The organism is Polaribacter sp. 20A6 (genome assembly GCF_011378915.1).
GTDB lineage: Bacteria > Bacteroidota > Bacteroidia > Flavobacteriales > Flavobacteriaceae > Polaribacter > Polaribacter sejongensis.
The window spans coordinates 115,343-173,013 of sequence record NZ_WTPZ01000003.1 but is presented as its reverse complement, the minus strand read 5'-3'; the positions used below and the strand labels follow the sequence as shown (position 1 = coordinate 173,013).

Below are 57,671 nucleotides of genomic sequence, written 5' to 3'. Positions count from 1 at the left end.
GCCCGACGTAGACTTAATGATTAGAACTAGTGGAGAACAACGCATTAGTAATTTCTTATTATGGCAAATGGCATATGCCGAATTATATTTTACAGATATACTTTGGCCAGACTTTAGAGAAGAGCATTTTTACGATGCAATCATAGATTATCAGAATAGAGAACGAAGATTTGGAAAAACAAGCGAACAAATTACAGAATAAATTTTTTATGAAATTACTTTCTGCATCAATAATGTTAACAGCATTATTTTTTACTTTTAGTGCTAAGGCACAAACTGAAATAGATAGTTTATCGACAGTAAAAATAGACACAACCTCTACAAAAGATACATCCTTTGAAAAAGGGAAAGAATACACGCTAGGAGGCATAAGTGTAACCGGTTTAAAAAAGTTTAGTGAAGAAACTGTTAGGGTTTTTACAGGCTTAAGAAATGGGCAACCTATTAAATTACCAGGAGACAAACTTACAAGTGCCATTAAAAAGCTATACGAAAGTAAGCAGTTTAGTAATGTAGATGTTTACCTAGCTAGATTAGATGGTAGCACAGTTTACCTACAATTTGATGTCTTAGAATTACCTCAGTTAAACAATATAACAATTGCAGGTATTAAAAAAGGAAAAGCAAAAGAACTTAAAAAAGATGCTGAATTAAAAAAAGGAGCAATGGTTACTGACAACCTTATTGTTACTACTAAAAATTACTTCACAAAAAAATATACCGATAAAGGTTTCCTAAAAACAAAAGTTAATTTAGATGTTAAAAAAGATACATCAGATATTAACATTGTTAACATGGCTATTTTTATTGATAAAGGCAAAAAAATTAAAATTAAAGACATTAATTTTGTAGGAAATAAAGCGCTTTCTGATAAGAAACTTAAAAAAGCGATGAAAAACACCAAAGAAAAACTTCTTGGTCGTTTTTGGAAAGGATCTAAATATATAGAAGAAGACTTTCAGGAAGATTTAGAAAGTATTTTAGATAAATATAGTAGATTAGGATACAGAGATGCACGTATTCTTAGTGATAAAATTAGTTGGAATGATGACAACACCATCGATATTGATTTAGAATTAGAAGAAGGAAGACAATATAGATTTGCAGAAATTTTATTTGTTGGTAATAAAGAATACACTGCAGAACAACTTCAATTATATTTAAAAATTGAAAAAGGAGACGTATATAATGGTGCTGTTTTAGAAGAGCGAGTTAAAGGTGATGGTAGTCCAACATCTCAAGATATTTCTACTTTATACCAAGATAACGGTTTTTTATTCTCTTCTGTGAATGCTGTAGAAACTAAAGTTAAAAATGATTCTATTACAGTAGAGATTAGAATTAGAGAAGATGAAAAAGCTCGTATTAAAAAAGTAACTGTTTCTGGTAACGACAAAACGAATGACCATGTTTTATTTAGAGAACTACGCGTAAAACCGGGAGACTTATTTAGTAGAAGTGCTATTATTAGATCTATTAGAGAAATTGGTCAATTAGGTTTCTTTGACTCTAATGTTTCGCCAGATGTAATACCAGATTATCAAAATAAAACAGCTGATATAGACTTTTCTGTTGTAGAAAAAGGTGGTAGTCAAATAGAGTTACAAGGTGGTTATGGTGGTGGTTCTTTTATAGGAACTTTAGGTTTATCATTCAACAACTTTTCTATAAGAAACATTTTTAACAAAGAGGCTTACAAGCCTTTACCAATGGGAGATGGTCAAACACTATCTTTAAGATTACAAACGAGTAGAACATACAATACATATAGTTTTTCTTTTACAGAACCATGGTTAGGTGGTAAAAAACCAAAATCATTATCTTTTTCTGTATATTCTTCTAATCAATATCAATTAGATTATACTACTTATGATGTAGATAAAAGTAAAAGCTTAGGTATTATTGGAGCTTCTGTAGGATTAGGACAGCGTTTAAAATGGCCAGATGATTTTTTCCAATTATCACAATCTATCAGTTACCAAGCTTTAAAATCTAACAACTATAACTTTGGTTTAGCAGGTTTAAACTTAAACAATGGTACATTAAACAACCTTTCTTACAATATTTCTTTATCAAGAAACTCTGCAGGACCAAGTTTAATATTTCCAACATACGGATCTGAGTTTACGGTTGGAGCAAAAGCAACATTCCCTTATTCTTTATTGAATAATAAAGATTATAATGACAGTAGTTTAGATGCTGTAGACAAATACAAATGGTTAGAGTACTATAAATTAAATTTTAAAGGAAAATGGTATACTGCATTTACAGACAAATTGGTATTAATGACCAATGCAGAAGCAGGTTACTTAGGTTCTTATAATAGTGATTTAGGAGCAACACCTGTAGAGCGTTATTTTGTTGGTGGAGATGGTATTGCTGCTTACCAATTAGATGGTAGAGAGACAGTAGGTTTAAGAGGATATGAAAACAGTGGACTTTCATCTAACTATGGTGGAACCATTTATAATAAATTTCAATTAGAATTACGTTATTCAATTACAGATGCACCTTCTGCATCTATTTATACACTTGGGTTCTTAGAAGCTGGTAATTCTTATGATGATTTCGATGAGTTTAACCCATTTGATTTAAAACGTTCAGCTGGTGTTGGGGTAAGAATATTTATGCCTGCATTTGGTTTATTAGGAATTGATTTTGCACATGGATTTGATCCATTACCTTTACAGAGTGAAAAATCTGGTTGGCAAACACACTTTATAATTGGAAAACAATTCTAAAAAACTGCAGCATTGTAAAGGAAAAGTTTTTTTGGCACGGTTTTTTCTAAATACATAATACAAATGAAAAAAATATTTTTAGTAATCGTTCTTTTACTTAGTGTTACTTTTTCTTGGTCTCAAAGGGGTCAATCAATTGCCTATATAGATATGGAGTATATTCTAGAAAATGTTCCAGAATATCTAGATGCGCAAAACACGTTGGATGCTAAAGTTGCAAAATGGAGAAAAAAACTAGATGAACAAGCTAGACATATAGAAATCTTAAAAACAGACTTAGCAAATGAAAAAGCAATTCTAACAAAAGATTTAATTGAAGAGAAAGAAGAAGAAATTAGTTTAAAACAAGTAGAATTAAGAAGACTTGAATCTTTGTACTTTGGCCCAAATGGAGATATGTTTTCTGTAAGAAAACAATTGGTTAAGCCAATTCAAGATCAAGTTTACAATGCAATACAAAGTATTTCTTTAAGAAAAAATTATGACTTTGTTTTTGATAAATCTACTGACTTGGTGATGCTATATTCAAATAAAAAATACGATATTAGCGACCTTGTTTTAGCAACTATAGATCGTAGCAGATTAATTGCTGAAAAAGGAAAACAAAGAGAAGAGAGAAACCTAGCTCCTAAAAACGAGTTAACAGATAGACAAAAAGAAGCTCTCGCAAAAAAAGAACAAGCACAAGCAAAGAGAATTGCTGATGTTGAAGCAAAAAAGAAGTTAATCGCAGAAAAAAGAGAAAAACTTTTAAAAGAGCGAGAAGAAAAGAGAGAATTGTTAAGAGCTAAGAAAGAAGCTTTAAGAAAGAAAAAAGAAGAACAAAAAGAAGAACAAGAATAATAATTAAATTAAAACAAGAATGAAAAATTTAAAATCGTTACTATTAATCGCTGTATTTACTTTAGGACTAGCAGGTGTTGCAAATGCACAAAAAATAGGTCATATAGACTTTGAAAAATTAGTTGCTGAAATGCCTCAGACTAAGACTCTAAAATTAGATATGGAGAAGCTTGGTAAAACGTACCAAGATGAGATTACAGGAATGGAAAAGAAAATTGAAGCTACTAGACAAAAGTATGTTGCAGAGTCTAAAGGACAAACCAACGAAACTAATGATACAAGAGCTCAAGAATTACAACAAGAAGCTGCAAAAATTGAGCAAGCAAGAAGATTTGCTTACCAAGACATGCAGAAAAAACAAAATGAAGGTTTACAACCAATCATAGAAAAAGCGCAAACTGCTATCGATGCTGTAGCTGCTTCTAAAGGTGTAGTATATGTTTTAGATGCTTCTGTTGGTAAAGGTTTATTAGTTAAAAAAGGTGAGGACTTATTTAACGATGTAAAAGCTAAATTAGGTTTTTAATAAATCTACTTAATATTACAAATTAAAACCTACTGAAATTCAGTAGGTTTTTTTATTTTTACAGAACATGGTAAAACCAAATAATTTTCCTATTGGCATATTCGACTCTGGTGTAGGCGGCACTTCCATTTGGAAAGAAATTAATGCACTTTTACCACAAGAGAATACTATTTACTTATCAGATAGTAAAAACGCTCCTTATGGTGATAAAAGCAAACAACAGATTATTGATTTATCTATTAAAAACACCGAGTTTTTACTAAAACAAAATTGTAAAATTATAATTGTAGCCTGCAATACCGCTACTACAAACGCCATAAAAGTTTTAAGAGAAAAATACGATATTCCATTTATAGGAATAGAGCCAGCTATTAAAACTGCTGCTTTGCAAACAAAAACCAATACCATTGGCATACTTGCTACAAAAGGAACTTTAAATAGTGAGTTGTTTGAGCAAACATCACATTCCATCAACCAAAAAATTATACGCAAAGAAATAATAGGAACTGGTTTAGTAGAGCTTATAGAAGATGGTAAACTGCACTCTAAGGAGATGACAGCATTATTATCAGCCTATGTTAATCCTTTAATGGAAGAGAACGTAGATTGCTTAGTTTTAGGTTGCACACACTACCCTTACTTAATTCCACAAATAAGAAAATTGGTTGGAAATAAAATTCAAATTATAGATTCTGGTCAAGCCGTAGCAAGACAAACCAAAAATATTTTAGAAAAACATTTACTAATAAATACGAATAGAGAAAAAGGTATACATCAATTTTTTATCAACAAAGAAAAAAATGTTTTAGAAATGTTAGTTTCTGATAAAAGCAACACAAGAGTAGTTACTGAAAAAGATTTTTAGAAACCGATAAATGAATTATTAATATTAGGCATACTACGCCAAGTTTTATCTTGAGTCCATAGATTAATACCTAAAGTTAATTGATGAAATCCAGATTTAGTTAAGACAACATCTCCTATTTGGTTTGTATAGGTATAAGAAAACATAACGTTTTTATAATTTAAACCAACTATTGGAGAAACAAATTGCGAATTCTCAACAGCATCGGCATCAAAACTTCTTCTATAAGACAATGCTAACCACAACTGATAGTTGTTAAGTGTTTTATATCCTTTTAAATTAAAATCGGCAATTTTTTGTCCTGTGTTTTCCTTTACTTGAAGCATAAAAGAAGGTTCTAATTGAAAATAATAATTTTCATCATAATAATATCCAGCAGAAAAAACATAATTCCTTAAATTTAAAGGTTCTGAAACATTTAAATTATTTTTAGCTGTTAATAATAAATTCTTTACTGTAAAATAAGATGAAAAACCTCCTCTATGGTAAGCAGCACTAAAATCTGAATTATAATAACTACTAGTTTCTATTGTTTGACTGATAGATGGATCTCCAGTAAAACTACTTTGATCGGATTGATTTTGAACAAATGTAAAAGACAACCCGAAAGATAATTGCTCAAAATAATTACCATTATCATTTAAAGGTAAATGATACGCATACGTACCTTGAATTCCTTTTTGAGAGTGATATCCATTTTTATCATTAAACAAAACCACACCCAAAGCTGCATTTGTTTCAGCGCCAAATCTAGAATGGAAACTTATAGTTTGCAAAGCAGGTGCATCTGGTATACCAGACCATTGCTGTCTTGCTGTAAAACGTAATTTACTAGAATTACCAATACCTGCAGCAGATGGATGCACCAAATACACGTTATCAGATAAATAATCTTGATAAATAGGTAAAGTTTCTTGTGCGTAATTTTTTAAAGAAAAAAACAAAACACACAGTAAACAATATTTTACGTAATTTAATTTCATTAAAGGAAAAGTATTATAAGATATCAAATATATTCTTTTTCTTATAGAAAACACTTTTCAAGTTAAAATTTTTGCACAATTAGTTGTATACATTTCATCTAACAGGCTAAAATTATGATTAATACAGAAAATTTAAAGAGAGAGAATAAAAACCGTTAATGACAAATTTCATTCGCATTAATGACATCTATAACCGGAGCAGGAGAAACATAAGGAATTCCAAGACCTAGTCCTCTTAAAACAAATAAAACCCCAATAAATACAACCACAACGGGTATTGCTTTTTGAATTTTTTTTCTAAGAGTACCTTTGGTAAAGTTGCCCAGGTAAACGACAGAAGTCATTAAAGGAATAGTACCCAAACCAAATAAAAACATGTATAAACTTCCTGAAAAAGCATTTGTAGTAGCTAAAGCTCCAAAAACAGCCATATAGACCAAACCACAAGGTAAAAATCCATTTAAAAAACCGATGGTAAAAAAAGTGTCATTTCTCTTCTTTTTCAACTCTTTGCCTAATGCATTCTTTACTTTAAAAATAACTTTATTGATGCCCTTAGAAAAATTTATTTTTGAAAAAAATCTAGGAAAAATCACCATCAAAATCATACTGACACCAACAATTATAGATAGTTGCTGTTGAAATCCGAAGAAATAAAACCCCTTACCTAAAAACCCAAATAATAAACCGATAAGACTATAACTAAATAACCGACCAAAATGATAGCTTAAAATTTGGAGAAAACCTTTAGTTTTATTTTGTCTATCAATTGGCAACATAAAGGCAATAGGTCCGCACATACCAACACAGTGGAAACTACCTAATAACCCAAATAATATTGCCGATAAAAACATTAATACTGTATTTCTCTTTTAATTAAGTATTCTTTATCCTTATATTTGAAGGCTAAATTAATGTTCCAACGACCATCTAATAAACGTTTCTCAGGCACGAGCAAATATGTATTAGAGATTGAAATAGGTATTTCAAAATCTAATTGTTTATTAGACGGTCTATATAGGAACACTTTTCCTGTAATTTCATTTGGAGATAACTCTTTAGGAAATTCTATTTTTAAACCTTCTACTGTTCTTTGAATAGTTACTTTATCTTTATACTTGGCGCCATTTTGCTCTGCATTAATTTCACCTTGAAAATGTACTTCTTGTTGATAATAATTTTCTGTAACTAAATCGTAACTATAAGATTTATCTGTACTCATAGTAATAACCATGTATAAAATAAAACTCATAAAAGCGACTATTGCAATAGTAATTCCTGTTCCCCAATTAAATTTCATAATGTTGTTTATTTGTAACTTCTAGGTCCTAAAAAGTTGGTTATGGTAGTTTCAATTAATTCGTCGCCACTATAAACACCTATTTCTAACTTAATCTTATCTTTTTTTAATGCTGATGAATTTATTTCTATAAATAAAGTCCCTTCGGCTAAACCTTGCTTAGGAATACTAAAATCTTGATTGGTTACTAATTTTATAGTTCCTTTTTGTGACATTAATTTATAACTGACGTCATTTATATCTTTTGTTGTTTTATTTATCACCTTAAAAGTATACACATTACTAATAATGTTATTTTCTTTATGTTGATACAATTGCCCTGGTAACCTTAAAATAGTTGCTTCAACATCATTTCTTAAAAACAACATTCCTATTAAAACTCCTACTAAAATAAATAAGACTGCAGAATACCCTTTAATTCTTGCATTTAGTTTAAAAGGTTTCTTCTTCTCGATATTTTCTTCGCTTTCGTATCGTATTAATCCTTTTGGTAAACCAACACTTTCCATCATGTGATCACATTCATCAATACAAGCAGTACAATTTACACACTCTAATTGTGTACCGTTTCTAATATCTATCCCGGTAGGGCAAACAACAACACATTGTTTACAATCTATACAATCTCCTTTACCAATAGCCTCTCTATCTTCGTTTTTCTTAAACTTAGATCTTCCTGCCTCTCGTTCACCTCGTTTATGATCGTATGCTACGTTAATGGTTTTGTTATCTAATAAAACTCCTTGCAGTCTACCATACGGACAAGCAATAATACAAACCTGCTCTCTAAACCATGCAAAAATAAAATAGAAAACACACGTAAATATAATTAATGAAATTAGCGTACTTGTATTGTCTAAAGGACTGCCAGTTATGTAAGTTATTAATGTGTCACCACCAATTAAATATGCTAGAAACACATTGGCAATCAGAAAAGAAATAACAAAGAAAATAAACCATTTTAAAAGTCTTTTTCTAATTTTCTCAGCGTTCCAAGCTTGTTTATCTAAACGTATTTGCTTTCCTCTATCTCCATCAATCCAGTATTCTACTTTTCTAAAAACCATTTCTAAAAAAATGGTTTGCGGACAAATCCATCCACAGAAAATACGACCAAAAATAACTGTAAATAGAATGATAAACACAACACCTACAATCATTGAAATTACCAATAAGTAAAAGTCTTGTGGCCAAAAAGGAAATCCAAAAATATTAAATTTACGTTCTATAACATTAAAGAGCAAAAACTGATTCCCATTAATCTTTATAAAAGGAGCTGCTAAAAGAAAAGCTAATAAAAAGTAACTTACGTAAGACCTGTATTTATAAAATTTTCCACTAGGCTTTTTAGGAAAAACCCAAGAACGGTTACCAGATTTATCAATCGTACCAATACTATCTCTAAATTGTTCGTTTTTAGGAGTTTCCATAAATCTACTAATTAACTTGTATTATCAGTTATTCTACTTCTGTTTCTACAGGAGCTTCCTCTTCAGTTGAAGTTACCGTTACACCTTCTGCAACCCATTTATCTCCTTCAGGAGCTTTAGCATTTGCAGGTGTGGTACCTTGTAAAGAAATTACATAACTCGCAACTTTAGCAATATCATCTGCTTTTAAAGTTTTATTCCAAGCTATCATCCCTTTACCATCTCTACCTCCATTGGAAATAGTACTAAAAACATTTTTAATACCACCACCTAAAATCCAGAATTCATCTGTTAAGTTTGGTCCAATAGCTCCACCACCATCTGCAATATGACAAGATGCACAGTTCAATTTAAAAACGGCTTTACCTCTACCTAAATCTTTAGCATCGGTTAATAAAGTTACATTTTCTGCAGTTATAAAATCTGTTGCTGGTGCTGTAGATTTATATTCTTTTAAAGCAGCTTTCGCTTCTGCAACCGCTTTATCATATTCTACAATTTGATTATCGCCATCTAAGACTTCAAATCTTACTAAATACACAATTGCAAAAACAATAGAAGCATAAAACATATACACCCACCAAGGAGGTAACGTATTGTCTAACTCTTGAATTCCATCATAGTTATGTTCTAAAATTATTTCTTGCTCGTTATCAATATCTTTAGACTTTGTCCATGATTGTAATAGCTTTTTAATCCAAGCATTACTTTCTTCAGGAACAATACCTAATTTTTCATTTTTTAATTCTGTTGCTTTAGCAATGGCAATTACATTTACCATTTCCTTTAGTACAACAACTAAAACGAAACCAATAAGAGCGATCCAAACTAAAGGATTCTCATAAATATCAAATGGGTTTTCGTACACCATAAACGACTTTGCAAGCGCTAAAAATGTAACAATGACAAAGATTATATAGATTGTAGATTGAAAATATTTTTTCATTTTTTTTCGTTTTAGTTCTCTAATGGTAAATTACTTACCTTATTTATATATTCTTTTTTCGCTGTAAATACCCACAAGAATAAGGCAACAAAAAAAGTAAAAAATATGATTAATGATATTAAAGGATAAATTTCGATTCCTAAAATACTCTCCATGTGACCTTTTACAAATTTTAACATCGTCTTAGTTTTTAGTTATTTGTTGTTCGTCTTTTACTTTTATATCAGTACCTAAACGTTGTATGTAAGCTATTACTGCAACAATCTCTCTGTTTCTCATTTCAATGAAAGCCTCACCATTTTCTTCTGCATACTTTTTATCTGCTTCATAATTTTTTGCAAAATCTGGATCTGCATATAAGTTTTGCTCAATCTTAGTTCCTTGGTCTAACATATGCTGTTGTGCATTTGCTATTTCATCTTCTGAATAAGGAACACCTAAAGTAACCATCACCTCCATTTTAGATTCAGTATTAGATTTATCTAATTCATCTGTAATTAACCATTTATAAGAAGGCATAATAGAACCTGGAGAAGTACTTTGTGGATCATACATATGGTTTAAGTGCCAACTATCTGAATATTTAGCTCCAATTCTATGTAAATCTGGTCCTGTACGTTTAGATCCCCATAAAAATGGATGATCATATACATACTCACCTCCTTTAGAATATTCACCATAACGCTCTACCTCACTTCTAAAAGGTCTTATCATTTGAGAGTGACAACCAACACACCCTTCTCTAATATAAAGATCTCGTCCTTCTAACTCTAATGGAGTATAAGGTTTTACACTACTAATTGTAGGAATATTAGATTTCACTAATAGGGTAGGAATAATTTGAACTGCTCCTCCAATTAAAATAGCAATCGTTGCAAAAATTGTTAATTTAATAGGTTTTCTTTCAATCCAAGTATGCCATCCTTCTCCTTTAGTTCTGTGTTTAGGCACAACTGTTAAAGCAGCTGCTTCTGCTAACTCATCTTCTACTTTGCTACCAGATCTTACTGTTAAAATAATATTGTATAGCATTACAAATGCACCAAGAATAAATAAACTTCCTCCAATTGCACGCATCCAGTACATTGGTATAATTTCACTAACAGTTTCTAAGAAGTTACCGTATGTTAAAGATCCATCTGGGTTAAATTGTTTCCACATAGAAGCCTGTACAAAACCTGCGACATACATTGGTAACGTGTATAATATAATACCTAAAGTACCAATCCAGAAATGCACGTTTGCTAAGGCAACTGAATATAATTTTGTTTTAAACATTCTTGGTACCATCCAGTATAACATACCAAAAGTAAAGAATCCGTTCCAAGCTAATGCACCAACGTGAACGTGGGCAATAATCCAATCACTGTAATGTGCAATTGCATTTACATTTTTTAAAGATAACATTGGTCCTTCAAACGTTGCCATACCATAACCGGTAATTGCAACAACCATAAATTTTAAAACAGGGTCTGTTCTTACTTTATCCCAAGCTCCTCTTAAAGTTAATAAACCGTTTATCATACCACCCCAAGAAGGTGCTAATAACATTATAGAAAATGCAACTCCTAAATTCTGAGCCCATTCTGGTAATGAAGTATATAATAAATGGTGAGGTCCTGCCCAGATATAAATAAATATTAAAGACCAAAAGTGTACAATAGACAATCTATAAGAATATACTGGTCTGTTTGCTGCTTTTGGCACAAAATAATACATCAATCCTAAAAACGGTGTTGTTAAGAAAAACGCTACAGCATTATGCCCGTACCACCATTGAACTAAAGCATCTTGCACTCCTGCATACACAGAATATGATTTTAAAAAGGTAACCGGTAATGCCAAACTATTAAAGATATGTAACACAGCAACTGTTACAAATGTTGCTAGATAAAACCAAATAGCTACATATAAGTGACGTTGTCTTCTTTGTAAGATCGTCCAGATCATGTTTACACCAAACGCAACCCACACCAATGCAATAGCAATATCTATTGGCCATTCTAACTCTGCATATTCTTTAGATGAAGTATATCCTAAAGGCAATGTTATGGCTGCCGCAACTATAATTGCTTGCCAACCCCAGAAGTTAAAATTACTTAAAAAATTACTAGCCATTCTTGCTTTTAGTAAACGCTGAAGCGAATAATAAACACCTGCATAAATAGCGTTACCTACAAAGGCAAAAATTACGGCATTTGTATGTAATGGTCTTAAACGGCCAAAACTTAACCATGAAATCCCTTCTGTAAGCCCAGGGAACAAAAACATAAAAGCGAGTAAAAGTCCCACTGTAAACCCTACTATTCCCCACAACAGGGTAGCATAGATAAATTTCTTTACGATTTTATTATCGTAATAAAATTGCTGCATTTCCATAATTTAATGTTTAGTCTTTAGTTGATTTTTCTTTTTTATCTTTTACTAATTCATCATCAAACAGCATACGAACAGATGGTGTATAAGAATCGTCAAATTGTCCAGTTTTTACTGAATAAATAAATGCGATAAAAAATAAGATTGCTACTAGTATACTAATAGTTAGTAGTAGGTATATTACGCTCATATCTTGCCTGATAATTGATTTGTCAAAAATAGTATTGGTCCGTTTCTTAAAACATGACAAATATCATGTTTAGTAAATATCTTAATTTTTTGTTAAATAGTCATAGAAAACAACTGTGTTTTTGGCTTATTTTTTAAAAGATGTAAATCAAATGCCATACAAATGTTTCGTACATAAGGTCTTGCCTCTTCTGGTATTGACAAAGATTTAGATTTTATATCAATTTTAACCAATCCGTCCTGCTCCATTTCACCTAACAATGCTAAATGTTCTTCAATATTATTGATGTTCATTGTTTTGTCTTCCCACGAAGTGGAAAAATGACACATAATATTTAAAATATGTTTTCTAATAATAATATCTTCTTCAGATAATAAATGTCCTTTAAAAATAGGAATCTCTCCCTTATTTACAATTTTCTGATATTCTTTTACCGTCTTTACATTCTGTGCAAATGCATACCAAGAATCGGAAATTGCAGACATTCCTAAACCAATCATTAGCTTTGTTTTATTGGCAGTATAGCCCATAAAATTCCTGTGCAATGTTTTGTTGATGGTGGCTTTATACAAACTATCGGTCTTTAATGCAAAATGATCCATACCAATTTCTACATACCCTAACTCTGCAAAAAGTTCTTTACCTATTTCATACAACGCTCTTTTTTCATCATCTTTTGGCAAATCATCTTCATTAAAACCTCTTTGCCCAACACCTTTTACCCAGGGTACGTGTGCATAACTGTAAAATGAAATTCTGTCTGGTTGTAATTCTTTTGTTTTATTGATGCTATAAATGACGTTTTCTTTGGTTTGATGTGGTAACCCGAAAATTAAATCGTGACTTACAGAAGTGTATCCAATTTCTCGAGACCATCTGGTCACTTGTTCTACAGCTTCAAAAGGTTGAACTCTATGAATTGCTTTTTGTACTTTTTCATTATAATCCTGTACACCAAAACTTACTCTTGTATAGCCTTCATTAAACAAGGTTTGCAATTGTTCTTTGGTAGTATTATTAGGATGTCCTTCGAAACTAAACTCTGCTTCTGGATGTTTTTTTGCAATTTCGAAAATGCCATCCATTAAATATTTTAGATTTTCTTTTGAGAAAAAAGTTGGAGTTCCGCCACCTAAATGTAATTCTTTTACAACAGGTACTTCATCTACCAAAGCAACATATAATTTCCATTCTTTTAAAACAGTATCTATATACTCATCTTCTACTTCATGACGTTTTGTAATGTGTTTATGGCATGCACAAAACGTACACAAACTCTCACAAAAAGGTAAATGAATGTAAATACTGATACCTTCGGAGGCATTACTTTCTTTAAAAGATGTTTGAAAAGACTGTATCCAATCTTGTTTGTCTATTCCTGCTTTGTTCCAATAAGGCACTGTTGGATAACTGGTATATCTTGGCCCAGGAATGTTATATTTTTGTACTAGTGATTTTTTCATTTTTTTTTAACTTTTTGTCAGGTCGAGCGCAGTCGAGACCTAATTAACCTCTCGACTGCGCTCGAGGAAACATTTACTATCTTATGCTAATTCTAAAGCAATTTCTATCATCTCTTTAAACGTTTGCTCTCTCTCTTCTGCGGTAGTTCTTTCTTTAGTGACCAAACTATCTGATATTGTTAAAATAGACAATGCATTTACATTGTGTTTTGCTGCTACCGTGTATAAACCTGCCGTTTCCATTTCTACACATAAAACACCATAATCTGCCCATTTTTTATAACTATCAAATTCATCAGCGTAAAATTCATCTGAACTTAAAACCCCTCCAGCATTTACAGTTATATTTTTTTCTTTTGCAACTTCTATTGCTTTCTGAAATAATTTAAAACTTGCGGTTGGCGCATAATCTGCTCCGTTAAAACGGATGGTATTTAAACCCGAATTAGTAGAAGCTGACATTGCCAAAACAATATCTCTTATTTTTACATCTTTCTGATAAGAGCCTGCAGAACCTACTCTAATCAAATTTTTAACACCGTATTCTGTAATTAATTCTGTACAATAAATTAAGGTTGATGGAATTCCCATTCCTGTTCCTTGCACAGATACCTTTTTATCATTATAAGTACCCGTAAAACCCAACATACCTCTCACATCATTGTATTGCTTAACATCTTTTAAAAAAGTATCTGCAATCCATTTGGCTCTCATAGGATCTCCTGGCAACAAAACTGTTTCTGCTATTTCTCCTTTTTTTGCTTCGATATGAACACTCATAATTATTTTATTTTATTTCCGATTAAATTGGTAGAAATTGTTGTAAAAACCACAATACTTATAGAACTTAAAGGCATTAAAATTGCTGCCATTACAGGTATTAATTGTCCCGTTACAGCAAAATACAATCCTATTACATTATAACATAGAGACAGTATAAAACTGTATTTAATAACTTTAATCGCTTTTTTAGAAGCCAATATATAGGCTCCTATTTTATTAAATTTTGATGCATCTAAAATTCCATCACAAGCAGGAGAAAACACATTAATATTTTCTGATAACGCAATACCAACATCACTTTTTGCCAAAGCCCCTGCATCATTTAAACCATCTCCAATCATCATTACTTTTTGATGTTTTTTCTGAAGATCTGCAACGACTTCTAACTTGTCTTCTGGTTTTTGATTGAATAACAAATTGGTTCCTTTGGGTAAATTTTCTTCTAAATAAACTCTCTCACCTTCATTATCTCCAGAAACAACAGCTAAGTCATATCCCTTTTTTAAAGATTCGAATAACGGCTTCACCCCTTCTCTGTAAGAGTTTTTAAAAGTGAATTTCCCTTTGTAAACCTCATTAAAACTAACATATACAGAGGTATCTAAAGCAGAGGCATCATCTGTATTTTTCACATAAGAAGAAGAGCCTAATTTTAATTTTACATCTTTACAACCTACTTCAATACCTTTTCCTACAATTTCTTTAAAATCAGAAATAGCAAGTACTTCTACTTCCCCTAAACTGTTATACAATGTTCTACTTAACGGATGATTAGAAGCCCTTAATGAACTTTTTAAAACACTTTTCTCTTGATTATTTAATTCAACCCCGTCGTAAGAAATCGTATTCTCTTTATGTGTGGTTAACGTACCTGTTTTATCAAAAATAATAGAATCTATAGCTGCCAATTGCTCTACAACCGTTGCATTTTTTAAATAGAATTTTTCTCTACCAAAAATACGTAGCATATTCCCTAAAGTAAATGGTGCTGCTAAAGCAATTGCACAAGGACATGCTATGATTAAAACAGCAGTAAACACATTTAATGCTTTGCTTGCATCATAAAACAACCAAAAACTAGTAGACAAGAAAGCAACGAGTAAAACTAGTATTGTAAAATTCTTACTAATTGTATCTGTAATGGTTTTAAAAGGTGATTTATTATCTTTATTAAACACATCATTGCTCCATAATTGCGTTAAATAACTTTGAGAAACAGAAGCTAAAACTTCCATTTCTATCACTCCTGAAAGCTGCTTACCACCAGCAAACAATTTGTCTCCAGATTTTTTAGAAACAGGCTCCGCTTCTCCGGTAACAAAACTATAATCAATATCTGCAGTTCCGTTGATAAGAATACCATCCGTAGGAATTAATTCTTGGTTTCTAATAAGTAACCTATCTCCTTTTTCAATATCATAAATAGCCACATTTTCTTCTTTTCCTTTAGAAGTTATACGCGTAACTGCAATAGGAAAATAAGATTTATAATCTCGTTCAAAAGACAAGAAATTGTACGTTTTCTGCTGAAAAAATTTCCCTAACAAAAGGAAGAAAACCAACCCAGTTAAACTGTCGAAAAAACCAGTTCCTAGATCGAAAATAATCTCTACAGTACTCCTAATAAATAGCACTAAAACACCCAGCGCAATAGGAACATCAATATTTAAAATTTTTGACCGCAACCCTTTGAAAGCAGAAACAAAATAACCTTGTCCTGCATAAAAAACAACTGGTAAAGAAAAAGCAAACATTAACCACCTAAAGAGCGTTTTATATTTCTCAATCCAAAAACCATCTACTTCAAAATATTCCGGAAAAGACAAAAACATAACGTTTCCGAATGCAAAACCTGCAATCCCTAATTTATAAATTAGACTTCTGTCTACAGCTTTTTTGCCGCCTTCATAATCATCTAAACTAATGTAAGGTTCATAACCAATAGAGCTTATTAAAAGAACAATTTCTTTTAAAGTGGTTTTCTCAGAATTAAAAGTAACCCTTACTTGCTTCTTCGGAAAATCTACTTGAGACGAAGATATTTTATCATTTAATTTGTGTAAGTTTTCTAATATCCAAATGCAAGAGCTGCAATGAATATGGGGTATATAAAGCGTTGCAATCTGCGTATTGCCATCATTAAAATCTAATAATTTCTCCGCTATTTCTGTTGTATCTAGAAAATCATATTTTCCTTGAATTTCAGATGGGATTGCTCCTGGATTGTCTTGAAAATTGTAATAACAAGTTAAATCGTTTTCAGAAAAAATTTCATAAACAGTTTTACAACCATTGCAACAGAAACTCTTTTCATCGAACTTTATTAAATTATCATCACAAGAATCACCACAGTGATAACATTGTGTAGATTTCATATTTACTCTTTTGCCTTTTGCAAATTTACGATAAGAATCATGTTTTAGAACATGATATATATCACATTTTTAATATCTTTGACTCTCAAATACCATTAGTCATTATGAGTAAATGCGAGCAATGTATTATTCGTCAATTTAATTCCTTACAACACTTAACTAAAGAAGAGTTGGTTAAGATTTCTAACTGTAAAACAACTAAAGTTATAAAAAAAGGTGAGGCTATTTTTGAGGAAGGCGAGCGATTAAAAGGTGTTTTTTGTATTAAGGACGGTGTTTGCAAGGTTTCTAAAATGAGTGAAAATGGTAGAAATCAAATTATTAGTTTGGTTACCAAAGGAGACTTATTAGGAGAAAGAAGTTTAATATCCGACGAAGCATCTAATCTTAAAGCAGTTGCCTTAAATGACATGCAAGTCTGTTTTATTCCTAAAGAAGAAATTTTAAAGGATCTATCTAAAAACCCAAACTTTACCATGAATGTGCTTAAAGATATGGCACAAACCTTAAAGCAAGCTGATAATGTTATTGTAGATATGGCTCAAAAGACCGTAAAGCAACGTTTAGCCGAAACACTTCTAAATCTACATAAAAAATTTGGCACAAACAGAGAAGGCACAATAGACATTCACCTTTCTAGAGAAGACATTGCTAATATTATAGGAACAGCCACAGAGTCTGCAATCCGCTTACTTTCTGAGTTAAAAAAGAAGAATATTATTGAATTTAAAGGAAAGGATATCTCAATATTAAATAGTGTTGAATTAGACAAAATTGCTCAAGGATTCTAAAACAAAAATACTTTATTATCATATTTTAAAAAGGTGCATTTAACAATGCGCCTTTTTTTCGTTTTTACAGTAAGCTTAATCTAATAACTTTTTTTCGTAATTCTAAACTACAACAACCTTTGGATTTACCCAAACAATATAAAGAATTAGACAAAAAAAAAGCCTCTACATCTCTGTAAAGGCTTGCTATTAAATGTGGTCCCACTTGGTATGTGTGAGAATTAAATAAAACACTTATTAACAGTGTTTTATAAATATATTATAAAATTCGGTATCAAAACAGTATCAAAAACATTCTTAGATAGGGTATTAGTTATTTCACTAACACCTTTTTTAAATCCAGAGATAACACTCTGCATATTCCGAGATTACACTACTATAAAGAAAAATAAACCATTAAATGGTAATTACTTGTACAGGTAAAAAGAATAAAAATATCACAAAACAACAAATAATCCCGAGATTACACTCTATGAATCCAGAGATAACACTCTATAAAAATAAATAACAGAAAGTTATCTATCCTTTACTTTATTAATCACCATATTTTCTCTCGTTTTAAAAAAACTCTTTCACATTTTTACTCCATACTTCACTATTTGTGAATATGTTTCAATAATTATGTTATAAATATTTGGAGTGTTTTTTATTAAAGCTTGTTACGATAAGGAGTCCTAATTGATGTGATTTTAAAAAAGGCTCCATTAACGATAATTATTAATATTTCTTATAAATACAGTATTAAATAAATTTTCTGAAATATCCGATTTAAAATCCACGAACACATCTGCTACACTTTCCTAAATATAAACAACAAAAAAGAAGTAATTTCTTATTATTTATTTACATTTACTTAAAAAATGGTAAAGATTATAATCGTAGACTTTAAAACTATTCTACTCCTCAAAAACTATACAAACAATAGTTAAGATATCTTTATTATGAAATTGTTAAAAATAGATGTTTTTTCTACCAATTACGGGAATCAGTAAAAGAAAACATTTCATTTATTATATTTTTCGACACTCTAAGATAATACGAAAACTACGAACTAATTTAAGAGAAGATTTAATAGGTAAATCTTCTATAAAGTAGAATATATATATATGTCATATATACGCATAGAAGGAGGTGAAAAAAATTTGAAGACTGGCCAAAGATGGACTAAACAAGAAATAATTCAAGTTTATCACCTTTATAAAAAACTTAATGGGATTGGATTACATGAATACAATCCTGAAATACAATTTTTAGCTGAAAAGTTAGGTAGAACAGTTCGTTCAACTGAAGCACAAACTTTAATGTTTCGAAATTTAGAAAGATCTGGAAATTATAGTCATGGAAACATGAATAAATTAAGTGTGCAGGTTTGGAATGAACTTGAATTAAATAGGGATTTTCAAATAGCAATACCTTTTGAAGAGATTCTAATTAAAGATCAACCTCAAACTTATTCAAGTCAAGAAGAAGAAAGTGATTTTTTAATTAATTCTTCTGATTATATCAGAATTGAGGACGAAGATAATGAAACAGAAACTTATATTTTTAATTATAAAAAGTGGAACAAACTGCTCTTAGAGTATTTCTTCAACTCAAAAAATAAAGGAAAAGAAATTCAGTGTTTTCTCGTTACTAGAGAATTATTCGAAGAAATATCGGAGACTAAATTTACCTACTCTGATTTTGAATTGTCTATAGAAAGGAGTTTAAGATCTAAATCTTTTAAGGATAAATTTGAGGAATTTTATAATTCAAGTATACCCAGAGAAATAAACGGGAGACATCTAAGAAAAGCTTTTCCTGAATATTTCGGACTATTAATCTATTTAATTTTGAGTCTATCTGAATCAAAAAATGATGATTTAAATATATCAAACGTATATAATAGAATAAATGATATTGGTGAAAAAAGATTTAAAAAGAAATGGAAAAAAATTGACACTTCTTTTGCAAAAAATATTCTAGAACTATCTTGGAAAGATTTAGAAGATTGGTCAAAAAACTACAAATCCAAGAGTTTAGGGTACTTTAAAATGAAAGACCCAATTAGTTCTAAAAGAAAATTTGTATCAAGACTCGAACGTCATGGATTATTTAATTCACGTCATTTTGAGCAATTATTCGATGTTTTAGTTGAAACTGGAATAGTACCAAAAGAAGAAATTACTTCTGAAAAATGGTTAGAAATATTTAAAGAGTATAAACATAAGATTAGCAATTCAAAAAAAGTTATTGAATACCTAAAAGAGGAATCGGAACTAAAGGAAAATATTGTAAAACTTATCAATGATTATTATCAGACTAACTTTGTTGATTCATTAATATCATCTAATTCCGGAACTATTCGAAAACCATCTATCCCAATACTATTTTGCTTAAAAGAAACACCACAATGGGATAATCAAATAGATATCAATAATATTTATTTTCGAGCTTTTTCGTCTGAACTAGAAGAAGACGTTATTGAGTATCAAGATTCATTTATAAAAATTGAACACGAATATAAAGAATATTCAAAAAAAATATTCTTTAATTGGGCTCCAAATCAAGACAGTACTATTTTAATTAAAGGAGAGAATCAAAGATATTCAATTAAACATAAATTTAAATGGTTAATTCTAAATAGAGATTTAGAGGAATGGGTTGAAGTCGTGACTCCAACAAATGCTCAAAATATCCTTATACTTGTTACAGCAGAAATAGTTAATTCAATTCAAAATACAATTGATTCTGATATTGAAGTTTATGAAACACCTTGGCTGGATTACAATTTTCTTGAATTTGATAACTTAAAAGAATTTCAATTTAAAAAACTAACTAATATACTTGGATTTAGTCAGGAGATCGAAGGTAAAATTGAACTCATTGGAAGTTTTTTAGTTGATCGTAGAAGAGTGATTTTAAAAGAATTTGACAACATGTTTAAATATTCTGGACCTGTCGCTAACCCACAATTAATTGCAAAGTGTCAAATAAGTGGTCAGGAATGGGAATTAATTAAAGAACCGAACAAATCAGAAGCTGTATTTCTACTTGGTAATAGTATTCAAGAAAACACTCAGTTCCATATTTATGAGAAAACTTCAGGTATAAAAAGTCATTTTTCATTTTCAATTGAGGGTATTAAATCCAGAACCTTAAATAACATTAGTCGACCATACTCAAAAGATGAAGATGGACTAAATAAAAAAGATCGAGAAATTCAAGATAATGATATATTTGATATTCCTAATGACTTTAATAAAAAAGACTTTGACACAGTAGACTTTAACACCTGGCATAATAAATTATGGAAAGTATTCAAACCAAGTGTTAGAGATTACCTTACAAGAAATAACCCTAGCAATACCTATACTCAAAAACAAAATGCTGAAAAATTATTGAATTATTTGGCCATAGTAAATAATATTGATACTTATAAATTACCACTGTTAATTAGAGAGTTAAATCCAGAAATCGACACGAAATTCAGTAAAAGAATAATGCATTATTGGAAAGATTTAGGTTACATAAATTTTGAATCTTATGGGAGTAAAATAAAAGTATCTCCCTCAACTTTATTATTTATTGAAACTGAAAAAGGTTTAAAAGCATTCTTAACAGGTTTCCGAAATCAATTATTTATAAATAAATTACTCGAGGTTTGTAGTGAACTAAATCTGATAGTTAAATTATCAGATCACAATGAGAAGTACAAAAACATATTGCCAGCTAAGATTGAAATCTATGACAAATTAGGTAATCTAGATAAATTTAAAACCTTAGCCACAAGAGTAGGTATTAAATTTATTAATAATATTGAGAATCCATATAATACGAGTTATTCTATATACCAATTAGCCTGTTTCTACACGCAGAGATCCGTAGAAGAATTTGACGACTATTTAAAAACAAAATTAGATTATAAAACGGATCATCATAGAAAACTAGTATTTGATCCTGAAAATTATTTATGGAGAGAAACTAATAGAAATGTTAGTGACATGGAATCGCCAGTACTAATAAGGTATGATGGATTTAAGGACAGACAGATTATTCATGTTTATAAGGATGAGTTTGAAGTCAAAGTATTGGATAATTATGCTTTAGCTAGTTTTAAATTAATGAAAAAAAACATTTTTTTAGCAGAACGACATAAAATAAATCCAGTTTCTAATTTTTATGTACCCTTAAATATTAGCCTACCATTTTGGATTGAGAGAGGGTTAATACTGATCAACGCACAAATTCCCGTCATAGAATGGGTAGATAAAAAGGCATATAGAAAATATCAAAATATCCATGATGATATTATCAAAATAATAGAAGATAAATTAAACCAAAAGACTACTATAATAAATTAGCAATGATAAATCCATTAGGCATTTTTGAAAAAGTAAAAGAAGGTTATATTTCATATATAAAAACGGCATTCGGTACTCGTTATGATGAATTTGAAATCAATAGAGAAGAATTACTAAACACTGACAAAGTATTATATAGGCAGCCTTGGATTGAGCCTCTTCTTGAATATAAAAGTGCCAAAGACAAAGAGATTAAAAATTTAACAGAACAAGATCTGTATGGTTTCTCCAAAAAAGATGTTGATCTTTTTAAAGGATTTGTCTCTAAAGGTTTATTTACTGGTGATTTCCCTTTATACGAGCATCAGTACAGAATGCTTAAGTCAGCATTAAAAGGCAATAATTGTGTAATAACATCTGGAACTGGATCAGGTAAAACAGAAGCCTTTTTACTTCCACTTGTAGCATATTTACTAAAAGATTTATCAAAATATATTCACTCTCCTGCAAGTGTTAATGAAATTGGACCTCATTCCTATAGGCAGGGACCAACTAATATATTGATTGATGGAACTGTTGCCAAGTTAAGTGATCGAGTATTACAGCGTTCTAATGAAAATCGTCCACAAGTAATGAAGGCATTAATTGTTTACCCTATGAATGCACTTGTAGAAGATCAGCTTACTAGGTTAAGAATGACCTTAGACAATGATAACATTCGTGAATTCTGTGATGATCATTTAAATGGGAATCGGATATTTTTTGGTAGATACAATAGTACAACACCTGTTTCAGGGAGTCTTTCTAAAATGAATGATGAAGGTGAAATTGTAAAAAATAAATCGAAGTGGTCTCAGTTAAAAAAACAACTTGAAAATATTGAAACTACATTTAATGAAATAGAAACTTATTTATCATCGGGTGAAGGTCAAAATCTATCCGACGATAAAAAAATAGAATTAAAAACTAATTTCCAAAGATTGGATGGGGCAGAAATGAGGTCACGTTTTGATATGCATGAAACCCCTCCGGATATATTAATTACTAACTTTTCAATGCTTAGTATTGTTCTCATGAGAGCGATAGAAAGCGGTATGCTTGAAGAGACTAAAAAATGGTTAGAATGTAGAACTGATTGGGATTTAAACAACTTAAGCACAGAGCAAATTGAGAAAGAGAAAGAAGAAAGAATTTTTCATATAGTTATTGATGAACTTCACTTATATCGTGGTACTCCTGGTACTGAAATATCATATTTGTTAAGACTTTTATATTCCAGACTAGATTTAGATCCCTCTTCTCCTAAAGTAAGATTTTTAGCTTCTTCAGCTTCATTGGACGGTCAAGAAGGAAGTCAGGAATATGAGGATAGTCAGTCATTTCTTAAAGGTTTTTTTGGTATTAATAAAGAGATGCAAGTAATTGGCGGAACCTATAAATTACCAAAAGAAGTTAAGGAGCCTATTGACCCATCAACGTTTACTAAAATAGCTGAATTATCTTCTGAAATATCAACTTCAGATGAAGAGGCTTTTATTGATCAGTTATCCAATAAAGTAGAGGAATGGTTGCAATGTGGCACTAATGAAGGAATTCCTCAACTATTAGCAAATGTAAATAGAGATGAAAATTTAAAATCTAGATTAATTTTTGCTTTTAAGTCAAAGGATTTGGGGGCAAAAGATTATAGATTTAGACCATTTCCAGTTTTCAATAAAGAAAATGATGAAGACAAAACAGAACAATTTATCTCGTTAGGAAGGCAATTATTTGGTGACTTAGAAAAAGACGAAGAAATTTATAAGGCAATTAAAGGACTTCTTTTGTTACGCGGCCTTTTCGATACAAAACATGGAAAAGGAATAAAGTGTAATTTACCTAGATTCAGGATGCATTTTTTTATTAGGAATATAGAAGGACTTTGGACAACATTAAAAAACGATGAAGATGGTAAATTAAGTAAAGACAGAAATGAAGACCCATTTAATGAATTGTTGGAGTTTTCGAAAATAAAGCATGATAAAAAAAGAGTTTATGAGTCTCTTTATTGTGAAAACTGTGGTACTACCTTTGTTGGCGGAACTAAAATAAAATATACCGATAAAAAAACATTTTGGGATGAAATTATAACAACTCCACCGGAAATTGAAAGTATTCCAGAAAAATCACAATCTGCAATGGTAGAGAGACGCACACAGTTAGATTACGCTGTTTTTTGGCCAAAGTATTTAGAGGGAGATGAAATTATTTCGGAATTATTAGAAGAAAATTTATGGGAGAAAAGGTTTTTGGGAATTAATAATGGAAAACTTTATTCTAATAAAAAGCCTAATACTGTTGAGGGGTTATATTTTAATCCAAATAAAGGTGTAGAACTCTCAGACGAAGCAGGTACAGCATTACCCCATAGTTGTCCCAGTTGTGCAGCTGACTACCAATATAGGAAGAAAAGAAAATCACCTATCAGGGGATTTAGAACTGGTTTTGGTAAAACAAATCAAATATTAGCGAAAGAGTTATTTACTGCAATTCCAGATACTCAAAAACAAAGAAGAAAATTAGTAGCTTTTTCAGATAGTAGAGAAGAGTCTGCTAGATTTTCTAATGACATTGAAAAAGAGAATTATAACCAAATAATTAAGGAATTATTATTAAGCCAGCGTGATGAAATCATATCAGCTAAGGAATTACTTAATTCAATGGAGGCCGGAGATAAACACTCTATGAGGTTACTAATATCAAAAATGGACAAGGAATACGCGGGAAGAATAAATAAAGCGTATAAAGGCCTCCATGATGATATGTTTCCACCAACAATAGAGGATAAAATATTTGTTTCTGACGTTAAACAGGCTACTATCAAATTAGATGATTTAGTTGATAAAATTATTTTTGGTTTAGTTAAAATAGGTGTTAACCCTGCGGGGCCCGCTTCTTCAAGAGAAAGATTAGTTGTTCGAGAAGGGAATTATTCTGAAAGTACTGAACATTGGAAAGACTGCTTTGATTGGAAAAAAGCCACAATAAACAAAGGAAAAGTTGTTGGTACACATTCTGAAGAAAAATTAATGAGTGGCGTAAGAATCCCTGTTTATAAGGAAATAAGTTCTTTTATTTTCGGACGATTATTCTATAGTATGGAATCTTCCGCTTTAGGAATGGTTAAAGTATCTACTAAAATAAAGAACCCCTTACCTAATTTAATTAATGATTCGGTTTATGAACAAGCTTTAAATACTTTAGCTAGAATTTTAGGGGATAACTTTAAGCATAAATACGTTGATTATATTCATAGTCCAGTATTAAGTTATTTAAAACTTAGTAAAAAAAGACCTGAAAAAAAATATATAAAAAGTGTTGCATCTAGTTTAGGTTTAGATGATGAGCAACTAGGAGATGCCTTATGGAATTCATTAACCAATGATTATAATCACTATGACGGAATTTTAAACTTAGAAGCTTTAAGAATTTATTTTGCAGAAGATAATGAAAAAATTCATGAATGCAGGTATTGTAAAACAATCCATCTTCACCCTTCAGCGGGTATCTGTAAATCTTGTTTTAAGCCTTTACCAAAAACATCTAATTTAACAACAAAGGACGCAAGAGAGAATAACTTTTATGCTAAACAATTGTTGGATAATCATGAAATTATTAGAATGAGATGCGAGGAATTAACAGGCCAAACAGATAATCAACTTGAAAGGCAACGTCTCTTTAAAGGGATTATAACTGGTGACAACAAAATAGTAGAGGAAATTGATCTATTAAGTGTAACCACAACTTTAGAAGTGGGTGTTGACATAGGATCTCTACAAGCTGTTTATCAAGGAAACATGTCTCCGATGCGATTTAATTACCAACAGAGAGTAGGTCGAGCAGGTCGAGCAGGTCAAGCATTTAATATTGCCCTAACGTTTTGTAGAGGGAGAAGTCATGATGAATATTTTTTCAACAATCCTGAAAGAATGACTGGAGATCTTTCACCAGTCCCCTTTTTAAGTCAATCTCAAGATCAAATTCTTTATAGAATGGTTATTAAAGGTATTCTACAAAAATATTTTGAAAATTTAGAGACATCAGGTTCTGTACATGGAGAGTTTGGTAAAATCGAAGACTTCTTCAATGAAGAATATGACAAATTTAATGATCTAAAAACATGGATTGATTCTGAAGATAATTGGAAAGATATTTATGACTCCTTAACTCTTAATTTATTTGTTAACAATGAATTATATCTTGGATATAATATTGATGATTTTATACTTTGGATTGAAGAAATATTCTACACCAAATTTTCTAACATTCAAAAAGAAAATGCATCGGGTGATTTATCATTAGCTTTAGCGGATTCAGGAATATTACCTATGTCAGGTATGCCTACTGGATTAAGAAATATGATTTTAGGGTTTGAAAAAAAATCTGAAACAAGCTTTGAAGCAAAAACAATCAGTAGGCCTATAGAAAGAGCTATTTTTGATTTTGCTCCAGGTTCTCAAAAGACAAAAGATAAAAGAATATATACAAGTATTGGGTTGAGCCCAGCTATAAGTGAAATATATAAAGACTATAGTGATAAAGGAGCTTGGAAAGCACGTTATTTTGATGAAAATGCCTATAAAAACCCTATTTGGGTTGTTGTAAATTCACAAAATAACATTTTACGCACACTTGATTATACTGAAGGTGAGGACCACGGTGAAATTGACGAAAATTGTGAAAGAGCTTATCTAGTAGTCTCACCAAATGCTTTTAGAACAGATTGGAGTCCCGAGCCTCAGGACAGAGAAGTAGATCAAGAAATTAGCACTTCTAAGCCATTATTGTTTTCTGAAGCTATTAATCCTGACGACAAAGGTAAAAAAACAGGAAATTGTATCGTTGGAATTGCTCCTAGCGATTATACATGGAGATTAAATACAAATGGTGGAGAAGAATTTAATTTTTTACAAACAACAGATAAATATTATGCAACTTTCACAAATCAGCTTTTTGATTTAGGTTTAAAAAAGAAATTAGGTTTTGGTTTTAATGAGGCTATAAAAAAAACTAGTGTTAATAACAAATTATCTGATGACACTCAAGTTGGTAAAAAGTTATCCTTGGGAGCTCAAAAAACAACAAATGTTATTAGATTACATCCAGAAAACCTAGATTTCTCTTTGGATATAAACCCTTTTCATTCAACTAACATAGGAAACAAAGTTAGCTCTAAAGGAGCATTTCATTCTGCAGCATATTTACTTCAAAGATGTTTAGCAGACTTGTTAGATGTTTCTCCAGAAGAGATTGAATTAGCTGCAATAACGGAACAGCAATTAGATGACATTACAGAAAGAAGCACAGGCAGAATAGTTTTATCAGATGAATTACCTAATGGTTCTGGTTTTGTTGAATATCTTCATAATAATATTGATGAGTTCTTTAGAATGTGTTTAGAACCAACTCCTAACAACAGATATACTTATAGTTTTATTAATAAAGAACACGCAAAAAGTTGTAAAGATTCTTGCTATAAAGACCTAAAGAATTATAGGAATTTAAATTATCATGGAATTTTAGATTGGAGATTGGCGGTAGGCCTTATTAGAGTTTTATCCGACAAATCTTATGTTTCTGGTTTGGATGATAATTGGGACTATATTGAAATTGCTGATTGGCCAGAAACGGCAGATGAATATGCTAGAGATTTTGCTATGACATTAGGTATTGATATTATTGAAAACCGAAGTTATTACAGGGTTATTGATAATATTCCAATCATCACTTTTAAAAATATTAATATCGTAATTACACATCCTTTTTGGAATACGAAAAGTTTTCCAAATCCAACTGCTCTTTCAAGAGTTGTAGCTGAATGTGAAAACGCTGATAGAATATTTTTTGCAGATACCTTTAATTTAAATAGAAGAATGGCTTGGTGCTATGAAGAGTTTTTTAAATGGATAAAGAACAGTAATAAAAAATAAATAAATTTGTTAAATAACATTGAACAAATAAGCCCAAGCATGCTTGGAGCCTTTGAAAAATGTCGGTTAAAATTTGTTCTTGATAGCAATGCTAGAAGAGGGAAAGGGAAAACTTACGAGTTTAACCCTAACTCCTTTATGGGCACATTAATCCACAAAGTTTTAGAGAACTATTACAATGAAACTTATGACTTAAAATTATTTGATAGAAAGTGGGAAGCTTCTTTTTTGGAATTAAGTAAAAAAGTTCATATTGATAAAAAAGATGTTGATGTTTTAGAATACATTAAATACTGGGTGTCATCTTATTATCCTAAAAAACTAAATACTTTAAAAACTCTAAATAATTATGCTTTATTAACTAATGGAATAGTTTATCCGGAAAAGAAAGTCCGTTTTAAAAATGTTTATGGAGTTGTTGATTTATACGAAATAAGTGATGATAAAATACGTATCACAGATTTTAAAACAGGTATTATATTTACAGTTGAAGATGGTGTAAATGTAAGTGTGAAAGAAACTTATATCGAGCAATTAAAAACTTATGGATATATTATTTATAACACAGAGAAAGTTAAAGCAGAAAATATTGAATTAGTTATTAAAGGATTGGGGAATAATGAAATTTTTTCATTCAGGTGTTCCGAAGAAGAATATATTACACAGGGTTTAAAAATTGATAATTTAATAAAGACAACCAACCAAATTATAAACTCTGAGAGTATAGATAATTTAGCAAGTCCAGAACCTAACATCTGTAATTTTTGTGATCATTTATTTAAATGTAATTCACTTCATCAAATCATTAAATCACAACCCGAGAATTGGGATAGAATAGTTTTATTAAAGAGTATAAATGTAAAATTTAACTCTAAAGACCTCTCTATAAACATAGTTGTTAACGATAGGACCATATCTATCCATAACATCCCCGAGAATGATTTTACTGAAATTAAAAAAATGAATGAACTTGGAAAAGAAGTACTTCTTACTAACCTATTTCAAGTTTACAATTCTAATATAAAAAGATGGAGCAAATTGACTAGATATAGGGAGGCTTAGTTCACCAACTGATTAAATTACTCTTTCTTTATCTTCAATTTTTTTTGATAATTTTTCTTTTAAGATTTGACTATTTTTTCCATAGTGAGCTTCTCTATGGCAATTAGGGCAAATCGCAGCAACATTTGTTGGATGATCCGGACCATCATCTGATAGACTAAAAATGTGGTGAACTTCTAAAAAAGGAACATTATCGGAATTTACAAAAGGTGCATCTTTTTCACAGTTTTCACATTTTCCATTTGCTCTTAAAAGAGCATACTTTTTAACATCAGTAGATCTTTTTATATATTCTTTTGGAGATATTGCTTCTCCCGTTTTTTTTACTTGGCCTTTATTATCTTTCAATATTTTTTTCCGAAGATTATAAATCTCTGAAGGTTCTAATAAAATATTTTTAAGTGGGTCCTCTATTGATGAAGTTGATTCTTCTTTGAGTTCAACGAAAGGATTAAGTTTATATTTTAATAATTTATCACCTTTTCTTGCTCCTTCATTTTGAGTCTCTAATTCCCAAGAATTTACTTTAAATAAACCTTCATACTGGTATAATTTTCTATGATTACCACGTTCTCGGACTTCATTAGCATTTGGTTCACGAGTAGAAAATAATAATACTTTTTTATCTAGATTTGTTAAAAGAGAGTTTGCAAAACTATGAGGGTTTTGATCCCCTTTTTCACCCTGACCTGTATAAATCCAGCTACCATCAGTTTGTAGATTATCACTATACCCTACTCTTTTCGTATGTCGTCCACCAGTTGTAACAATAATAGTGTCAGAACCTTCTTTGTTCCAAAGAATACCTGACTGAGGCTGTTTACTTCCAATAAATTTTAGAAGTTCAGGTCTTTCATATGTGTTGCCAATTGTGAACATAATCTAAATCACCGTTTAATTGAATTCTGTTGTGTAATCTATTTTTGAGAAATTAAGAACATTGATAATTCCTTTTTCATTTATTAAAGCTAACTTATCATTTGCTTCTGCAAATTCATTTAATGAACTAAACCATATTCTATAATCTCCTCTCCCATTGGATCTATACAAAGAAACTTCAGATTCTACATTACTCTCCCCCTTGTTAAATAAACATTTTTTCTTTACCTTATGATCAGGACCTAATTCTTGTGATTTGAAATCATGAATTTTTTCAATAGCTAAAAAGTTCCTTACTTCTGATACAGCATCTAGAATACCTTTATTTAATCCCGTTTCTGTTGGTATGATAATAGAAAAATTTAATTTCTGTTCTTTAAAATACTTAATGTTTTGAAATATAATGTTGCTATCTTCAAGCTGATCACTAATAGTGGATTTTTTAATCAAATTGGATATAACAATAGCTCGATGTTCTCTTGATGATTTTTCATGACTTCCGTGTCTTGCCATTTCAAAATACTTTCTTTCTTCTTCTGTAATCCCTTTAAGATCTTCTTCTGCGTCTGCAGAAAAGTATATGTCAACCTTGTCTTCTAAGTTTAAAAGTTCTAACTCTAATTTACTTATATCTAATTTGGTCTTGTCAGTTTTTGATATCTCAATTATTAGGGTAAATAGATTAGCTTTATTAAACCAATAGCTTTTATCAGAAAAATTTAATTTTAAAATAACTCTTAAAGAGTCAAGTAATAGATTCAATACAATCTTATTTTCACTAAATTCACTGTTAAATTTATCAAGGTATTCATCAATTTTACTACTTCTACCAAAATAATTCCCCTCAAGTATTGTTGCAGTAATTAGCATTAAATACTGAAAATCATACATTCTTTTTATATCATTTTGAGTAAATATATTTTTCTCACTAAAAAAGTTATTTATTTCATTTTTTATTTCATTTTCTATAATGATATCCGTTTCATTTTCTGAAGCAATATATTCTGAATCTATTAATTGCTTGCAAAACAAAGCTATTTCACCATCACCAAATCTAGCATTATTTTTTTCTACAGTATTAAGAGAGTATTCAGTACTATTTATGCGTTGAAAAATTTCTTTCACTAAATTATCACCAATATCTTTTAAATCTTTAATTGAAACTTTATAATTTAAAAAATCTTTTTTCTCATTTGATAAAAGATCTCTAAACGCTGTAAGTTTTTTTTGATTTAAAAAATCTCCTTCTCCTTTAATATATTCCACAATTGTAGTTAACCTTTGCTGACCATCTACAATTACTTCTTTAGCAACCATTTTTTCTACATCAATATCTGCACTTGCAATATAAATTTCAGGAAATGGATAATTATGAAGAATTGTATCAATAAAAGCAAATTTATGTTGTTTTTTCCAAACAAGTTTTCTTTGATAATTAGGTCTTGTATTTAATAAGCCACTATCAACCTTATTATAGAGCTCTATTATTTTTATACCGTTTGATGGTATACTTTCTTCTAACTTTTTATCCTTTAAATTAACCATTTGCGATTAGGTTTAAATTAATATTTCTAATATTATTTATGTGATAGTTTTCAAAAAAATACCAAGATTTATAAATACCAATATTTACATCTCTACCAAATTTCATTTTATATTTAGTTAATTCTTCTTGTATATTATCAGAAAACTTAAATTCTTTAGGTATGAAATCAGGTTTTAACCAGCCTTTTAAAATATACTTAGCAAGGGCATTTCTATCTCCTTTCTCTTTCCATATTTCTTTATTGATATATTGACTAGTATGTTCATAGAGTCTCACCAATTGATCGTCAAATAATTTATTTGAAACTATTGCAATATCTAAATCAGATCTTTTAACTTGATCAAATGTTTTAAAAGGAAAATAACCAGGTTCAACCTTGTCGGGCTTTATACTAAAACCAAGTTTTCCAGACCCCACAATAACAATATCTCTAATGTGAACTCCCAGACTTAGTGAAATATCTTTTTTAAATTGAAATTCATCTAAAATAGCTTCTTTATCGAAAAAATAGCTGGATCCTTCCAATAAATATTTTTGAACAATAATTTCAGGTTCTATTTTTAGACAATCATTTTTAAAACACTCTATTAAAGTCATTATATTAATATAAAAGAATTAGTTTTAGTTGTTTTCTTACGGTCTCACCTAAAATTTTAGCTAATAGAGGTGGGACTGCATTACCTACCTGAGTATATTGAGGTACTTCAAACCTCCTCATTTTACCTCCAGTGGTCACTTTAGATTTAAATTCAAACCAATCTGGAAAAGATTGGAATCTCGCCATTTCTCTGACAGTCAAAGTTCTTGTTTGTTCTGAATCGTAATGACATAAATCATCTGGAATTGTTAATTGAGCAGGTGCTGGTTCAAATTCTTTTAATGCTCGTTGTGAGTGCTTTTTTGTTGGTATTGATTTAATTAAAGTTTCTATTTCATCTATATCTTTAGGAAATAATAAAGCATCTCTATTGTTCTCGTTTGAAAAGAATAATAAGCGATGATGTGAAAATTCATCAAGAAGTTTAATTCTTATTTCTTCAGAAACCTCTTTTCCTGTAAATAAATCTGATGCTCCTTTTTTTAAACCATTTTGAAATTGCTCAATCACTTGATAAAACCTAAATCTCGATTTTATAATAAAGCTATGATTCCTTTGTTCGTGGTTTTTAATAATACAGCCATTGTACAAATATTTAGGGAAAGTGCTATTAAGTAAATTAGCATACTTCCCCTTCGTGTTATCAAAAACATAACTTCTTTCAGGTCTTCTAATATCTCCAATAGCTTCACTTGTATTTATGAAATCTCTTTCAAAGTGAGTTATTTTTGGTAAGATTTCCCCATCAAAAAGCTCAGGGTTAGATTCTATATCGTAATACTTGAAATCTTTTACAGTAACATTAATCAAGTTTTCTCTATTTGCTAAAACATTATTATAAAAGCCTTCAGATGTTTTTAAAATTTTGCTATTAGGAAATTTTTTAAATATTTTATCAAAAACATCTTTTCTATATGCAGTTAGAATAAATCTAGGTCTATTTTGTGGAACACCAAAATACTTAGAATTCAACATCATACAAACTGGTACAAAACCTTCTAAAACAAATGCTTTAGAAACTTCTAACCAAGCATAATATTTTTTTCCATCTTCAGTAAACGGTGAAGTTATTCCTTTCACATTTTCTAAAAGAACAGTTTTAGGTTGAATCATTCCTGCTATTTGAGCAAAAGATGCGGGTAAAGTGTTTTTATGGTTGTCCTTTTCTCTTAAACCAGCAAGACTAAAACTTTGACAAGGTGGTCCACCAGAAATCAAGTCAATATCTTCATTTTTTATTTCTTCAACTAACTCAGGTGTTTTCTTAAGTAAGTTTAATAGAATATTTATATCTCCTATTAACAATTTTCCTTTTAAGCTTGTGTTTTTGTCTATGTCAGAATATTTACCTTCAGAAGCTTCAAAAGGATTTTCTCGTAGTCTATTTGCTATTTCCTTTTTTTTAAATTGACTTTTTAACCAAAGTGTTTTTTTAGGATTGGTATTGTTTTCGAGTGTTTCACCAAGAATGTTATAAGCAAAAGTTTCTCCAGCCATAGGAGATAATTCGTTTGCAAAATACAAATCGTAACCATCTGACTCTAGACCAAGACTCATTCCTCCGCAACCGGCAAATAATTCTATATGTTTTAATTTTTTTTTACCCACAAATATTGTTTCAATTCAATTAATATCAAATGTAAGAATTGCATACCTAAAAAGACACAAAATATGATTAATATTAAACCTTTAAACTACTTAATCTCGACTTTAATAATTTTATAAATAATTATTCAACAAGATAAGTGAATACCTAAAGATTATACTAATTTGAATAATCTTCAATTGAATCTTTATAATTAGTTGATTTTTAAAAACACACTATTTAACTCTCTAGTACTGGTAATTATATTTACCACTTCGTCTTCATAATCCTCATCTTCATTTATGTTTCTTTTGAGCAATACTAAATCATCATCATCTCCGAGATAAATAAATAAACCAGTAAAAATATCGTTTGATTTAACATTCCATACGCTTGCACCTCCCCAATCCGCATTATTAGTAAATGGTTTTTTGTTTAATACTTTTGTTATAACTCGATTTAGTTTTTCATAATTATAAAAAATATCTTCATCATCTTCAAACTCATCATACAGTAATTTCTTTTCATCATTATCATAAGTATGATCCTCCTCGCTATTTAACCAGCTCTCTAAGTTAGAGTCAATCTCATTTTCATTATACTGTTTTAAATAAATTCTTTCATCTAATGATAAATTACTAACCCCTAGCCTATTTATCTTATCTAGTATTTTATCGACTAACTTTTCCATGTTTTTATTCCAGTTTGAGTAAACTTTGTTTGTGTATTTATAGTTTTATATAAAGCTATAAACATACAAAAAGGTCTACTTAATTTATTAATTTTAAATCATTAATAAAACACTTGCTCTATTTTGTAAATTACTTTTTCCCATTTTAAAAATAAATTGATTTCATTCCTTTAAAATTTTACTAATATAAATCAACTTATTTTTAAAATGAGCCCCAGGGCATGCTGACATTATGCTTAGTTTTAGCATAAAAATGTAAACTACACCAAGATTCATAAGTTAAAACTTCTTTTCTTAACATGTTTTATACCAATCTTCGTATTTTCTGAATCAGTAATGACATTTGTTTTATATTTAGATTTTTCAAGGTCATTTTTTATAGAATTCAAGGTAAACCTCTTCTTTATGGCAACTCTTAAAACTTCTTTTTTACTCAAATCAAGGCTATCATCTACTGAATACCCAAAATATCTAATCACTTTTTTTTCTTTCTCTTCATGATAAATTTCATATATATTATCAATCACCTCATTTCTATAATACACACTTTCAAGCCCTACTTCCAATAATGGTCGTTTTGTCTGTTCCTTCTCTTCTTTCAAAGTTGTATTAAATTCCTTCTGTTCTTTATTTAAAACACCTAAAAAGCCTTTCTTAAATTCAGTACTTTGTAACAATTCAAACTCTCTTATTTTGGTTTGATGTTTTATTTTGGCTTTTTCAAGCTTCTCATCAAATTCTTCTAAAATATGTTTTATAAATTCAGCTTCTAAAGTCAAATTTTGATATTCAAGATTTCCATCCTCTTTATAAAAAATTTCATTTTCTTTAAAAACAGCAATAATTTCTGGTGTTTTACCTAAATTATACTGTTTCCTAATTTGGTTAACACTTTTAATTATACGAGTTTCTGCATCTCTTATAAGACCCAGTAATTCTTGTTTACTTTTCAACTCTTTACTAGCCTCATTATTCGCTAACAACTGATTTTTTATAAGACCTCCTTTTAAACTAATTTGACTTCCTTTTACCGCCAAACCTTTATATTGAAAAGAAACTGCTACTTGCTCTTTTTTATTTACTGAATATTTAAACGAAATACCTCTTTCTTTCAATTCCTTTTTTAGTATTTCTAAAGAATCTACGTTATGATTATCTAAAGCTTTTAAGGTTTCAATTTGAATAAAATCTTTTTTCTTTTGAATACCTACTTGCCTATTTCTGGAAGCTTTTACAACAGGTAAACCTCTATTTATAATTCGGCTTTTATTTTTTTTATGACTATTAGTTACTTCGTCATAAACAAAAGCTCGTGTTGTATGAAGATAGTTATCAAGACCCATTTCTTTTTCAATTTTATCGCAAGCAGTTCCAATACGTAATTTAGTATTTCTATCGGATAATGTTTTACCATCAAAACCAATTCTATTAATTTGAACGTGATAATGAGGATGCTTATCATTATGCTTCACCACTAAAAATTGATGATTATTTTCTTTAACACCCATTTCATCCATTATTTTTAGGACAAACTTTTTTTGATTCTCAATAGAAATATTATCTGATGTTGCAAAGTTTACTACTAAATGCATTACAGGTTTTGTTACTCTTCTATTATCATTAGCTACTTCTCTAAATTCAGCACCTAATTCTAAATAATTTGAGGAATACACATGATTTCTAAAAATAATTTCTGGTTTTTTTATTTCATTATCACCTTTATAAATTCCTTGTGCTAAAATATATTCTGATAATCCACTAAAACTACCACCGCTTTTAATTGCTTCTCCTATAGGCATTTTTTAAATGTATTAATGTTGTTCTTAATTCTTCCATAAGATTATTTGGTTCTTTATTTTTTTGATGGAACAGCTTTACAAGTTGATTAATATTATTTGCCAAACCCGCCAATATTCTTTTCTCTTCTAAAGAGATTGAAATTACTTCTCCATTTAGTAGCATAAAACGTGAAAACTCACTAAGGTTTTTACCACTATTTTTTGCACGTTCTCTAATTAACTCCTTCTCTTTTTCTGTAATTCTGAATTTAAAAAACTCGTCTTTCTTTTTTTTTTCCATTTTTTTTAGATTTTTTAGCGATAGCGTTAAGAAAAATCAACCTCGTAGAGCAAGCTTGTATGATGTGGGGCTTGTAACGTAGTGAAAATGTACCCACATTATACACCGCTTGCTCAATCGACATTTACATTTTTTACTCATACCCACTATTTTTCTTGCTTTATTATTTCTCGAAAAAAATACATTTATAGTTTTATAGCTTTGTATTTTTATATTTTTATAAACTTATACCTTTGTACGGATACATTTATATACTTATACTTTTACACAATTATAACTTTGTGTTTTTATAAAATTATACCTTTGTATTTTTATACATTTACCTCTTTGTACATTTGTATTTTTATAAATTTGTATATTTATATAATAGGTATTCATTGACGTCTTTAAACCCTTCAAATAGGCGTCTAATATCTTTACTAGAGGATATATCTGTATTCCATTTTTTTAAGCATTTCTCCGAAGAATTAGAACCAGCAGTATCATTATCTAATGCAAATAAAATTTCCGGATAACTAATTAATACTTCATCTACTTTTGAAAGCATAGACAAGGAATTTAAAACCAAAAAATCTTTAGATTTCTCACACTTTGGATAGAGCGTTATTATTGCAATAAAATCTGAAAAAGACTCTAAAACGATTATTGATTTATGACCGTTATTAATCCAAGTAAACCATTTCTGCCCCAATGCTAATTTTGCATACTTGTTACGAATTTCATACGAGCCTTTATTAGTCTTAAATCCCACTCCAAAATATTTTTTTTCATTCACTCTGTAATACACTTCAACTAAATACCGCTTACACACTTCAATATTCAATCTTCTTGATTTCAAGTAATCAATTAAAACATGGTTATGTAATTGTTGAACATTATCAATACAGTACGATTTTTTCTTTTTCAGTTCTGAAAATGAGTTTTGTTTTGGCGGGTCAAAAGAAAAAGAGTTACTCTCATTTCTTAACCACTTAACAGCTTGTACAAAATCAATAGAAAAACACTTTATAATAAAATCTATTGTATTGCCACCTAAGCCTTCTCCAAAATCATAATACAGATTACCTTCACACTTAACAGAAGCTGTACTCTCATCTCTCCATTTGGCTTTAAACCAATATTGTTCTTTTTTCTTTTCAATGGCTTCAATGTTTAATTTTCTCAAAACATTTATCATTGGAATATTTCTTAATTTATTTATATCGTTCATTCTAATTTGATTTTAAGCCTACCTAGTTACCTGAAGTATTTAAAAAACTAATAATCAACTAATTAAAACATAGGTAATCTATTTTTTCAGCTTACCTAAGCTACCTATATAGGTAAGTAAAATATTAATTTATTAAAGTTACCTACCTAAATAAAAACCTAATAATCAACTATTTAAAACCCCTTAGGTAACTAGGTAAGTATATTTATAGATTATTCTTTATTTGTAAGATTCCAAGCAGAACCAACAAGATTTGATTTTGCTAAATAGCCATAAACTTGACGTTTTGAATGTTTAATTCTGTTGAAACCATATTTTTTAAAAGCAGAGCCTATTTTTTGAATATTTAGTTTTTGTCCGATAAATTGAAGATCGGTTACGACTTCTGTAGATGTTTTAAAATCTTCAATATCTTCACTAATTGAATAGTATTTTAAAACAAATTCATTTTCTACTGTTTGTATTGTAAATCGCTCGTTCCTATTTTCATTAACACGAATTTCTTCTACAGTTAAATCTGATTTGAATTCTTTATCATTCTTAAAAATATGATATGCCTGTGCCCAAAAATTATTTATATCAAATTCTGTACTATAAGAATAATCTAGTTTTTGAAGCACGCTAAATATTAGCCACCTAACAGAACCTGTGTCATCACATAAAAATTCTGCTCGATTTGTTGAAGCTACAAAGGAACAAATTCTGTAAAGCAGTGTTGATTTGTCTCCATATGGTAAACGCTCATTTATTGAAACCTGACTAATTAATGCTTTAATAGCATTAATATCATATTTACCCATTACATCTAATTCTTCTATATTTATTATAAAAGCTTTAGCTAGTTTAATTCGTTCATCTTTTCCTACACCTATATTTGTATATAAATATTTTGAAAGTTCTTTAGGGCATAAAAAGTCTAAGTAATAGGATTTGCCAAAGTGTTGACCTCCTTCTAAAACCAGTGCGTGTTTATTTATCGATTCTTTATTATAAACGGTTTTTACTGCTCTTACTGCCCATTTTAAAAGATGATTAGAAAACAATTTATTATCATCTGTATTTACATAGCTTGCATACTTTTTGATATGATTTTTACCATCCCAAGTAGGTAAAGCTTCAAGGTACTCTGTTATAGGATTAATATGTTCTACAAAATGTGCCTTTAAGTATGTTTTAAATACTTGTGAACTTACATTAATTTTTTCTCTATGCAGGTGTATTAAAATTGAAGACTCGTTAAATTCGAGCTTTTCATTGCTATAGATATTATATATTTCATATTCAAGTGCAATTTCGTTAAACTTGATCTTGAAATATTTACTTAATTCTTCGTGGATTTTGTCAAACACAGAATCTTTGTGTGCTGACACATCGTACGCATTTATTTCTCCCATAAATAATAATTGAAAGAGTATAATGCATATATTTGCACATACTCTTTAAGTTAGATAAAAGATTATTTTTAAGCGTTCAAAAGTGGATTTTTGAACGCTTTATTTTTTTTAGAATATTTTTTATTACGAAAAGTATAGTGACTTAATCAATTCCTTTTTTCGAGAAATAATAAAGCAAATTTTTCGAAATCAAAGCTTTTATTTATTACCCATTATATCGTCTAGTTCAGACTGTTTAATATATCCTCTTGTTCCTTTACCTAACTTTACCTCATGTAAGAAACCTTCTTCCAAATACCTGTCTAAAGTTGTACGTCCTATTTTAAGAATACCCATAACTTCTTTTTTAGTTAAATATTTTTCAACCTTTTTACCTGTAAGACCAGACAAGCTATTACTCATTTTCTCTAAAGTTTTGACGACTTTGTCCCATTCTTCACTAGGAACAGTGATTGTTTTAATTTGCAATTCTCTCATTAGTGTTAATTTTAATTATTATTCCCTATTTTTGGCAAATATTATCATTATTTGCGTATTATCTACAAATTAAAGTAAATTTTAGGGAATGATAAAATATTTTATCACTTAATTTGAAAATGTTTTTAATTTAAGCCTTAATTCATAAAAAAATAACTAATCTTCTAAAGTACAATTTAAAGAACTAAAATATAATGCAACAACATTATTAACAAATTTAAAATAAGAGGAACCGTACTGTTCTCTAAACTCATCTTTAATATTTGTATTTAACCAATTGTACATACATAAAAGATCAGGTTTATTCTCATTAAAATTTATACAGAAATTGAAAGATTCTATAACAATTTTCAAAGATTCATCCTTTATAAATTCAGAAGGAACATAAGTATTAAAATTAATATCATGAATCATCTCATTAAGAAAAAGTTTAGGAAAATTAGTTTTAGTTAATAGATAATTATACAACTCTTTTTTATAATATTCTGACGGTACATCAAGACCATCACTAGAGTACATATTTATATACATATCAATAATAACATTGAGTGGACTGCATAAATAAAACGCATCAGAATTAAAATTAGAAAAAGAATAATTATGAAATCTAGTATATAAATAATTAATAACTTCCTTTTCCAAATCTATTTTATTTTTATATTCTAGAAGCTGTTCCTCATTTTCAAGATAATCAAATAAAAAACTTTTCACACGATGATTGCTAGTGCCAATTGTAAAACGAATATATACTGGATAAGTTTTAACCGAACCAACCATTTTTGGTTTAAGTCTTCTATTCAAATAATGTTTTGGTTTTAGAATTTTCATACACGCAATATAATATATTTACTAATCACCAAAATTAACACCTTTTAAATCATTTACAATGGTAATATCTAACACTTTTACGTATAATTGAGTAGTTTCTATCTTATCATGCCCTAAAATTTTTTGAACTGTAGTAATAGGTACACCTAAATAAATTAAATTAGTTGCACAAGTATGCCTTGCAACGTGATACGTTAATTTTTTTCCAGACTTTAACTTCTTCTCAATATCTTTTAAAGCTTTATTAATCTCTGTATTGGTAAAATCATCAAACAAATATTTTTTAATACCATTATATTTTTCAAATATCCCCACTGCTTTTGACGAAAACATTTCTGAAATTGGCAACTTCACTTCCTTCCTTGTTGTCATATCTCCTTTAATTTCAGACTTTATCATTTTAAATTTTAACCATTTAATACCGGAATCTTGATAAAAATTATTTTCAGTTAAACAAACTAAATCACTAAATCTCATACCACAATAACAACTCATTAAAAAAAAGTCTTTTACCTTTTCTAAGTCATTCCCTAAGTTTAATTTCTCCAACCGCTCTAATTCATCAGGAGTTAAAAAATCTCTTTTACCATCTACTTGTTTCAACTTGAATTTTTTAAAAGGATAATCATTTATTTCTATTAAATCTAAAATCATACCTCTATTTACATAGGTTCTAATATTTTTAAAATATTTATAGATTGTATTTACACTTAAATTTAATTTATTAAGATGACGTTCAAATCCAATAAGAAAAGCAACATTCACGCCATCAATCTCTAATTCTTTTTTAAACTCCTTCATAACTGAAAGTGTTCTTCTTTGTGTTTTCTTGGTAGATTCTTTTATAATAGATTTTTCAATTTCTTCTTTCATAAAATCGTAGAAAGAATCATATAATTTAGAATCTTTTATCTCATTAATCTTGGAAAGAGAAACCTGTTCTCCTTGCTCTTTTTTTTGTCTAATAATAGCTTTAATACGTTTAATGGTATTATCAATTTCATCGTTTAAAAAATCATGGTCATAATGATGATCATTAATTTTTGTTCTTTTCAAATCCCATTGATTTGGCTTTATATAAATTTCTGTAGAAAAATATTTTCTTCGACCTAAATGATAGGCACAAATCTGAATCAAAGCCTCTCCTTTTTTATTTAGTTTTTTCTTTCTATTAAACACTGTCGTAAAATGTATCTGGCTCATAATATTATAATTTCTGAGCTAAACTAATGGGACTTAAAACATTAAGCAAGAGATATAGAAAACAGCAAGAAAAAAAGGGAATAAAAGTGAGTTATAGTGAATTTAAAGAGAGAACATTAAACTAGCATTTCTCTATTTTGATACCCAAATTTACAAGGGTATCAAAAATATATAAAACCGTAAGATTAGGTAAATCAATAAAAACATTAAAAAAAAATAGAACCCAAAATGGATTCTATTTTTTATAGTCTAATTATTGAAAAACAAACTTACTCTTCAACTACATAAGAGATAATTGCAAGTCTATTTAAAGCTCTACTCTCTTCTAAATCTCCCATAGCTTTAAATTTAGATTCTCCATAATAATATACTTCTACCTCATTTTCATTTAAATCTAAAGTCTCTAAAAACTCTTTTACCGCGATAGCTCTTGCCTTAGAAAGTGCCATATTAAATTGATCTGTACCTAAATCACATGTAAAACCTGAAATATTAAAAACACCTTTTTTATTTATCCTATTACAAGTTTCAACCACCTCTTTAATATAAGTTTTATGGCTTTCAGTTAATAATGCTTCCTTTTTATTAAATTTAAAACCTGAAATATTTACTTCTCCTTTCTTTGCTATACTTTCCTTAAAATCATTTAAACTAAAATAAACAGCAGGAGTAGAACTTGGAGATGACAATGAAGATGATGCTAATCCATCTTTGTTTTTGTTTTGTAGAAAGGCTTGATATTCATCTTTTGACATATCTTTTACATTTGTTGTAGCACCAAAACCATTAACTTTAAATTCAATTTTTTCTTCTTTAATAACTGGCTTTTTAACTTCAATAATTTCAGATTCATTATCTACATCCTCTTCAAAACCCTTTAAGTCTTTTTGATAAAAAAAAGCAATACTTACAACACAAAGTAATCCTAATAATGCTAATAACAACAAAAATATTGTCCTTTTCTTTTTTTGAACTAGAACTACCTCACCATTTTGTATGCTTTTAACTTCACATTTTAAAACTTTAGGTAAATCTTTCTTTTTTTGATTTTTTAAAAAATTTACTGTGTAATATTCTTCATTTAATTTTAAAGAAATTAAATTTTCCTTTTCTAAATTATTTGACACTACTTCGAAATCATATAGATTTCCTTTCTTTAATTTGTTACTTCCTAATTGATTAATTCTTTTCATAATTCGTTTTTATGCTGCAATTTTTAATGTTTTATTTTCTATAATTTCCAAAGGCTCATTAGACGTCCCTAAGATACATTTGTAAAAACCTTTATTAATTTCGATAAATTTTAATTTTTGATTTTTGCCAAGTAAGTTTCGTTGTAAATTTTTAATTTTTTGAATATCACCATAAAAATAAAATGATTGGTAAAACTGATTAGGTCTAAAAGTAGATGAACTTACGTTATAATGCACTTCTACATTATAATTTTTTATATAAGATTGATTGTCTTTAATAAAACTTTCTACTGTTTTAAAAGGACCTCTATTCATTTTTCTATATTGAGGAACAATATTTATGTTAGCTTTTACGCCCCCTAGTGTATGTGCTATTAAATGACCTCCATCATCAATTTGTCCACTAATTCTGTCGTGCTCAATAGCAATTTCACTTTCTGTAGCTCCTGTTATCGAATATCTATCTACCGAACCTAAAAACATTCCTTTTGTTATAACTGGTAAAACTGCTTTTTTAGGTCTAGATTTATTATCCGTGGTGTAAATAGCTGAATTAACTTTGTATGTTGCTTTTCTTACTAAGGGACCTAAAATAACTGGGTTTATCTTTCTTTCTCCATCAAAATGACTAGCTACAGTAATTACTATTTTAGGTCCTACTGAATAAGCTCTAGCTTTTGTTACTCCATTCATCTTTATAGAGATACTTCGTTTATTCTTTTGTAGTGTAAACTTTTTACCTCTTTTTAATTGATTATTTTTCCAATTAACTAATTTAAAAGGGAAACCATCTTTATTCTCTTTTTTTCGTTTCTTTTTTTTAGCTTTTTTTGAAGGTTTTATATCCTGTAACTTATCACTTGATTCTCTTTTATTCTTTAATTTCTTTTTTACTTCTTTGATGTTTTTAGAAGATTTTAACAGAATACTCTTTAAAAAAAGATCATTTCCCTTTACTGAAGATTTAGCCCCTGTTTTTGCTATAGCTTTAGTAATCCCTTTAGATAAATTAACTGTTATTTTTTTCTGAAATGTTTTACCTGTCTTAAATAACGGTTTTAGTACTTTCCTAGATTTAACTGCCTTATAAACCACCTCACTTCCTTTGCTAAAAGATTTACCTATCGATTTACCAAGTTTTGATCCTGGAATAGCAATAGCAGTTAAAGCTAACATTGATACATCTGCTGCTAATGATTCTAAAGATGTTATTAATGTTTCTTGATCAATAGCATTTAAAGAGTCTTCATCAATACCATTTACTATAGCAAACTTCTTAAAATCCTGTATTAGTTTATCAGAATTAATATCTTCTAAATTTATGATTGATTCATATAACTTTGGTGCATTCGTTTTAATTTTAAGAATAAATTTGGTTAAGACCGATAATAATTCTTTTCCTTTTTCTCCTCCACCTAATGCTTCAACAACCTCTAGACTAGATAAACCTGCCTTTATGCCATGTAATCCAATATTTATACCTCTAGCAAGTAAAAGAACTCCCCCTCCAATAGCTGCACCAATTCCAAGTGTTTCTGGGCCTGTAACTACTGCAAATGTATATGCTGTAACTTCAACAACATCAAGAATAATAGCTACTTTATCAAGAGCATCATCAAAAGTCTCTTTATGTTTTTTATAAAAATCAAACGCTCTTTCAAATAAAGACCTATTGTCTTTTTTTAATTGCTCGTTTTTTTCAATAGCAATCCGTTCTTCTTTAGAAGACCATAAACCCATTTCTGTTGGCTTTCCATTAACTAATGGTCCTTCATATAAATCTCCATTAGCAAATAGCATACTTGCTACTTCAGGAAACTCACTGTTACCATTCCAGTTTCCCGTAATAACAACATCACCTTCTGGTTGTTTTAAAGTTAATGTTCCCTCACCATAAAATAAACCTTCTGAAAAATCTCCTTGATAATTTGAGCCGTCTTTATAAGTAAAAATTCCTATACCGTTAAATTGGTCTTTTTCAAAAGCTCCTTTATAATTATTGCCTGAATTAAAAAAATATTCTCCTATATTATCTTTTACCCCTTCTTTAAAATAACCTTGATACTTATCCTTTGATATCTTATAATTAATTTCCCCAAAACCATTTAATAATCCGTTTGTAAAACTTCCTTCGTATTTATAATCCTCGCTATCAAATATCCCGACTCCATTAGGTTTACCATCTTTCCACTCACCTTCATATTCCTCAATATTTAGATACGAATATCGCCCCATACCATCTGGAATTCCATTTAACCACTCACCATCATACAGAACACCATCATTAGTCATTAGTTCGCCAAAACCATTCATATTACCACCTTTCCAATCTCCTGAATATAAAGTTCCATTAGAAAAAACTATGGCTCCGTACCCTTCTTTTTTTCCGTTAACATAATTCCCCTCGTATTCAAAAAGTTTTGAAATTATAGAAACATCACCATCCAGCTCATCTTTAGACCAATCTCCATCAATTGTATCTCCTTTTTTATTTGTAAAAACACCATAATCCTCCCTTAAACTATTCTTCCAATTCCCTATATATTTAGAAGAATCTTTAAAAATTAATTCCCCAAATCCATTTGGTATTCCATTAACAACATACCCTGTATAGTTTCCTTGTTTTAGTCTTAACTTTTGTTCTTGTAAGCTATCTAATTTTCCATTTTTCCAAAATCCTTCTTTAATAGAACCATCAGATTGGTAAAATATTCCAAAACCATTTTTTTTATTTCGCAACCAACTCCCTTGATACAATAGCTTTCCGTCTGTATACTTTGAATTTTCACCATCTATAGAACCTTTGTTAAATTCTCCAATATATACAATATTATTTTCCTTTATATATACTCCAAATCCATGCATTTTACGATCTTTGGTTTCTCCAACATAAAGATCGTCATCAAAATTTTCTATTGAGTTTTTATCAAGTGCTCCAAAAACTAACGGGTTCGCTTTTGTGAATTTTATTAAAGAAATAATAGAATCTGCTTTCAGCGTTTTCAACTGACCTACTCCATTTGCAATCCCACCAATAGACTCTCCTTCCCATAAATAATCATAACTAGAATCTGAAGTCCATAACAAAAATTTGTCATCTACTGTTTTGTACCATTTATATGAAACCTTCTTTGCACATCCAAAGAATAGAATAATCATAAAAAAAACAAATAAAAATTTATTCACTAAAAACCCAACGTTGTATTTATTCATTTTAGCATCTACGTGAATTTCAAAGATATTCACCTACTTTAATTTAAAAAAAGTAAAAATAGAATAATATAACTGTTATGCATAAGTAATAAGAAAAATATTTAATGATAAATAACCTATTTTTTTCTTTCTATAGAATATAGCCCTAAAATATATTTCGCTCATAATATTATATTTTCTGAGACAAACTTATGGGACTTAAAACATTAAGTAAGAGATATTAAAAACAGCTAAAAAACGGAGAATGATAGTGAGTTTAGAGAGAGAACATTAAACTAACATTTCACAGTTTTGATACCCAAATTTACACGGGTATCAATGTAGTATCAAAACTATAGGAAATTATGGGGTAAAGAAAATGTTGGGAATATAGGTAAAACACTGAATAAGCACATTTTAAACAAAAAAAGCACTCTATAAGAGTGCTTTTAAGTGGTCCCACTTGGGCTCGAACCAAGGACCCTCTGATTATGAGTCAGATGCTCTAACCAGCTGAGCTATGGGACCAAAATAATTGGCTGCAAATGTAATACTTTTTATTACATTATTAAATAAAATATTAGTTTTTTTTCTAAACGGTTCTATTCATTAGCCAAAGTCCAAAATTCTTTAGACTTTCTTTGTTTTTTTCCGACACATCCATCGTGTTTAAAGTATCAAAAGCCTTCTCTGTATAATTCTTAATCTGTTCCTTTATTAAAACAGGGATATCATTTTTCTCAAAAATCTGAGTTACTTCTTTAATTTTTAAAGAATTCTCTGTTAAATTTTGATTGTAAAAAACACTTAATTTATTTTTATCTTCCTCAGATGCAATCTCTAATGATTTTAAATACAAGAAAGTCTTCTTATTTTCTATAATGTCCCCTCCTATTTGTTTACCAAATGTTTTAGGATCTCCAAAAGTATCTAAGTAATCATCTTGTAACTGAAAAGCCAAACCTAAATTTAAACCAAAGTCATATATTAAGTTTGCGTTTTCTTCATTTGTTTCTACTACTATTGCTCCCATTTTTAATGCGGCCGCTACTAAAACAGATGTTTTTAAGCGAATCATATTTATATATTCATCAATAGTAACATCATTTCTGGTTTCAAAATCGACATCTAATTGCTGTCCATCACAAACTTCTAAAGCAGTTTTACTAAATAATTTTGCTAATTTCTGAAAAACAACAGGCTCATAATTCTCAAAATACTGATACGCTAAAATTAGCATTGCATCTCCAGAAAGAATCCCTGTATTCAAATCCCACTTTTCATGAACCGTAGCTTTTCCTCTTCTAAGAGGGGCATCATCCATAATATCATCATGAATTAAGGTGAAATTATGAAAAACCTCAACCGCCAATGCTGCTGGCATTGCTTTTTTATATTCACCAGAAAAAATATCTGCCGCCATTAGTGTTAAAATTGGGCGCATTCTTTTACCTCCTAATTTTAATATATAATCTATAGGTTCATATAAATTTCTAGGTTCACTAACCCACTTTTTAGATTCTAAATAATTGATAAAATCTTTCTGATAATGTAAAATCTCCAAATCCGTTATTTTTTGTAAAAATAACGTAAAGAAATATTACTTCACAAATACAATGTTAAAAAATAAATAAAACTTCGGAAACTTTTTTTGTTTCTAAAGTTTCCGTTCGTACATTTGCACCCGAATATTATTAATTTTTTACAAAATTCAATATTTAGATTGCCGTGTTCACGGGAATGACAATTTCAAAAGAAACCTTTAAAAAAACTAAAGGAAACTTTTTTTTAATTATGAGAGATAAAATATTAGAAAAATCGAGTGAACTCTTCTTAAACCTAGGTTTTAAGAGTGTAACTATGGATAAAATAGCTAGTGATTGCGGAGTTTCTAAAAAAACAATTTATAAATACTTTAAAAACAAGACAGAACTTGTTGCCGCTGTAGCAGATTTTATGTTTTCTAGTATTTGTACAGGAATTGATTTAATATGTGTATTAAAAAAGAATCCTATTGAAGAAATTTTTGAAATTAAAAGATTTGTAATATCAAATTTAAAAGACGAAAAATCTTCTCCTCAATATCAATTACAAAAATATTACCCTAAAATTTACACCTCTCTAAGTAGAAAACAATTTGGAGTAATGCAAAATTGCGTTATAGAAAACTTAGAAAACGGTATACAGCAAGGTATTTATAGAGATAAAATTGATACGGAATTTATTTCTCGCATCTATTTCTCTGGAATGATGTCTATTAAAGACAAAGATGTTTTTCCATTAGACCATTACTCTATGAACACTTTAATGGATAAGTATTTGAATTATCATTTAAGAGGAATTTGCACAGAAAAAGGAATAGAACAATTAGAAAACCAATTAAAACAGAAATAGAAACCACATGAAAAAAATAATTCTGGTATGCTTAAGTACCTGTTTTTTCTTTATTGCCAATGCACAAGAAAAAACAATGACCTTATCACTAAAAGAAGCTGTATATTTTGCTATTGATAACAGTTACAATACTAAGGCATCTAAAAATGATATTAAATCTGCTAACGAAAAAGTATGGGAAACAACCGCAACGGGTTTACCTCAAATTAGTGCCGCAGTAGATTATCAAAATTGGATAAAACAACAAGTAAGTTTAATTGATATTGATGGAGATGGAACCGAGGATGAATTGGTTTTTGGTACGAAACAAAGTTTAAGTGGTTTTGTTACTTTAAATCAATTAATTTTCGATGGTTCTTATTTAGTAGGATTGCAAGCCTCTAAAACCTATTTAAAAATTTCTAAACAAGCAAACGAAAAAACAGAACTTTTAACTAGAGAAACTGTTATAAATGCATATGGAAACGTTTTAGTAGCAGAAAATAGTATTACAATTTTAGAAGGAAACATTAAAATTCTTGAGAAAAATTTAAGTGATGCAAAACAAATCTATGAAAACGGTTTTAATGAAGAAGAAGACGTAGAGCAACTAGAAATTACTTTAGGAAACTTAAAAAGTCAACTAAACAGTGTTAAACGAATGAAAATTATAGCTTATAAAATGCTAAACCTTTCTTTAGGAGCTCCAATTGAAACAGTACTTACACTAACAGATTCTTTAGATTCATTAACAGAAAGTAATATTAACTTAAGTTTAGTTTCAGAAGATTTTAGCTTCTCTAATCATATCGATTTTAAAATAGCAGAGAATGATAGAGAATCTAAACGTTTACTAGTTCGTTTAGAGCAAAGTAAAGCACTACCTAGCTTATCGGCTTTTGTAAACTACGGATATTCTGGTTATTCAAACAATTTCACTTTCTTTGATAATGACCAGAAATGGTTTGAATCTTCTCTTTTAGGAGTCAGTTTAAACATCCCTATTTTTAGTAGTTTAGGAAGAAGCTCTAAAACAAAACAAGCAAAAATTGCTTTAGAAACAGCAGATATTAAGTTAGAAGAAACCAAACAACGTTTAGAATTATTAGCTGAAAAAGCAAAAAGCGAATATCAACTAAGTATAGAAAACTATAACACTGCTAAAAAGAATGTAGGTTTAGCAGAAAGAATAGAAAAGAAACAAAGAATTAAATTTTTTGAAGGAATTTCTACTAGTTTCGATTTACTACAAGCACAAAACCAACTATACACACAACAACAAACCTACATCCAATCTATGTTAGATGTAATTGCTAGTAAAGCAACCTTAGAAAACGCATTAAACACACCAATTAAATAATAACCAGGCATGAGAAAAATATATACATTATTAGCAATCACACTTGTTTTAATCTCTTGTGGAGAAAAAAAACCAACATCAGTTGCAGCTATTATTTCTGTAGGAGATTTAAAAGAATTAACTGCTAAAAAGAAAGAAATTACGGCAAACTTAGAAACTATAAATGCAGATTTAGAAGCTATAAATAATGCAATTGCTAAAAAGGACACGCTTAAGAAACTTCCTTTAATCACCACTTTCACCGCAAAAGAGGCCGTTTTTAAACATTATTTAGAAATTCAAGGAAGTGTAAAGACCAAACAAAATATTTTAATTTACCCAGAAATGCCTGGAATTCTAAAAAAAGTTTTTGTTAAAGAAGGTCAAAAAGTTTCTAAAGGACAATTATTAGCAACTATAGATGATGGTGGTATCGGTAATCAAGTTGCACAGTTAGAAGCAACTACACAATTAGCAAAAACTACATTTGAACGTCAAAAACGTTTATGGGAACAAAAAATAGGGTCAGAAATTCAGTTTTTACAAACTAAAACAAATTATGAATCTCAAAGAAACTCTTTAAAACAACTAAAAAGTCAGCAAAATAAAGCATCTATTAGAGCGCCATTTTCTGGGGTTATAGATGATGTTATGAAAGAAGCTGGAACCGTAATTGCTCCTGGGCAAGGTTCAGAAATTTTTAGAATTGTAAACCTAGATAATATGTATGTAGAAGCAGAAGTGCCAGAAAGATACATTACAAGTATTCAAAAAAACAAAGAAGTAAAAATAGAATTTCCTGTACTTGGTACAAGTGTAAACAGTAAAGTAAGACAAGTTGGTAGTTTTATCAACCCAAATAATAGATCTTTTAGAATTGAAGTTCCTGTTGATAACAAAAGCGGAAATGTAAAGCCAAATTTAACAGCAAAACTTCAAGTTAATGATTATACAGATGCAAATGCTATTTTAATTCCGCAAAGTATTATTTCTGAAAACGCAAATGGAGAACAATTTATATACACCATTAAAGACAAAAAATCTAACAACGAAGCAACTGCAGAAAGAGTTATTATAAAAACAGGTAAAACACAAGGAAATTTCATTGAGGTTTTAGAAAACTTACCTGCAGGCACGGAAATTATTGATGAAGGTGCACGAAGTGTAAATAACGGACAAGTAGTTAAAGTTATCAATAAATAAAAACATTAGAGATGACAAAACAAAAAAAACAAGTCGATAAAGAGTTTAAGTTATCCGCTTGGGCAATTCACAATAAAACAACCATTTACGTGCTAATGGGTGTTTTATTTTTCTACGGTATTTCTGCTTATTTAAGTATGGCCAGAGAGAATTTCCCGGAAGTTAAAGAGACCAAGATATATATTAGTACTGCTTACCCTGGTAACACTGCAGAAGATATAGAGAAACTGATTACAGATCCTATAGAAGATAAAGTAAAAACCATTAGTAACGTAGTAGAAGTTACCTCAACCTCTCAAGAAGATTACTCTATGGTAGTTGTTGAGTTTGATGAAAACATTTCCGTAGAGCTAGCAAAACAAAAGGTTAAAGACGAGCTTTCTACAGAAACATCTAGTGAAGATTGGCCAACTTTTAATGACGCTAAAGTAGAGCCTAATGTATTCAATTTAAGTATGTCTGAAGAAATAGCCATCTTAAATATTAATATTTCTGGAGACTACCCTGTTCATAAATTAAAAGAATTTGCAGAGTATTTACAAGATGATATTGAAGATTTAGCTGAAATTAAAAAAGCCGATATTAGAGGTGCTCAAGAAAAAGAAGTAGAAGTTGCTGTAGATATTTATAAAATGATGGCTGCAAAAGTTAGTTTTAACGATATAACTTCTGCAATTAACAACGGAAACGTAACCATGTCTGCTGGTAACTTTATAACCTCAGGACAAAGGAGAACGGTAAGAATTATTGGTGAAATTGATAAACCAAATGATTTAGAGAATTTTGTAATAAAATCTGAATTCGACAATCCTATATATTTAAAAGACGTAGCAACCGTTTCTTTTAAAGACAAAGACAAAACAACATTTGCAAGAGAAAGAGGACAAGAAGTTGTAATGTTAGATGTTAAAAAACGTGCTGGAGAAAATATGGTTGCTGCATCAGAGCAAATACAAGTAATTGTAAGCGATGCTATTGAAAATCATTTTCCTCACGATTTAAGTGTTACCATTACCAACGATCAATCTAACAAAACCATCGGTCAGGTAGACGATTTAGTAAATAACATTATTTTCGGAGTTATCTTAGTGGTAACTGTTTTAATGTTTTTCTTAGGATTTAAAAATGCAGTATTTGTTGGTTTTGCAATACCAATGTCTATGTTTATGTCTTTAATGATTTTAAACTTATTAGGCTACACCATGAACACCATGATTCTTTTCGGATTAATCATGGGACTGGGAATGCTGGTAGATAATGGAATTGTCGTCGTCGAAAACGTATATCGTTTAATGGACGAAGAAGGCATGAATAGAATTGATGCTGCTAAAAAAGGAATTAGCGAAATTGCATTTCCAATCATTATTTCTACAGCAACAACCGTTGCGGCATTTATCCCTTTAGGTATGTGGCCAGGAGTTATGGGAGATTTCATGGTTTTATTGCCAATTACATTATCCACCGTTTTAGGTTCATCTTTATTAGTTGCAATATTCTTTAACTCTGTATTGGTTTCTCAATTTATGAGTGTAGAAGATGTAGACATGCCTATTAAAAAAATTGCAATCGTAACAGGTGTTATGGCAGTAATAGGTATCTTAATCTTAATTGCAGGCGGAACTTATAGCGCCATTGGTGCATTAATGATTTTTGTAGCAGTAATGCTTTGGGTGTATCGTTTACTCTTAAGAGGATGGGCTAATAGTTTTCAAACCAAAGTATTGCCAGTTTTAGAGAGATGGTACGAAAGTAGTTTGCGTTTTTCTTTAAGAGGTAAAACTCCTTACTTTTTAGTAATTGGTACCACTATTCTTTTATTTGCGTCATTCATGGTTTTCGGTTGGTCTTTAGGTACTCAAAGAACTAAAGTTGAGTTTTTCCCTGACAATAAACCAAATCAAATAATTGTTTATATAGAATATCCAGAAGGAACAGATATTCAAAAAACAAATGCTATTACCAAACAGATTGAAGAAAAAGTAGAAGGTGTTTTATATGCTGATGAGTATATGGATGGCGACTATAATTTTATGGTTGAAAGTTTAATTTCTCAAGTTGGTGAAGGAGCAGGAAACCCACAAACCGATGGTGGTTCTGCGGCAGAAATGCCTCACAAAGGAAAGGTAACCGCTTCTATGAGAGAATACAAATATAGAAGAGGCTTAGATAGTGAGTTAATGCGCCAAAAAGTACAAACTGCATTGGTTGGTATTTATCCTGGAGTTTTAATTTCTGTTGAAAAAGATGCTAACGGACCACCTGCAGGATCTCCAATTAATATTGAAATTGAAGGTGATGATTATGCAGAATTGATTCATGTAGCGCAAAGAATGCGAGATTTTATCAACACAAAAAGTATTTCTGGTATAGATGAATTAAAGATTGATGTAAACCGAGACAAACCCGGAATGGAAGTTATTGTAGACCGTAAAAAAGCGGGTGAATTAGGTGTTTCTACAGGGCAGGTTGGACAACAATTAAGAGCTTCTATTTTTGGAAACAAAGCAGGTGTTTACAAAGAAGATGGTGATGATTATGATATCTACGTTCGTTTTAACAAAGAAGACAGATATAATAAGAGTGCAATTTTTAATCAGAATATTATCTTTAGAGATATGGCTTCTGGTAAAATAAAAGAAATTCCGGTTTCTACAGTTGCAACACAATCTAACAATTCTGGTTTTAGCGCTATTAAGCACAAAGACATAAAAAGACTTGTTACTGTATATTCTGCATTGTCTCCTGGAGAAACTGATGCTGGTGCCGTGGTTGGTAAAATTAGAGAAGAAATGAAAAACTTTAAAGATTTACCTAAAGGAATAAAAATTGATTATACAGGTCAGCTAGAAGAACAAAACAAACAAATGCTATTCTTAGTAGGTGCATTCTTTACTGGATTGGCTTTAATTTTCTTTATTTTAATTTTTCAATTCAACTCGGTTTCTAAACCAGGAATTATCATGTTGGCAATTTTCTTAAGCTTTATTGGAGTTTTTGGAGGAATCGTTATTTCTGGTAGTTCTTTTGTTATTATGATGACCATGATGGGAATTATTTCATTAGCCGGTATTGTAGTAAACAATGGAGTGGTATTATTAGATTACGCACAATTGTTAATTGACAGAAAGAAAGGCGAATTAGAAATAGACCACGAAGATTATTTAGACAAACAAATGTTATTCGAAGCAATTGTAAATGCTGGTAGAGCACGTTTAAGACCTGTTTTATTAACGGCAATTACAACCATTTTAGGATTAATTCCTTTAGCAATTGGATTAAATATAAACTTCTTTAGTTTGTTTACAGAATACAACCCGCATATTTATATGGGTGGAGATAACGTTGTTTTCTGGGGACCTTTAGCTTGGACCGTTATTTATGGTTTATTAATAGCTACTTTTTTAACGCTAATTGTTGTACCTGTTTTATTCTACTTAGTAACCTTATTTAAAATGTGGATTAGAACCAAAACAACTTCAAAAGAAATGGTTCCTCAAGAAGTAATTTCTGAAGATAAAAGAATTGATGGAAAAAATAAATTCTAAATTTTAAACATATATTTTTATAAAAAAGAGATGAAATTCATATAATTTCATCTCTTTTTGTATTTTCGAACCAATGATAAAAAAGAAGTCTTTTACGGTTGATGAACTAAAACGAAAATTGGAGAACTACTGCGTTTACCAAGATAGATGCCACAAAGAAGTGGAGCAGAAAATGCGCGAATACAAGCTGATTCCTGAGGCTAGAGAAATGATTTTATTAAGTTTAATGAAAGACAACTTTTTAAATGAAGAACGCTTTGCTAAAAGTTTTGCACGCGGAAAATTCAGAATTAAATCTTGGGGAAAACAACGTATTGTTAGAGAATTAAAATTCAGAGATATTTCTGCTTACAATATTAAAACAGCCTTAAAAGAAATTGACGAAAAAGAGTACGTACAAACTATTTATAGAATTACAGAAAATAGAAATGAAGTAATTTCTGAATCTGATATTTATAAACGAAAACAAAAATTAATTGGTTTTTTAATGCGAAAAGGTTTTGAAAGCGAGTTGATTTATAAAGTTGTTGCCGAAGTAGTTTCTTAGAGGTTTGTATGCGCTAAATATAAATAGCACTCTAAGGAATAAACCATCATTACATACATTTTAAATGCCAACAGCTTACTAACAAGTTTAGCCCTGATTGAAACGACATCCTTTTTGCTTTTTCTGCAAAAAGATATAGTCTTTCGACACCGCTCAAGATAAATTCCAAGCAGGAAATAACTTCTAATACTACTGATTAAGTGTACTTAGAAATATAGAATCACTTTTTTTCTTGGCTAAAATAACGGCTTGTATATCATTATTTGGTATTTCTACAGACAAAACATAGTGCTTAATTTTCCAAACGTTCTGCTTCTTTTCTAAAACGCCAGAACCTCTACAAGTCCCCATCCAAGTAGTTAACAACTCATCGAACCAAACAAAATCCTTGGCTTCATTTACATAAATATTTCTTTCTAAAGGTTTAAAAGACCATGCTTTGCCTTTATCAAAAAAAGGTTTACTAAATTTTTGAAATTGTGTTTTGCTCCAGTTTTCAGTTGCATCTGTGCCAATAAAAACCGAAAGGCTGTCCATCTTACCAAAATAACCTTCGTAATTTGCTTCAGAAGCCGCTTTGTGCCAATCATCTAGCAAAGTATTCACATTGCTTTTTATCGATGTAATTGTAGGAGTATTTTTAATCTCTTTTTTAACGTTACAATTAAAAAAAGAAACAAGTACTACTAAGACTAAAAAACAGTTTTTCATTGCCTATTCTTTCTTTAAAAAATCTTGATTTTCTGGTGAATTATTAATGAGTTCTTGCTCTTTAATAGAATCTCGCTCCAACCTTTTTAAATTGATAGATTTCTTAGAAATACTATCCATTTGCGTAGAATCTATTCCTATAAAAGCGAAATCTATATCTATTTCTTCTTCGAAACGTTTTTTGGCAAGTATGCTATTTATTTTTGAATTTACAGTAGAAAAAGCAGCTATTGTTTTATCTACTTGTAAATTAACTTCTTCGGAGGTAATTGCGGGTATAAAAGTAAGATCTGCCAAACGCAATACCTCATTGTGCAAAACGTTAATTCTTGTTTCAAAAGGAGGAGTATCGAAAATTTCTGGCTTTACACTGTCTTTTAAACTGATAACCAAATCTCTTAATTCTAAGGCATTACTTAAAGCCTCGTTAGGCGATACTTTTTCGAATTTCTTTAGAAAAGTACTTACCGTTTTAAGTTCTTGCCAGTCTTCTATTTCTGGCTCATAAATAGCTTTAACACCTTCTACAGTAATATGCTTTACAGGAATACTTAATTTTGGTGTTTCTTGAAGCGTACTAACAGTTTCTTTCTTATTATTACCACAAGAAAATAAAATAACAGACAGCAATAAGTAAATAATTTGTTTCACGATTTTTTATAATAAGTGGTAAAAATAAGCATTTTAAAAACATCTCTTATTTATTTAAGGAAATTGTAACAAAAGTCTTTATTTTAAGCCTAAAAATTAGCCTGTAAGTTATTCAATTTATCTCGTCTATATTAATAATAAAAACAAGAGGTTTGTAACAAAGGTTACCGTTTTTTATAATCAATAAAAATACCTTTGCATAAAACATTAAGAGATGAAAAATATTATTGAAAAAAGTTTACAAAACGTATTATCTTATAGTGAATATAGAGATTTAGTAAGTAATTTATTAGCTGAAGGAAAAGCAACAGGACAAGAACAATCTGAAGATTTAACAAATTACAGTATGTTAAACGACAGAAGAATGAAGCGCTTAGACAAAACCATAAAAATTTCTGAAGCTACTATTAATAAAATGCAAGAAATTACCGAACCTCAAACTTGGTTACTTATTACAGAAGGTTGGTGTGGAGATGCTGCTCAAAACTTACCTGTTATAAACAAAATTGCAACAACAAATAGTCTTATTAATCTTAAATTAGTTTTAAGAGATGAGCATGAAGATTTAATGAACCTGTTTTTAACAAACGGAGGAAAATCAATACCTAAATTAGTTGCTCTAGATAAAGACAATAATTTAATTAACACTTGGGGACCTAGACCTAGTGAAGCTACAAAAATGGTTGCAGATTACAAAGCCAAACATGGTGTAATAGACGCACAGTTTAAAGAAGATTTACAAATTTGGTATAACAAAAACAAAGGACAAAATATACAAGACGATTTTATAGAACTTTTTACAAATACACTTGCTAAAGAAATCTAAAAAGTAATTTAAAGTAGGCGTCTTAAAAGAACTTTTATTGTCAACCTGAACTTATTTCAGAATCGTAATATTATTGAGTTTTCAGTAATTTGAGATCCTGAAATAAGTTCTATATGACAATGTGAAAACTTTTTAAACAAGCACTTCTCTTTTCTGTATATTTGCAGCGAAAATTATATATAAATGTTTGTAGATTATTCCACAATTACCGAAGAAGCAAAAGTTTGGGTGTACCCTTCTAGTAGAAAATTTTACCCAAATGAAATTGAAGGAATTGAAAGTAAAGTAAAAGATTTTCTAGAAAGCTGGAAATCTGACGATGAAAACTTTAAAACATCCTACCAATTTTTATACAATCGTTTTATTGTATTATTTGCAGATGATGAAAATTCAACGTTAACAAACTCAAATATAGACACTTCTGTTTCTTTTATCTTAGGATTACAACAAGAATATGAAGTAGAATTGTTAGACAAAATGAATGCTTGTTTTAAACAAGGAGAATATGTACAATACAAAGATTTAAAAGACTTTAAAAAACTACTTAAAAATAAAGCTGTAACAGCAAAGAGTATCATTTTTGATAATTTAATAACTACAAAAGTAGACTTTGATAACAATTGGGAAATTCCTCTTGAAGAAAGCTGGTACAATAGGTATTTATAACGATCTATC

43 protein-coding genes, 1 tRNA gene and 1 pseudogene (1 of these 45 cut by a window edge) are annotated in these 57,671 nt (G+C 29.6%); 16 read left to right on the top strand and 29 right to left on the bottom strand.

Annotated elements, in window-relative coordinates; all coding sequences use genetic code 11:
• The 5 genes from GQS57_RS08085 to murI form a co-directional block, all read left to right on the top strand.
• Positions 1–202, top strand: the 3' portion of a protein-coding gene (locus GQS57_RS08085) for an isoprenyl transferase (protein WP_165732258.1). 542 nt of this gene lie to the left of the window's left edge; only the last 202 of its 744 coding nucleotides appear in the window; the start codon falls outside the window, past its left edge; its stop codon occupies positions 200–202.
• A gap of 7 nt (positions 203–209) precedes the next feature.
• Positions 210–2,741: an outer membrane protein assembly factor BamA gene (bamA, locus tag GQS57_RS08080; RefSeq protein ID WP_165732256.1), complete on the top strand. Its 2,532-nt coding sequence runs from the start codon at positions 210–212 to the stop codon at positions 2,739–2,741.
• Positions 2,742–2,804: 63 nt separating this feature from the next.
• The gene (locus tag GQS57_RS08075) at positions 2,805–3,584 is read left to right on the top strand and encodes an OmpH family outer membrane protein (protein ID WP_165732254.1); all 780 of its coding nucleotides are present in this window, start codon (positions 2,805–2,807) and stop codon (positions 3,582–3,584) included.
• 19 nt (positions 3,585–3,603) lie between these two features.
• Complete coding sequence (locus GQS57_RS08070) at positions 3,604–4,110, top strand: OmpH family outer membrane protein (RefSeq protein WP_165732252.1); 507 nt, start codon at positions 3,604–3,606, stop codon at positions 4,108–4,110.
• 67 nt (positions 4,111–4,177) lie between these two features.
• Entirely contained in the window at positions 4,178–4,975 is a 798-nt protein-coding gene (gene murI, locus GQS57_RS08065; protein ID WP_165732250.1) for a glutamate racemase, read from the top strand.
• Here murI and GQS57_RS08060 read toward each other — a convergent pair.
• The 11 genes from GQS57_RS08060 to GQS57_RS08010 form a co-directional block, all read right to left on the bottom strand.
• The gene (locus tag GQS57_RS08060; protein ID WP_165732248.1) at positions 4,972–5,958 is read right to left on the bottom strand and encodes a type IX secretion system membrane protein PorP/SprF; all 987 of its coding nucleotides are present in this window, start codon (positions 5,956–5,958) and stop codon (positions 4,972–4,974) included. The two genes, murI and GQS57_RS08060, sit on opposite strands and share 4 nt — an antisense overlap.
• 155 nt (positions 5,959–6,113) lie before the next feature.
• Positions 6,114–6,812: a sulfite exporter TauE/SafE family protein gene (locus GQS57_RS08055; RefSeq protein WP_165732247.1), complete on the bottom strand. Its 699-nt coding sequence runs from the start codon at positions 6,810–6,812 to the stop codon at positions 6,114–6,116.
• The gene (locus GQS57_RS08050; RefSeq protein WP_165732245.1) at positions 6,812–7,258 is read right to left on the bottom strand and encodes a FixH family protein; all 447 of its coding nucleotides are present in this window, start codon (positions 7,256–7,258) and stop codon (positions 6,812–6,814) included. Before GQS57_RS08050 ends, GQS57_RS08055 begins: the two co-directional genes overlap by 1 nt.
• Before the next feature lie 8 nt (positions 7,259–7,266).
• Positions 7,267–8,688 (bottom strand): cytochrome c oxidase accessory protein CcoG, encoded by a 1,422-nt coding sequence (gene ccoG, locus GQS57_RS08045; RefSeq protein ID WP_165732243.1) that lies wholly within the window; start codon positions 8,686–8,688, stop codon positions 7,267–7,269.
• A gap of 28 nt (positions 8,689–8,716) precedes the next feature.
• A complete protein-coding gene (locus GQS57_RS08040; protein WP_165732241.1) occupies positions 8,717–9,634 on the bottom strand; it encodes a cbb3-type cytochrome c oxidase N-terminal domain-containing protein in 918 nt (305 codons plus the stop codon).
• Positions 9,635–9,645: 11 nt separating this feature from the next.
• Complete coding sequence (locus tag GQS57_RS18990; protein WP_165732239.1) at positions 9,646–9,813, bottom strand: CcoQ/FixQ family Cbb3-type cytochrome c oxidase assembly chaperone; 168 nt, start codon at positions 9,811–9,813, stop codon at positions 9,646–9,648.
• 4 nt (positions 9,814–9,817) lie between these two features.
• Positions 9,818–12,013, bottom strand: a complete 2,196-nt coding sequence (gene ccoN, locus GQS57_RS08030; protein WP_165732237.1) for a cytochrome-c oxidase, cbb3-type subunit I — start codon at positions 12,011–12,013, stop codon at positions 9,818–9,820.
• A 10-nt stretch (positions 12,014–12,023) separates the two neighbouring features.
• Positions 12,024–12,200, bottom strand: a complete 177-nt coding sequence (gene ccoS / locus GQS57_RS08025; RefSeq protein ID WP_068450341.1) for a cbb3-type cytochrome oxidase assembly protein CcoS — start codon at positions 12,198–12,200, stop codon at positions 12,024–12,026.
• A 92-nt stretch (positions 12,201–12,292) separates the two neighbouring features.
• Complete coding sequence (hemN, locus tag GQS57_RS08020; protein WP_165732235.1) at positions 12,293–13,663, bottom strand: oxygen-independent coproporphyrinogen III oxidase; 1,371 nt, start codon at positions 13,661–13,663, stop codon at positions 12,293–12,295.
• Between the two features lie 81 nt (positions 13,664–13,744).
• Positions 13,745–14,443, bottom strand: coding sequence for a purine-nucleoside phosphorylase (gene deoD, locus GQS57_RS08015; protein WP_165732233.1), 699 nt, complete (start codon positions 14,441–14,443; stop codon positions 13,745–13,747).
• A 2-nt stretch (positions 14,444–14,445) separates the two neighbouring features.
• Complete coding sequence (locus GQS57_RS08010; RefSeq protein ID WP_165732231.1) at positions 14,446–16,821, bottom strand: heavy metal translocating P-type ATPase metal-binding domain-containing protein; 2,376 nt, start codon at positions 16,819–16,821, stop codon at positions 14,446–14,448.
• 104 nt (positions 16,822–16,925) lie between these two features.
• Between GQS57_RS08010 and GQS57_RS08005 the strand changes: the two genes are divergently transcribed.
• From GQS57_RS08005 to GQS57_RS07990, 4 genes are all read left to right on the top strand, one after another.
• Entirely contained in the window at positions 16,926–17,612 is a 687-nt protein-coding gene (locus GQS57_RS08005; protein ID WP_165732229.1) for a Crp/Fnr family transcriptional regulator, read from the top strand.
• Between the two features lie 1,106 nt (positions 17,613–18,718).
• Positions 18,719–21,955, top strand: coding sequence for a hypothetical protein (locus GQS57_RS08000; protein WP_165732226.1), 3,237 nt, complete (start codon positions 18,719–18,721; stop codon positions 21,953–21,955).
• A 2-nt stretch (positions 21,956–21,957) separates the two neighbouring features.
• The gene (locus GQS57_RS07995) at positions 21,958–27,864 is read left to right on the top strand and encodes a DEAD/DEAH box helicase (protein ID WP_165732224.1); all 5,907 of its coding nucleotides are present in this window, start codon (positions 21,958–21,960) and stop codon (positions 27,862–27,864) included.
• Positions 27,865–27,870: 6 nt separating this feature from the next.
• On the top strand, positions 27,871–28,926 hold the full coding sequence (locus tag GQS57_RS07990; protein ID WP_165732222.1) for a PD-(D/E)XK nuclease family protein: 1,056 nt from the start codon (positions 27,871–27,873) through the stop codon (positions 28,924–28,926).
• A 12-nt stretch (positions 28,927–28,938) separates the two neighbouring features.
• Here GQS57_RS07990 and GQS57_RS07985 read toward each other — a convergent pair whose 3' ends face one another.
• The 16 genes and pseudogenes from GQS57_RS07985 to GQS57_RS07910 all read right to left on the bottom strand — a co-directional run bounded on the left by GQS57_RS07985 (position 28,939) and on the right by GQS57_RS07910 (position 47,365).
• Entirely contained in the window at positions 28,939–29,805 is an 867-nt protein-coding gene (locus GQS57_RS07985) for an HNH endonuclease (protein WP_165732220.1), read from the bottom strand.
• Between the two features lie 15 nt (positions 29,806–29,820).
• Positions 29,821–31,350, bottom strand: a complete 1,530-nt coding sequence (locus GQS57_RS07980) for a DUF262 domain-containing protein (protein WP_165732218.1) — start codon at positions 31,348–31,350, stop codon at positions 29,821–29,823.
• Positions 31,343–31,948 (bottom strand): hypothetical protein, encoded by a 606-nt coding sequence (locus GQS57_RS07975; protein WP_165732216.1) that lies wholly within the window; start codon positions 31,946–31,948, stop codon positions 31,343–31,345. Before GQS57_RS07975 ends, GQS57_RS07980 begins: the two co-directional genes overlap by 8 nt.
• 4 nt (positions 31,949–31,952) lie before the next feature.
• A complete protein-coding gene (locus tag GQS57_RS07970) occupies positions 31,953–33,557 on the bottom strand; it encodes a DNA cytosine methyltransferase (RefSeq protein WP_165732215.1) in 1,605 nt (534 codons plus the stop codon).
• Between the two features lie 191 nt (positions 33,558–33,748).
• Positions 33,749–34,234: pseudogene (locus tag GQS57_RS07965) on the bottom strand (hypothetical protein); the annotation flags it as partial.
• Positions 34,235–34,497: 263 nt separating this feature from the next.
• The gene (locus GQS57_RS07960) at positions 34,498–36,024 is read right to left on the bottom strand and encodes a hypothetical protein (RefSeq protein WP_165732210.1); all 1,527 of its coding nucleotides are present in this window, start codon (positions 36,022–36,024) and stop codon (positions 34,498–34,500) included.
• The gene (locus GQS57_RS07955; RefSeq protein WP_165732208.1) at positions 36,002–36,304 is read right to left on the bottom strand and encodes a hypothetical protein; all 303 of its coding nucleotides are present in this window, start codon (positions 36,302–36,304) and stop codon (positions 36,002–36,004) included. The genes GQS57_RS07960 and GQS57_RS07955 overlap by 23 nt, the downstream gene beginning before the upstream one ends.
• Positions 36,305–36,647: 343 nt before the next feature.
• The gene (locus GQS57_RS07950) at positions 36,648–37,514 is read right to left on the bottom strand and encodes a toprim domain-containing protein (protein WP_165732206.1); all 867 of its coding nucleotides are present in this window, start codon (positions 37,512–37,514) and stop codon (positions 36,648–36,650) included.
• 212 nt (positions 37,515–37,726) lie between these two features.
• Positions 37,727–38,908 (bottom strand): VapE domain-containing protein, encoded by a 1,182-nt coding sequence (locus GQS57_RS07945; RefSeq protein ID WP_165732204.1) that lies wholly within the window; start codon positions 38,906–38,908, stop codon positions 37,727–37,729.
• Between the two features lie 198 nt (positions 38,909–39,106).
• Complete coding sequence (locus GQS57_RS07940; protein WP_165732202.1) at positions 39,107–39,385, bottom strand: helix-turn-helix domain-containing protein; 279 nt, start codon at positions 39,383–39,385, stop codon at positions 39,107–39,109.
• Positions 39,386–39,541: 156 nt separating this feature from the next.
• Entirely contained in the window at positions 39,542–40,213 is a 672-nt protein-coding gene (locus tag GQS57_RS07935; protein WP_165732200.1) for a hypothetical protein, read from the bottom strand.
• A gap of 21 nt (positions 40,214–40,234) precedes the next feature.
• Complete coding sequence (locus tag GQS57_RS07930) at positions 40,235–41,416, bottom strand: site-specific integrase (protein WP_165732198.1); 1,182 nt, start codon at positions 41,414–41,416, stop codon at positions 40,235–40,237.
• Between the two features lie 269 nt (positions 41,417–41,685).
• Positions 41,686–42,609, bottom strand: a complete 924-nt coding sequence (locus tag GQS57_RS07925; protein WP_165732196.1) for an OmpA family protein — start codon at positions 42,607–42,609, stop codon at positions 41,686–41,688.
• Positions 42,610–42,618: 9 nt separating this feature from the next.
• The gene (locus tag GQS57_RS07920) at positions 42,619–45,855 is read right to left on the bottom strand and encodes a DNA/RNA non-specific endonuclease (RefSeq protein ID WP_165732194.1); all 3,237 of its coding nucleotides are present in this window, start codon (positions 45,853–45,855) and stop codon (positions 42,619–42,621) included.
• Between the two features lie 400 nt (positions 45,856–46,255).
• Positions 46,256–46,329: transfer RNA gene (locus GQS57_RS07915), tRNA-Ile, on the bottom strand.
• Positions 46,330–46,393: 64 nt separating this feature from the next.
• Positions 46,394–47,365, bottom strand: a complete 972-nt coding sequence (locus GQS57_RS07910) for a polyprenyl synthetase family protein (protein ID WP_165732192.1) — start codon at positions 47,363–47,365, stop codon at positions 46,394–46,396.
• Between the two features lie 230 nt (positions 47,366–47,595).
• Here GQS57_RS07910 and GQS57_RS07905 point away from each other — a divergent pair, with 230 nt between their 5' ends.
• The 5 genes from GQS57_RS07905 to GQS57_RS07885 all read left to right on the top strand — a co-directional run bounded on the left by GQS57_RS07905 (position 47,596) and on the right by GQS57_RS07885 (position 54,808).
• The gene (locus GQS57_RS07905; protein WP_165732190.1) at positions 47,596–48,195 is read left to right on the top strand and encodes a TetR/AcrR family transcriptional regulator; all 600 of its coding nucleotides are present in this window, start codon (positions 47,596–47,598) and stop codon (positions 48,193–48,195) included.
• Between the two features lie 7 nt (positions 48,196–48,202).
• On the top strand, positions 48,203–49,534 hold the full coding sequence (locus GQS57_RS07900) for a TolC family protein (protein WP_165732188.1): 1,332 nt from the start codon (positions 48,203–48,205) through the stop codon (positions 49,532–49,534).
• A 9-nt stretch (positions 49,535–49,543) separates the two neighbouring features.
• On the top strand, positions 49,544–50,716 hold the full coding sequence (locus GQS57_RS07895; RefSeq protein WP_165732187.1) for an efflux RND transporter periplasmic adaptor subunit: 1,173 nt from the start codon (positions 49,544–49,546) through the stop codon (positions 50,714–50,716).
• Between the two features lie 11 nt (positions 50,717–50,727).
• Positions 50,728–54,261: an efflux RND transporter permease subunit gene (locus tag GQS57_RS07890; RefSeq protein WP_165732185.1), complete on the top strand. Its 3,534-nt coding sequence runs from the start codon at positions 50,728–50,730 to the stop codon at positions 54,259–54,261.
• Between the two features lie 73 nt (positions 54,262–54,334).
• Positions 54,335–54,808: a regulatory protein RecX gene (locus tag GQS57_RS07885; RefSeq protein ID WP_205860237.1), complete on the top strand. Its 474-nt coding sequence runs from the start codon at positions 54,335–54,337 to the stop codon at positions 54,806–54,808.
• Positions 54,809–54,997: 189 nt separating this feature from the next.
• Here the strand turns inward: GQS57_RS07885 and GQS57_RS07880 are convergent, their stop codons facing one another.
• Both GQS57_RS07880 and GQS57_RS07875 read right to left on the bottom strand, forming a co-directional pair.
• Positions 54,998–55,519: a nuclear transport factor 2 family protein gene (locus GQS57_RS07880; protein ID WP_165732183.1), complete on the bottom strand. Its 522-nt coding sequence runs from the start codon at positions 55,517–55,519 to the stop codon at positions 54,998–55,000.
• 3 nt (positions 55,520–55,522) lie between these two features.
• Positions 55,523–56,170: a hypothetical protein gene (locus GQS57_RS07875; RefSeq protein ID WP_165732181.1), complete on the bottom strand. Its 648-nt coding sequence runs from the start codon at positions 56,168–56,170 to the stop codon at positions 55,523–55,525.
• A 214-nt stretch (positions 56,171–56,384) separates the two neighbouring features.
• Between GQS57_RS07875 and GQS57_RS07870 the strand changes: the two genes are divergently transcribed.
• Entirely contained in the window at positions 56,385–56,996 is a 612-nt protein-coding gene (locus GQS57_RS07870) for a thioredoxin family protein (protein ID WP_165732180.1), read from the top strand.
• A 183-nt stretch (positions 56,997–57,179) separates the two neighbouring features.
• The gene (locus tag GQS57_RS07865; RefSeq protein ID WP_165732178.1) at positions 57,180–57,662 is read left to right on the top strand and encodes an ABC transporter ATPase; all 483 of its coding nucleotides are present in this window, start codon (positions 57,180–57,182) and stop codon (positions 57,660–57,662) included.
• Positions 57,663–57,671: the final 9 nt, after the last annotated feature.

What these genes read in the sequence shown, in the direction of transcription:
- ccoN (WP_165732237.1), bottom strand. Translation starts at nt 12,013, where the DNA reads ATGGAAATGCAGCAATTTTATTACGATAATAAAATCGTAAAGAAATTT.
- GQS57_RS07935 (WP_165732200.1), bottom strand. Translation starts at nt 40,213, where the DNA reads ATGAAAATTCTAAAACCAAAACATTATTTGAATAGAAGACTTAAACCA.
- GQS57_RS07945 (WP_165732204.1), bottom strand. Translation starts at nt 38,908, where the DNA reads ATGGGAGAAATAAATGCGTACGATGTGTCAGCACACAAAGATTCTGTG.
- GQS57_RS07890 (WP_165732185.1), top strand. Translation starts at nt 50,728, where the DNA reads ATGACAAAACAAAAAAAACAAGTCGATAAAGAGTTTAAGTTATCCGCT.
- hemN (WP_165732235.1), bottom strand. Translation starts at nt 13,663, where the DNA reads ATGAAAAAATCACTAGTACAAAAATATAACATTCCTGGGCCAAGATAT.
- GQS57_RS18990 (WP_165732239.1), bottom strand. Translation starts at nt 9,813, where the DNA reads ATGTTAAAATTTGTAAAAGGTCACATGGAGAGTATTTTAGGAATCGAA.
- GQS57_RS07870 (WP_165732180.1), top strand. Translation starts at nt 56,385, where the DNA reads ATGAAAAATATTATTGAAAAAAGTTTACAAAACGTATTATCTTATAGT.
- GQS57_RS07960 (WP_165732210.1), bottom strand. Translation starts at nt 36,024, where the DNA reads ATGCCTATAGGAGAAGCAATTAAAAGCGGTGGTAGTTTTAGTGGATTA.
- GQS57_RS08010 (WP_165732231.1), bottom strand. Translation starts at nt 16,821, where the DNA reads ATGAAATCTACACAATGTTATCACTGTGGTGATTCTTGTGATGATAAT.
- GQS57_RS07975 (WP_165732216.1), bottom strand. Translation starts at nt 31,948, where the DNA reads ATGACTTTAATAGAGTGTTTTAAAAATGATTGTCTAAAAATAGAACCT.
- GQS57_RS08040 (WP_165732241.1), bottom strand. Translation starts at nt 9,634, where the DNA reads ATGAAAAAATATTTTCAATCTACAATCTATATAATCTTTGTCATTGTT.
- GQS57_RS08075 (WP_165732254.1), top strand. Translation starts at nt 2,805, where the DNA reads ATGAAAAAAATATTTTTAGTAATCGTTCTTTTACTTAGTGTTACTTTT.
- GQS57_RS08060 (WP_165732248.1), bottom strand. Translation starts at nt 5,958, where the DNA reads ATGAAATTAAATTACGTAAAATATTGTTTACTGTGTGTTTTGTTTTTT.
- GQS57_RS07980 (WP_165732218.1), bottom strand. Translation starts at nt 31,350, where the DNA reads ATGGTTAATTTAAAGGATAAAAAGTTAGAAGAAAGTATACCATCAAAC.
- GQS57_RS07925 (WP_165732196.1), bottom strand. Translation starts at nt 42,609, where the DNA reads ATGAAAAGAATTAATCAATTAGGAAGTAACAAATTAAAGAAAGGAAAT.
- GQS57_RS07900 (WP_165732188.1), top strand. Translation starts at nt 48,203, where the DNA reads ATGAAAAAAATAATTCTGGTATGCTTAAGTACCTGTTTTTTCTTTATT.
- GQS57_RS08000 (WP_165732226.1), top strand. Translation starts at nt 18,719, where the DNA reads ATGTCATATATACGCATAGAAGGAGGTGAAAAAAATTTGAAGACTGGC.
- GQS57_RS07905 (WP_165732190.1), top strand. Translation starts at nt 47,596, where the DNA reads ATGAGAGATAAAATATTAGAAAAATCGAGTGAACTCTTCTTAAACCTA.
- GQS57_RS07940 (WP_165732202.1), bottom strand. Translation starts at nt 39,385, where the DNA reads ATGAGAGAATTGCAAATTAAAACAATCACTGTTCCTAGTGAAGAATGG.
- GQS57_RS08070 (WP_165732252.1), top strand. Translation starts at nt 3,604, where the DNA reads ATGAAAAATTTAAAATCGTTACTATTAATCGCTGTATTTACTTTAGGA.
- GQS57_RS07865 (WP_165732178.1), top strand. Translation starts at nt 57,180, where the DNA reads ATGTTTGTAGATTATTCCACAATTACCGAAGAAGCAAAAGTTTGGGTG.
- murI (WP_165732250.1), top strand. Translation starts at nt 4,178, where the DNA reads ATGGTAAAACCAAATAATTTTCCTATTGGCATATTCGACTCTGGTGTA.
- GQS57_RS07995 (WP_165732224.1), top strand. Translation starts at nt 21,958, where the DNA reads ATGATAAATCCATTAGGCATTTTTGAAAAAGTAAAAGAAGGTTATATT.
- bamA (WP_165732256.1), top strand. Translation starts at nt 210, where the DNA reads ATGAAATTACTTTCTGCATCAATAATGTTAACAGCATTATTTTTTACT.
- GQS57_RS07950 (WP_165732206.1), bottom strand. Translation starts at nt 37,514, where the DNA reads ATGAACGATATAAATAAATTAAGAAATATTCCAATGATAAATGTTTTG.
- GQS57_RS08005 (WP_165732229.1), top strand. Translation starts at nt 16,926, where the DNA reads ATGAGTAAATGCGAGCAATGTATTATTCGTCAATTTAATTCCTTACAA.
- GQS57_RS07985 (WP_165732220.1), bottom strand. Translation starts at nt 29,805, where the DNA reads ATGTTCACAATTGGCAACACATATGAAAGACCTGAACTTCTAAAATTT.
- GQS57_RS07885 (WP_205860237.1), top strand. Translation starts at nt 54,335, where the DNA reads ATGATAAAAAAGAAGTCTTTTACGGTTGATGAACTAAAACGAAAATTG.
- GQS57_RS08055 (WP_165732247.1), bottom strand. Translation starts at nt 6,812, where the DNA reads ATGTTTTTATCGGCAATATTATTTGGGTTATTAGGTAGTTTCCACTGT.
- GQS57_RS07930 (WP_165732198.1), bottom strand. Translation starts at nt 41,416, where the DNA reads ATGAGCCAGATACATTTTACGACAGTGTTTAATAGAAAGAAAAAACTA.
- ccoG (WP_165732243.1), bottom strand. Translation starts at nt 8,688, where the DNA reads ATGGAAACTCCTAAAAACGAACAATTTAGAGATAGTATTGGTACGATT.
- GQS57_RS08050 (WP_165732245.1), bottom strand. Translation starts at nt 7,258, where the DNA reads ATGAAATTTAATTGGGGAACAGGAATTACTATTGCAATAGTCGCTTTT.
- GQS57_RS07895 (WP_165732187.1), top strand. Translation starts at nt 49,544, where the DNA reads ATGAGAAAAATATATACATTATTAGCAATCACACTTGTTTTAATCTCT.
- deoD (WP_165732233.1), bottom strand. Translation starts at nt 14,443, where the DNA reads ATGAGTGTTCATATCGAAGCAAAAAAAGGAGAAATAGCAGAAACAGTT.
- ccoS (WP_068450341.1), bottom strand. Translation starts at nt 12,200, where the DNA reads ATGAGCGTAATATACCTACTACTAACTATTAGTATACTAGTAGCAATC.
- GQS57_RS07880 (WP_165732183.1), bottom strand. Translation starts at nt 55,519, where the DNA reads ATGAAAAACTGTTTTTTAGTCTTAGTAGTACTTGTTTCTTTTTTTAAT.
- GQS57_RS07955 (WP_165732208.1), bottom strand. Translation starts at nt 36,304, where the DNA reads ATGGAAAAAAAAAAGAAAGACGAGTTTTTTAAATTCAGAATTACAGAA.